This is a genomic window from Enterococcus sp. S183_ASV_20 (assembly GCF_018919685.1).
Classification (GTDB): Bacteria; Bacillota; Bacilli; order Lactobacillales; family Enterococcaceae; genus Enterococcus; species Enterococcus faecalis.
This window is the reverse complement of the sequence record NZ_JAHLRI010000001.1, coordinates 1-57,671: the sequence shown is the minus strand read 5'-3', so window position 1 is coordinate 57,671 and position 57,671 is coordinate 1. Positions and strand designations below refer to the sequence as shown.

51 protein-coding genes, 2 pseudogenes and 2 riboswitches (1 of these 55 running past the window's edge) are annotated in these 57,671 nt (G+C 38.0%); of the genes and pseudogenes, 48 read left to right on the top strand and 5 right to left on the bottom strand.

Annotated features, from left to right (window positions below; all coding sequences use genetic code 11):
* Both KQI94_RS00265 and KQI94_RS00260 read left to right on the top strand, forming a co-directional pair.
* A protein-coding gene (locus KQI94_RS00265; RefSeq protein ID WP_002369348.1) for a dihydrolipoamide acetyltransferase family protein crosses the window boundary here: on the top strand, positions 1-1,151 show its 3' portion. It extends 148 nt beyond the left edge of the window; only the last 1,151 of its 1,299 coding nucleotides appear in the window; its start codon lies beyond the left edge, outside the window; it ends in the stop codon at positions 1,149-1,151.
* 143 nt (positions 1,152-1,294) lie between these two features.
* On the top strand, positions 1,295-2,347 hold the full coding sequence (locus KQI94_RS00260; protein WP_002382353.1) for a PTS sugar transporter subunit IIC: 1,053 nt from the start codon (positions 1,295-1,297) through the stop codon (positions 2,345-2,347).
* An 8-nt stretch (positions 2,348-2,355) separates the two neighbouring features.
* Here KQI94_RS00260 and KQI94_RS00255 read toward each other — a convergent pair whose 3' ends face one another.
* Entirely contained in the window at positions 2,356-3,246 is an 891-nt protein-coding gene (locus KQI94_RS00255) for a LysR family transcriptional regulator (RefSeq protein WP_002369350.1), read from the bottom strand.
* 176 nt (positions 3,247-3,422) lie between these two features.
* Here KQI94_RS00255 and KQI94_RS00250 point away from each other — a divergent pair, with 176 nt between their 5' ends.
* From KQI94_RS00250 to KQI94_RS00195, 12 genes are all read left to right on the top strand, one after another.
* Positions 3,423-4,364 carry a 2-dehydropantoate 2-reductase gene (locus KQI94_RS00250; RefSeq protein WP_002369351.1) on the top strand — a complete coding sequence of 314 codons (942 nt, stop codon included), beginning with the start codon at positions 3,423-3,425 and terminating at the stop codon, positions 4,362-4,364.
* Between the two features lie 275 nt (positions 4,365-4,639).
* Positions 4,640-5,491 (top strand): ribosome biogenesis GTPase YlqF, encoded by an 852-nt coding sequence (gene ylqF, locus KQI94_RS00245; RefSeq protein WP_002357480.1) that lies wholly within the window; start codon positions 4,640-4,642, stop codon positions 5,489-5,491.
* 1 nt (position 5,492) lies between these two features.
* Positions 5,493-6,260 carry a ribonuclease HII gene (locus tag KQI94_RS00240; protein WP_002369352.1) on the top strand — a complete coding sequence of 256 codons (768 nt, stop codon included), beginning with the start codon at positions 5,493-5,495 and terminating at the stop codon, positions 6,258-6,260.
* A 60-nt stretch (positions 6,261-6,320) separates the two neighbouring features.
* Positions 6,321-7,184 carry a DNA-processing protein DprA gene (gene dprA, locus KQI94_RS00235; protein WP_002382350.1) on the top strand — a complete coding sequence of 288 codons (864 nt, stop codon included), beginning with the start codon at positions 6,321-6,323 and terminating at the stop codon, positions 7,182-7,184.
* A 90-nt stretch (positions 7,185-7,274) separates the two neighbouring features.
* Positions 7,275-7,928 carry a type II CAAX endopeptidase family protein gene (locus tag KQI94_RS00230; protein ID WP_002369353.1) on the top strand — a complete coding sequence of 218 codons (654 nt, stop codon included), beginning with the start codon at positions 7,275-7,277 and terminating at the stop codon, positions 7,926-7,928.
* Between the two features lie 184 nt (positions 7,929-8,112).
* Positions 8,113-10,191 carry a type I DNA topoisomerase gene (gene topA, locus KQI94_RS00225; RefSeq protein WP_002357484.1) on the top strand — a complete coding sequence of 693 codons (2,079 nt, stop codon included), beginning with the start codon at positions 8,113-8,115 and terminating at the stop codon, positions 10,189-10,191.
* Positions 10,192-10,298: 107 nt separating this feature from the next.
* Positions 10,299-11,606 carry an FADH(2)-oxidizing methylenetetrahydrofolate--tRNA-(uracil(54)-C(5))-methyltransferase TrmFO gene (gene trmFO / locus KQI94_RS00220; RefSeq protein ID WP_216454300.1) on the top strand — a complete coding sequence of 436 codons (1,308 nt, stop codon included), beginning with the start codon at positions 10,299-10,301 and terminating at the stop codon, positions 11,604-11,606.
* 211 nt (positions 11,607-11,817) lie between these two features.
* The gene (gene xerC / locus KQI94_RS00215; RefSeq protein WP_002357488.1) at positions 11,818-12,717 is read left to right on the top strand and encodes a tyrosine recombinase XerC; all 900 of its coding nucleotides are present in this window, start codon (positions 11,818-11,820) and stop codon (positions 12,715-12,717) included.
* 28 nt (positions 12,718-12,745) lie between these two features.
* On the top strand, positions 12,746-13,294 hold the full coding sequence (gene hslV, locus KQI94_RS00210; protein WP_002357489.1) for an HslU--HslV peptidase proteolytic subunit: 549 nt from the start codon (positions 12,746-12,748) through the stop codon (positions 13,292-13,294).
* A 14-nt stretch (positions 13,295-13,308) separates the two neighbouring features.
* Positions 13,309-14,712, top strand: coding sequence for an ATP-dependent protease ATPase subunit HslU (hslU, locus tag KQI94_RS00205; protein WP_002360239.1), 1,404 nt, complete (start codon positions 13,309-13,311; stop codon positions 14,710-14,712).
* A 20-nt stretch (positions 14,713-14,732) separates the two neighbouring features.
* Positions 14,733-15,515: a GTP-sensing pleiotropic transcriptional regulator CodY gene (gene codY, locus KQI94_RS00200; protein WP_002357492.1), complete on the top strand. Its 783-nt coding sequence runs from the start codon at positions 14,733-14,735 to the stop codon at positions 15,513-15,515.
* 33 nt (positions 15,516-15,548) lie between these two features.
* Positions 15,549-16,424 carry an aldose 1-epimerase family protein gene (locus KQI94_RS00195; RefSeq protein ID WP_002390651.1) on the top strand — a complete coding sequence of 292 codons (876 nt, stop codon included), beginning with the start codon at positions 15,549-15,551 and terminating at the stop codon, positions 16,422-16,424.
* Positions 16,425-16,465: 41 nt separating this feature from the next.
* Here KQI94_RS00195 and plsY read toward each other — a convergent pair whose 3' ends face one another.
* Positions 16,466-17,095 carry a glycerol-3-phosphate 1-O-acyltransferase PlsY gene (plsY, locus tag KQI94_RS00190; protein WP_002360243.1) on the bottom strand — a complete coding sequence of 210 codons (630 nt, stop codon included), beginning with the start codon at positions 17,093-17,095 and terminating at the stop codon, positions 16,466-16,468.
* Between the two features lie 194 nt (positions 17,096-17,289).
* Positions 17,290-17,461: riboswitch (cobalamin riboswitch) on the top strand.
* 117 nt (positions 17,462-17,578) lie between these two features.
* On the opposite strand from plsY, the gene KQI94_RS00185 reads away from it, so the two are divergent.
* The 29 genes from KQI94_RS00185 to KQI94_RS00045 all read left to right on the top strand — a co-directional run bounded on the left by KQI94_RS00185 (position 17,579) and on the right by KQI94_RS00045 (position 46,937).
* Entirely contained in the window at positions 17,579-18,607 is a 1,029-nt protein-coding gene (locus KQI94_RS00185; protein ID WP_002390650.1) for an ABC transporter substrate-binding protein, read from the top strand.
* Entirely contained in the window at positions 18,600-19,607 is a 1,008-nt protein-coding gene (locus tag KQI94_RS00180; RefSeq protein WP_002361862.1) for an iron ABC transporter permease, read from the top strand. The genes KQI94_RS00185 and KQI94_RS00180 overlap by 8 nt, the downstream gene beginning before the upstream one ends.
* Positions 19,604-20,371, top strand: a complete 768-nt coding sequence (locus KQI94_RS00175; RefSeq protein ID WP_002357498.1) for an ABC transporter ATP-binding protein — start codon at positions 19,604-19,606, stop codon at positions 20,369-20,371. Before KQI94_RS00180 ends, KQI94_RS00175 begins: the two co-directional genes overlap by 4 nt.
* A gap of 141 nt (positions 20,372-20,512) precedes the next feature.
* Positions 20,513-20,956, top strand: coding sequence for a EutP/PduV family microcompartment system protein (locus KQI94_RS00170; protein ID WP_002365687.1), 444 nt, complete (start codon positions 20,513-20,515; stop codon positions 20,954-20,956).
* Positions 20,953-21,534, top strand: coding sequence for a cob(I)yrinic acid a,c-diamide adenosyltransferase (locus KQI94_RS00165; protein ID WP_002369359.1), 582 nt, complete (start codon positions 20,953-20,955; stop codon positions 21,532-21,534). Before KQI94_RS00170 ends, KQI94_RS00165 begins: the two co-directional genes overlap by 4 nt.
* A gap of 44 nt (positions 21,535-21,578) precedes the next feature.
* A riboswitch (adenosylcobalamin (AdoCbl) riboswitch) is annotated at positions 21,579-21,728 on the top strand.
* A gap of 292 nt (positions 21,729-22,020) precedes the next feature.
* A complete protein-coding gene (locus tag KQI94_RS00160) occupies positions 22,021-23,151 on the top strand; it encodes a 1-propanol dehydrogenase PduQ (protein WP_002369360.1) in 1,131 nt (376 codons plus the stop codon).
* A gap of 159 nt (positions 23,152-23,310) precedes the next feature.
* Complete coding sequence (locus KQI94_RS00155) at positions 23,311-23,658, top strand: BMC domain-containing protein (protein WP_002345864.1); 348 nt, start codon at positions 23,311-23,313, stop codon at positions 23,656-23,658.
* A 27-nt stretch (positions 23,659-23,685) separates the two neighbouring features.
* A complete protein-coding gene (locus KQI94_RS00150; protein ID WP_002357503.1) occupies positions 23,686-24,258 on the top strand; it encodes a response regulator in 573 nt (190 codons plus the stop codon).
* Positions 24,259-25,692 carry a sensor histidine kinase gene (locus KQI94_RS00145; protein ID WP_002357504.1) on the top strand — a complete coding sequence of 478 codons (1,434 nt, stop codon included), beginning with the start codon at positions 24,259-24,261 and terminating at the stop codon, positions 25,690-25,692.
* Positions 25,693-25,758: 66 nt separating this feature from the next.
* Complete coding sequence (gene eutA / locus KQI94_RS00140) at positions 25,759-27,207, top strand: ethanolamine ammonia-lyase reactivating factor EutA (protein WP_002390646.1); 1,449 nt, start codon at positions 25,759-25,761, stop codon at positions 27,205-27,207.
* A gap of 17 nt (positions 27,208-27,224) precedes the next feature.
* Positions 27,225-28,589, top strand: coding sequence for an ethanolamine ammonia-lyase subunit EutB (locus tag KQI94_RS00135; RefSeq protein WP_002369361.1), 1,365 nt, complete (start codon positions 27,225-27,227; stop codon positions 28,587-28,589).
* Positions 28,590-28,606: 17 nt separating this feature from the next.
* Positions 28,607-29,518: an ethanolamine ammonia-lyase subunit EutC gene (gene eutC, locus KQI94_RS00130; protein ID WP_002363986.1), complete on the top strand. Its 912-nt coding sequence runs from the start codon at positions 28,607-28,609 to the stop codon at positions 29,516-29,518.
* Between the two features lie 13 nt (positions 29,519-29,531).
* The gene (gene eutL / locus KQI94_RS00125) at positions 29,532-30,185 is read left to right on the top strand and encodes an ethanolamine utilization microcompartment protein EutL (RefSeq protein ID WP_002357509.1); all 654 of its coding nucleotides are present in this window, start codon (positions 29,532-29,534) and stop codon (positions 30,183-30,185) included.
* Positions 30,186-30,198: 13 nt separating this feature from the next.
* The gene (locus KQI94_RS00120) at positions 30,199-30,717 is read left to right on the top strand and encodes a BMC domain-containing protein (protein ID WP_002369362.1); all 519 of its coding nucleotides are present in this window, start codon (positions 30,199-30,201) and stop codon (positions 30,715-30,717) included.
* The gene (locus KQI94_RS00115; protein ID WP_002357511.1) at positions 30,708-32,186 is read left to right on the top strand and encodes an acetaldehyde dehydrogenase (acetylating); all 1,479 of its coding nucleotides are present in this window, start codon (positions 30,708-30,710) and stop codon (positions 32,184-32,186) included. The genes KQI94_RS00120 and KQI94_RS00115 overlap by 10 nt, the downstream gene beginning before the upstream one ends.
* Positions 32,187-32,309: 123 nt before the next feature.
* The gene (locus KQI94_RS00110; RefSeq protein WP_002357513.1) at positions 32,310-32,600 is read left to right on the top strand and encodes a BMC domain-containing protein; all 291 of its coding nucleotides are present in this window, start codon (positions 32,310-32,312) and stop codon (positions 32,598-32,600) included.
* A 67-nt stretch (positions 32,601-32,667) separates the two neighbouring features.
* A complete protein-coding gene (locus tag KQI94_RS00105; protein WP_002363983.1) occupies positions 32,668-33,231 on the top strand; it encodes a hypothetical protein in 564 nt (187 codons plus the stop codon).
* A gap of 3 nt (positions 33,232-33,234) precedes the next feature.
* Positions 33,235-33,870 (top strand): ethanolamine utilization phosphate acetyltransferase EutD, encoded by a 636-nt coding sequence (gene eutD, locus KQI94_RS00100; RefSeq protein ID WP_002357516.1) that lies wholly within the window; start codon positions 33,235-33,237, stop codon positions 33,868-33,870.
* Between the two features lie 14 nt (positions 33,871-33,884).
* Positions 33,885-34,484 carry a TIGR02536 family ethanolamine utilization protein gene (locus tag KQI94_RS00095; protein WP_002369364.1) on the top strand — a complete coding sequence of 200 codons (600 nt, stop codon included), beginning with the start codon at positions 33,885-33,887 and terminating at the stop codon, positions 34,482-34,484.
* Between the two features lie 12 nt (positions 34,485-34,496).
* Positions 34,497-34,760 carry a EutN/CcmL family microcompartment protein gene (locus KQI94_RS00090; protein WP_002369365.1) on the top strand — a complete coding sequence of 88 codons (264 nt, stop codon included), beginning with the start codon at positions 34,497-34,499 and terminating at the stop codon, positions 34,758-34,760.
* A 12-nt stretch (positions 34,761-34,772) separates the two neighbouring features.
* Positions 34,773-35,873, top strand: a complete 1,101-nt coding sequence (eutH, locus tag KQI94_RS00085; RefSeq protein ID WP_002357520.1) for an ethanolamine utilization protein EutH — start codon at positions 34,773-34,775, stop codon at positions 35,871-35,873.
* A gap of 12 nt (positions 35,874-35,885) precedes the next feature.
* Positions 35,886-36,329 carry an ethanolamine utilization protein EutQ gene (locus tag KQI94_RS00080; protein ID WP_002357522.1) on the top strand — a complete coding sequence of 148 codons (444 nt, stop codon included), beginning with the start codon at positions 35,886-35,888 and terminating at the stop codon, positions 36,327-36,329.
* Between the two features lie 87 nt (positions 36,330-36,416).
* Positions 36,417-36,845, top strand: coding sequence for a CoA-binding protein (locus KQI94_RS00075; protein WP_002360261.1), 429 nt, complete (start codon positions 36,417-36,419; stop codon positions 36,843-36,845).
* 204 nt (positions 36,846-37,049) lie between these two features.
* A complete protein-coding gene (parE, locus tag KQI94_RS00070; RefSeq protein WP_216454299.1) occupies positions 37,050-39,107 on the top strand; it encodes a DNA topoisomerase IV subunit B in 2,058 nt (685 codons plus the stop codon).
* A gap of 12 nt (positions 39,108-39,119) precedes the next feature.
* On the top strand, positions 39,120-41,582 hold the full coding sequence (gene parC, locus KQI94_RS00065) for a DNA topoisomerase IV subunit A (protein WP_010706655.1): 2,463 nt from the start codon (positions 39,120-39,122) through the stop codon (positions 41,580-41,582).
* 289 nt (positions 41,583-41,871) lie between these two features.
* Positions 41,872-44,118: a formate C-acetyltransferase gene (pflB, locus tag KQI94_RS00060; protein WP_002357529.1), complete on the top strand. Its 2,247-nt coding sequence runs from the start codon at positions 41,872-41,874 to the stop codon at positions 44,116-44,118.
* A 76-nt stretch (positions 44,119-44,194) separates the two neighbouring features.
* Entirely contained in the window at positions 44,195-44,959 is a 765-nt protein-coding gene (pflA, locus tag KQI94_RS00055; RefSeq protein ID WP_002357530.1) for a pyruvate formate-lyase-activating protein, read from the top strand.
* Between the two features lie 95 nt (positions 44,960-45,054).
* The gene (locus tag KQI94_RS00050) at positions 45,055-45,981 is read left to right on the top strand and encodes a manganese-dependent inorganic pyrophosphatase (RefSeq protein WP_002360265.1); all 927 of its coding nucleotides are present in this window, start codon (positions 45,055-45,057) and stop codon (positions 45,979-45,981) included.
* Positions 45,982-46,052: 71 nt separating this feature from the next.
* Entirely contained in the window at positions 46,053-46,937 is an 885-nt protein-coding gene (locus tag KQI94_RS00045; RefSeq protein ID WP_002369367.1) for a DUF1803 domain-containing protein, read from the top strand.
* Positions 46,938-46,995: 58 nt separating this feature from the next.
* Here KQI94_RS00045 and KQI94_RS00040 read toward each other — a convergent pair whose 3' ends face one another.
* Positions 46,996-47,547 (bottom strand): DUF2179 domain-containing protein, encoded by a 552-nt coding sequence (locus KQI94_RS00040; RefSeq protein WP_002361848.1) that lies wholly within the window; start codon positions 47,545-47,547, stop codon positions 46,996-46,998.
* A gap of 180 nt (positions 47,548-47,727) precedes the next feature.
* On the opposite strand from KQI94_RS00040, the gene cls reads away from it, so the two are divergent.
* From cls to KQI94_RS00025, 3 genes and pseudogenes are all read left to right on the top strand, one after another.
* Positions 47,728-49,188 carry a cardiolipin synthase gene (gene cls / locus KQI94_RS00035; RefSeq protein ID WP_002381891.1) on the top strand — a complete coding sequence of 487 codons (1,461 nt, stop codon included), beginning with the start codon at positions 47,728-47,730 and terminating at the stop codon, positions 49,186-49,188.
* 282 nt (positions 49,189-49,470) lie between these two features.
* A pseudogene (locus KQI94_RS00030) lies at positions 49,471-51,355 on the top strand (beta-glucoside-specific PTS transporter subunit IIABC).
* Complete coding sequence (locus tag KQI94_RS00025; protein WP_002369370.1) at positions 51,355-52,764, top strand: glycoside hydrolase family 1 protein; 1,410 nt, start codon at positions 51,355-51,357, stop codon at positions 52,762-52,764. The pseudogene KQI94_RS00030 and the gene KQI94_RS00025 overlap by 1 nt, the downstream one beginning before the upstream one ends.
* 330 nt (positions 52,765-53,094) lie before the next feature.
* On the opposite strand, the gene KQI94_RS00020 is transcribed toward KQI94_RS00025, so the two are convergent.
* Together KQI94_RS00020 and KQI94_RS00015 are read right to left on the bottom strand one after the other, a co-directional pair.
* Complete coding sequence (locus tag KQI94_RS00020; RefSeq protein WP_002363973.1) at positions 53,095-54,075, bottom strand: LacI family DNA-binding transcriptional regulator; 981 nt, start codon at positions 54,073-54,075, stop codon at positions 53,095-53,097.
* A gap of 18 nt (positions 54,076-54,093) precedes the next feature.
* A complete protein-coding gene (locus KQI94_RS00015) occupies positions 54,094-55,554 on the bottom strand; it encodes a sucrose-6-phosphate hydrolase (protein ID WP_002390640.1) in 1,461 nt (486 codons plus the stop codon).
* 242 nt (positions 55,555-55,796) lie between these two features.
* Here KQI94_RS00015 and KQI94_RS00010 point away from each other — a divergent pair.
* Positions 55,797-56,516 (top strand): annotated as a pseudogene (locus tag KQI94_RS00010) (alpha-amylase family glycosyl hydrolase); the annotation flags it as partial.
* Between the two features lie 127 nt (positions 56,517-56,643).
* Positions 56,644-57,671, top strand: a 1,028-nt coding sequence (locus KQI94_RS00005) for an ISL3-like element IS1251 family transposase (protein ID WP_216454298.1), incomplete at its 3' end; no start/stop codon positions are given.

Sequence of the window (57,671 nt, the reverse complement as noted above, 5' to 3'; positions counted from 1 at the left end):
CATCAGATTTTGATGGTGTAGTAAAAGAATTTCTGATTTCTCTAGATACAGATGTGCCCATCGGAACAGCGGTGATGACGTTAGAGACAGAAGAAACAACAGAAGAAACAGAAGTAGCTACTTTAGCACCAGTGAAAGAAGCAAGTGCGGAACAAGCGCAAGAACATGAAACGGCTGAAACAACAAGCACTGCGACGTCCCATCAAAAAAATAATGGTCGTTATTCCCCAGCAGTCCTTAAAATTGCCCAAGAAAAAAAGATTGATTTAACACAAGTTACAGGGACAGGTCGTGATGGTCGAATTACTAGAAAAGATGTTACAAACTTTACACCAACACAGGCAAGAACACCTGAGAAAACAGTGAGTCCAGGAACTAGCCCTTCAATTTCAGAGGAGCCAGTTGCTTCGCAAAATGAAAGCGCCGCAACAGCTAGTCCAACTGAAACAAGCACAGATAAAATTGTCTCTGCAGATCCTGTACGTAAAGCAATTGCTAAAAAAATGGTCCAAAGCGTCAACGAAATCCCTCACGCTTGGTTAATGGTGGAAGCGGATGTGACCAACTTAGTCCAACTTAGAAATTCATTAAAAGATGAATTTAAACAACAAGAGGGCCTATCTCTAAGCTTCTTCCCATTTTTTGCCAAAGCAGTCATTCAAGCGTTAAAGAAAAATCCAAAAATCAATACATCTTGGGATGATGGCTCAATTATTTATCATAAAGATGTTAATTTATCCATAGCTGTAACGACAGACGAGCATCTTTATGTGCCAGTGATTCAACAAGCGGATAACTATTCGATTGCAGGGCTAGCCAAAGAAATCAATCGCTTGGCACAAGAAGTCCGACAAGGAACGCTAGCAAGCAAAGAAATGCAAGGAGGGACCTTTACTCTTAATAATACTGGAACACTAGGTTCCGTCCAATCGATGGGAATTATTAACCATCCACAAGCTGCGATATTACAAGTAGAGTCAATTAATAAACGCCTTGTGCCAACCGCAGATGGAGGCTTTAAAGTGGCAGATATGGTTAATTTATGTCTTTCTATTGATCATCGAATTTTAGATGGACAACAAGCAGGTAAGTTCTTGCGAGATGTTAAAGATAATTTAGCGAAATATAATGCGGATACGGATATATATTAAAAATCGTTCCTTGCTTTAGTTAAAAAAAAAGCGCCTCAAAGAAATAAGCGCTCTTCTTTGAGGCCGCTCTTTATCTAATAGAAAGTTCAATCATTCTCAAACTTGTTCTAAAAAAACAAAAATAATCAATAGGAGTGTTGAAAATGCCCACTGATAAACTGGATGCTCAATTAACCCCAAGAATATTTTTTAACAAAGTGTTAGCTGGAACAGCTTCCGGCACCATTATCGCCTTAATTCCCAATGCTGTATTAGGAGCCATTTTAAAATATTTTGCAGAATACAAGATTATCGAAATGATTATTCATGCGGCGCAAATTTTCCAACTAGCCACCCCTTTAATTATTGGTGGACTGATTGCTTTTCAATTTGGCTTAACGCCACAGAAAATGATGATTGCTGGCGGTGCAGCATTTGCTGGCTCTGGCGTGATTAAATTTAATTCAGAAGTGAAAGGCTTTATTGGTGCAGGCACTGGTGACATCATTAATATTATGATTACCGCTTCTGTTGCAGTCTTACTTTTATTAGTCATCGATAAAAAATTCGGTTCAGTGGAAATCATTGCTTTACCGATCGTTGTTGGAGTAGGTGCAGGTTTGTTTGGCATGTTGATTTATCCATATGTGACACAAATTACGGTTGCCATCGGGAAAGTGATTAACAATTTTACTGATTTTCAGCCAATTATCATGAGTATTTTAATTGCTTGTTCATTTGCTGCACTGATTATTTCGCCAATCACTACTGTGGCAATTGGTTTGGCGATTCAGTTGAATGGCTTGTCTGCAGGTGCTGCTGCAATGGGAATTGCAGCCACAACTGTTGTTCTTGTGATTAATTCTTGGAATGTCAACCAATCGGGAGTGACACTGGCTGTCTCTTTGGGCGGCATGAAAATGATGATGCCTAACTTATTTAAATACCCAATTATTTTAATTCCTTGTTTATTTACAGCAACTATTTCAGCAATTCCTGTGGTTCTATTCAACATTTCAGGAACCCCACAATCGGCTGGATTTGGCTTGGTTGGACTCGTGGGACCACTTGCTTCATTGGATGCGGGCTTAGGGATCTTACCCTTACTCTTTTCTTGGTTTGTTGTTCCAATTGTCGCGGGTTTATTCTCAAAATTCTTATTTGAAAAAGTGTTGAAAATTTATGATAGTAAAATCGTCTTTGCTTATCAAGGCTAGATTATCCATTAATTTTCTTTAATGATTTGGATAAAATCTCTAACATCTTCTGTCAGACTAAAATCGCGGCGCAAAGCAATGCCGATGGGGAAATAGTCAAACTTATCTTTTAAAGGAATCCATTTCAGTCCCTGACTTTTTCCCACTTCATAATATTCAATCGGCAGCAAACAAATCGAATTATTTTTTTGCAAACTATAAAGAAGTACTTGTAAATCATCGTTATGCAAAATGATATTCGGCTCATAACCGAAGCTCCGAGTCCGATCTAGTAGTAGGCGACCAATCATAAAATTATCACTTAACGATGAAAATCGTTGATCTTTCAAATCTTTAAAAGTTAATTTTTCATATTGGGAGAGAGGATTTGATTCTGGAACTACGACATAAACATGGTAGCCTTTGGTAGTCGTTTCTAAAGGTTCAATATGAATAATTTCAGGTAAGGTATTTGGGAAAGAAATTAGTCCCATATCAATTTCTTTATTTGCTAACATCGTTTGTAATTTTGGCGAGCCGTCTTGCTGTAATATTAAATTCACATGTGGATGGGTTGTTAAAAATCGTGAAATTTCTTTCATAAATTGTACAGCAAATAAAGTAGTTAACCCTAAACGCAATTGCTTTTTAACTGGTTTCTGGTTCATTTCACGAATATCTGTTACCAATTGATCGAATTGAAAAACAACTTCTTGGCCATGTTCATATAAATAAACACCAGTATCGGTCAATTGAAACGGTTGATCAGAATGATCAAACAACGCTGTGCCTAACTCAGATTCCATTTTTTTCAATGCTAAAGAAAGTGTTGGTTGGGTGACAAATAAATTGCGAGCGGCCGCCGATAAACTGCGGGTATTAACAATTTCAATGAAGTACTTTAAAAGCTGAATATTCATCAGAAACTCCCTTTCTTTTTAAAAGCGCTTACACAAATGTGCTTGGATAAAAAATAACAAATAGATCACTTATAATATAACATATGTTTTGCCTTTTTATTGCTATAAAAGTAAGAGATAGAGATTTTCTTAGCAGATTTTTACCTAAAAATAAAAAATTGAACGGAGGAAAAGAAATGAAGATTATTATCGCAGGTGCTGGCGCTATGGGCAGTCGCTTTGGACTAATGTTACATCAAGCAGGAAATGATGTTATTTTTGTCGATGGTTGGCCAGAACATATTGAAGCAATAAGAAAAAACGGGTTAGTTGCTGATTTTAATGGCGAAGTGGTGACCGCTAAAATTCCTATCTATCCTCAGACAGAAGTAGCAAGCATCGATTTTACAGCAGACTTAGTTATCCTATTTACAAAAGCAATGCAACTGGCAGGAATGCTTGAAGCATTAGAACATTTCCTTAATAAAAATACGAAAGTTTTATGCTTGTTAAATGGAATTGGGCACGAAGATATTATCAAAAAATACGTGCCTTACGAAAATATTTTATTAGGAAACACAATGTGGACCGCTGGGTTAGAAGGACCGGGCAAAGTAAAATTATTTGGTAATGGTTCGATTGATTTACAAAATTTAGGGGCGCAAAGTGAACAAGCAGCAGAAGCAGTCATTAAGGTATTAAATAACGCTGGCTTAAATGCTCGTTATTCTGAGAATATTTTATCATCCATTTATAAGAAGGCCTGTGTGAATGGAACAATGAATGGTTTATGTACTTTGTTGGATTGTAATATGGCAGACTTTGGCGAAACAGAGCAAGCAGATCAAATTGTTCAACAAATAGTTAATGAATTTTTAGCAGTCGCTGAAGCGGAACAAGTTACGTTAGATAAACAAGCAGTTCTTCAACAAATCCGCTCGTGTTATAATCGAGAAACAATTGGTTTGCACCATCCATCGATGTATCAGGACTTAATAACCAATCATCGTTTAACCGAAATTGATTATATCAATGGAGCAATTGTTCGCAAAGGGAAAGTCTATGGGATTGCTACACCGTACTGTCAGTTTTTAACAGAGTTAATTCATTGTAAAGAAAATTTACTTCATGCTAAATAACAAGTAAAAACAGAAATACTCTTGAGTCGGTCTTGAGAAGAGCTTGACCTACTTCTTTCTATACTTTGCCAGTGTACAAGGCTGAGACAAAATCCAAAGTGAGTTTGGCTCAGCTTTTTTGTTTTTTAAAGAACACTGCAGAAAATAAATCAAATCCGTGAAAAATATGTTAAACTAGAGAAGGTGTTTTTTCGCAAGAATCTACGCGGAACACAGGACTCGTTGAAGAATTGAATCAAAGAAACAATGTGTTAAAGAAGGGATTTGAACAGATTATGACCATTCAATGGTTTCCCGGCCATATGGCCAAAGCAAGAAGAGAAGTTTCTGAAAAAATCAAATATGTCGATATTGTATTTGAACTAGTTGATGCGCGGTTACCGCTTTCTTCCCGTAACCCAATGATGGACCAAATTGTCCAACAAAAACCACGATTAGTCCTTTTAAATAAAGGGGACTTAGCAGATAACGACCAAAATAAAAAATGGCAACATTACTTTCAAAAGAAAGGGTACCAAACCCTAGTTATCAATGCCCAACAAAATAAAGGAATCAATAAAATTGTGCCAGCAGCCAAGGAAGCGTTAAAAGAAAAATTGGCTCGTGAACAGGCGAAAGGCTTGAAACCGCGTGCGATTCGCGCCATGTGTATTGGGATCCCCAATGTTGGTAAGTCAACCTTAATGAATCGTTTAGTCGGAAAAAAAATTGCGCAAACTGGGAACAAGCCAGGTGTGACAAAAGGACAACAATGGTTACGCTCTGGTTCCCAATTGGAATTACTGGATACACCAGGGATTCTCTGGCCAAAATTTGAAGATGAAGAAATTGGAAAAAAATTAGCTTTAACTGGCGCTATAAAAGATCAATTATTGCATCTAGATGATTTGGCGATTTATGGATTAGAATTTTTTGCACGTTTTTATCCGCAACGTTTGACGGAACGATATGGTTTAACAGAGGAAGAGCTATTTTTACCTGCCCCAGAACAGTTGATGTTAATTAGCCAAAAACGTGGTTTTAGAGATGATTATAATCGAGCCAGCGAAATGATTATTTTAGAAATTCGCAGTGGAAAATTAGGTACGTATACTTTGGACCGCTGGGAAGAACTAGGAGACGAATAACATGGCAAAAGAGTCGATTCAGGCAATCAAAGAAGCGTTGTTAACTGTCACTGATGCAACCGATGAACGATTAGCAAGCTGGCGAGAAGATGAACGTTCAGGAGTGCAACAAGCGATCAAACAATGGGAACGTCGCCAGTTAGCCAAAGAAAAAGAGTGGCAACTTTTTAAAGAAATGAGTCAATTTGAGGAAGCGGCCTATAAAAAAGGCCATCGTTTAATTGCAGGAATTGATGAAGTAGGCCGCGGACCATTAGCTGGCCCTGTTGTGACAGCTGCAGTTATTTTACCGAAAGATTGTCAGTTATTAGGCTTAAATGATTCAAAAAAACTATCTGCTAAAAAACGGGAAACGTTATATAACCAGATTCAAGAACAGGCTGTCGCTATCGGGTTAGGTATCGCTGATCAAGGAGTCATTGATCAAATTAATATTTATCAAGCAACTAAACAAGCGATGAAAATGGCAATTGACGATTTAGCTTTTACACCAGATTATTTATTAATTGATGCAATGCAGTTAGACGTTCCCCAACCACAAGAAAGTTTGATTAAAGGGGATGCACGCTCCATTTCGATTGCAGCAGCCAGTATTATTGCAAAAGTAACAAGAGATCGATTAATGGAAGAATATGATGAATTATATCCTGGATATGGATTTAAAAACAATGCAGGTTATGGAACAAAAGAACATCTTCTCGGGTTAGAAAAATACGGTGTAACGCCCATTCATCGACGTACGTTTGCGCCAATAAAAGATATGATTTAAAAATAAAACACTTTTTTTACGTATTCTTATTTTAAGAAGATGTGAAAGAGGTGTTTTTTGTTGGAAATTTTACAACGACAATTATTATTTAAATTAGCGGTATGCCAAGGAATTGGCAATTTAGGGATCTTAAAAGTGTTACAAGAAGCTATCGCACAAAAGCGTGTTGATTTTTCCAGTACAGAAATTATTAGAATTGCTGAAATCAAGAAATATCGTGAATTATTTGAACAATCTTGGTTACACCATACGATTCATAGTGAAGCGTTATATATACGACAATGCCAACACCAATTTATGACAATTTTAGATGCCGTCTATCCTAAATTATTACGAGAAATTTATAATCCACCAGCAATTCTTTTTTATAGAGGAAATTTACAATTGTTAAGTAGAAGGAAAATTGGCATCGTCGGCGCTCGCTATGCCACTTCGTATGGGTTAAGAGTGACTGAAGCTCTGGTTCCTAAAATAGTCAAAGAAGGGTTCACAATCGTCAGTGGTCTTGCCAAAGGTATCGATAGTCGTAGCCATGAGATGGCCATCCAGAACGGGGGTCAGACAATTGGAATTTTAGGCACTGGATTAGATGTATATTATCCGTATGAAAAGAAAGAATTACAGCAAACTATGAAGCAGAATCAGCTTGTTTTAACAGAATATGTGAATGGGAGTGGGCCGAAAAAATATCATTTTCCTGCACGTAATCGCATTATTGCTGGATTATCTTTAGGGGTCTGCGTGATGGAAGCTCGTAAGAATAGTGGCTCTTTAATTACTGCACAAGCGGCGATGGATTACGGGCGCGAGGTATTTGCCGTACCGGGAAGTATTTTCCAGTCTTTTTCAACAGGCTGCCATGAATTAATTCAGGACGGCGCTAAATGTGTTCAGACAATTGATGATATTTGTGAAGAATTGTGACTTTTACTAATTGTGAATTGACAACCTACGTTCACTTCGGTACTATTTAATCAGATTTTAATCTTTTGGTTGTTAGTTAGGAGTGTCTAAATGGAAACGGTTGTTAGAAAAAGATGGTTGTTTGGTATGCAGCTACTGGGCTTTTTGATTTTGGATCAAATTCCTTTGATGATGGTCTCAGTTGTTCAATTTTCTACAGAAAATTTTTGGTTTCGCTTTGTTAGTGGATTAGTGGCTGTTGGACTTGGTGCCTATTTCGTCTATCTATTTGTTGCTTTTTTGAAAAAGAAAAAGCTCATAATTTGGACTTTTTTAGGAATCAAAGAAACCTTGCCAGTGGTCTTGTTAGGTTTGGTGATAATCTTTTGTGTGGGAATATTTGGTGATTTCTTATTACGTCTGGAAGGATTAGAGACGACCTCTAACCAACAAAGTGTTGAAGAAATTGTCCAATCTATTCCTAAAGGGCTTATACTTATTTTTGCAGGTGTGATTGGGCCAATTTTCGAAGAGGGAATTTTTCGTGTCGGGATTCAAGCGTTTTTCAAGCCAGCTTCAAAAATAGGCATACTCGTTTCTTCTATTTTATTTGCACTTGTGCACACGCCGACAGATATAGGTAGTTTTGTTATTTATTGGGGCATGGGTTTAGCTTTAAGTTGGGTCTATCTACGCACGGGTCGCTTTGAAGCTGCTGTCTTGACTCATTTTATTTGGAATGTTTTGGGTATTTTAATGCTTTAGGATAAAATCTATAAATCATAGGCATTTTTTATTTATAAATTCGGACAGTCAAACAGAAATGACAGAAATGTTAGAAAGCCTAGTCTTGACAAACCTATTCTATATAGCATATGATGTATTACGATTTGTGCGTTTTTTACATATATTATATAGTAGGAAAGCGAACGCGAAAGGAGCTAATTGAATGGCCTATAAGTATCTCGTGATTGTAGAATCACCTGCCAAAGCCAAAACAATTGAAAAATATCTAGGAAGAAACTACAAGGTGGTTGCCAGTGTTGGTCACATTCGCGATTTACCAAAAAGTAAAATGGGGATTGATATTGAAAATAATTATGAACCTCATTATATTTCGATTCGTGGAAAAGGCGATGTCATCAAAAGTTTAAAAGCGGCTGCAAAAAAAGCTGAAAAAGTCTATCTCGCAGCCGATCCGGACCGAGAAGGTGAAGCAATTGCTTGGCATTTAGCTTATCTTCTTGGCCTTGATTTAAAAGATAAAAACCGTGTGGTATTCAATGAGATCACTAAAGAAGCGGTAAAAGCGGCATTTAAAGAACCTAGAACCATCAACGTTGATTTAGTTGATGCACAACAAGCACGGCGCATTTTAGACCGTTTAGTTGGATACTCGATTAGTCCTATTTTATGGCGTAAAGTCAAAAAAGGTTTGAGTGCTGGTCGTGTGCAATCTGTTGCTTTAAAAATGATTATTGATCGAGAAAATGAAATTCGAGAATTTAAACCTGAAGAATATTGGAGCATTGATGGGAATTTCCAAAAAGGTCGCAAGAAATTCAAAGCAAATTTCTGGGGCGTAGATGGTAAAAAGAAAAAATTACCAAATGCAGAAGCGGTGAAAGAAATCACTTCTCGGATTGACGGTAAAGATTACGATGTTACAAAAGTTGAGAAAAAAGAACGGAAACGTAATCCTGCATTACCTTTTACAACCAGTAGTTTACAACAAGAAGCGGCACGTAAATTAAATTTCCGTACCCGTAAAACCATGATGGTTGCGCAACAATTGTATGAGGGAATTGCTTTAGGGAAACAAGGCACTGTGGGGCTGATTACCTACATGCGTACAGACTCAACCAGAATTGCTGATTCCGCCAAAGCAGAAGCTGCTGAATTCATTGAAAAGACCTACGGAGATGAGTTTTCAGCACATGGCGGCCGCAAAGCAAAAAATACGCAAGGTGCACAAGATGCCCATGAAGCGGTTCGTCCGTCAAGCGTTTTAAGAACACCTGATGAAATGAAGAAGTATTTAGATAAAGATCAATTAAAATTATATACTCTTATTTGGTCGCGCTTTGTTGCTAGTCAAATGACACCAGCGATTTTAGATACCATGAAGGTCACGCTTCAACAAAACGGCGTAACGTTTATTGCCAATGGCTCCAAAGTGAAATTTAAAGGGTTTATGCAAGTATATGTTGAAGGACGCGATGATGGTAAAGAAGACAAGGAAAATATTTTACCTGAATTAGTGGAAGGTGACGTTGTTAAATCGGTCGATATCGAACCGAAACAACACTTTACTCAACCACCGGCTCGTTTTAGTGAAGCCACGTTAATCCGGACTTTAGAAGAAAATGGTGTGGGCCGACCATCAACGTATGCGCCAACATTAGAAACCATTCAACGGCGTTATTACGTGAAGCTAACCAATAAACGGTTTGAACCAACGGAATTAGGTGAAATTGTGAATTCCCTAGTTTCAGAGTTTTTCCCACAAATTGTCGATACACATTTTACAGCGACAATGGAAACGGACTTAGATAAAGTCGGTGAAGGCCAAGAAAAATGGGTTGAAGTTGTCGATCGCTTCTACAAGCCCTTCGAAAAAGAATTAACAAATGCCGAAGAAAAGATTGAAAAAATCCAAATTAAAGATGAACCAGCAGGCTTTGACTGCGAACTATGTGGACATCCAATGGTGATTAAACTGGGTCGCTACGGAAAATTTTATGCATGTAGTAATTTCCCAGATTGTCGGAATACAAAAGCGATCGTTAAAGAAATTGGCGTGACGTGTCCTGTGTGTCACGAAGGACAAGTTATCGAACGCAAATCAAAGAAAAATCGGATTTTCTATGGCTGTAGTCGGTACCCAGAGTGTGACTTCACTTCTTGGGACAAACCAGTAGGCCGACCATGTCCAAAATGTGGGCAATATTTAGTAGAGAAAAAAGTTAAAGGCGGCAAACAAGTCGTTTGTATCAATGGCGATTATGAAGAAAACGTCCAAAAATAAGAAAAATTGAGACCGAAGAATTTACTTCGGTCTTCTCTTTTAGTAAAATGAATTGAGTTTGTAAGAGACAGCTCTTAACTTCTTGATATAGAAAGGAATTTTTATACATGACAAAAAAAGTCACAATTATTGGTGCCGGTTTAGCCGGAAGTGAAGCGGCATGGCAAGTGGCCAATGCTGGGGTACCAGTTGATTTATATGAAATGCGCTCTGTCAAAAAGACACCAGCGCATCAAACAGAAAATTTTGCAGAGTTAGTTTGTTCTAATTCATTACGTGGAAATAGTTTAACCAATGCGGTAGGTGTTTTGAAAGAAGAAATGCGCCGTTTAAATTCAATCATTATTGGTAGTGCAGATCAAACCGCTGTACCAGCTGGCGGCGCCTTAGCAGTTGACCGTGATTCTTTTTCTGAAACAATCACTGAAAAAATTAAAAGTCATCCATTAATTACAATCAAAAATGAAGAGATCACCGATATTCCGGAAGGGATTGTAATTATTGCAACGGGTCCTTTAACCTCTGAAAGCTTATCTCAAAAAATTCAAGAATTTAATGGTTCTGAAGGCTTTTATTTTTACGATGCAGCAGCACCAATTATTGATAAATCAACAATTGACATGGATAAAGTTTATTTAAAATCTCGTTATAACAAGGGGGAAGCGGCTTACTTAAACTGTCCGATGACTGAAGAAGAATTCAATGCTTTTCATGAAGCACTAGTCAATGCAGAAGTGGTTCCTTTACGCACGTTTGAAAAAGAGAAGTTTTTCGAAGGCTGTATGCCCATCGAAGTAATGGCGCAACGTGGCATTAAAACCATGTTGTTTGGCCCAATGAAACCTGTCGGACTAGAAGACCCTAAAACAGGTAAACGCCCTTATGCTGTAATTCAATTACGTCAAGACAATGCTGCAGCTTCTTTATACAATATTGTTGGTTTCCAAACGCATTTAAAATGGGGCGAACAAAAACGAGTATTCCGTATGATTCCGGGATTAGAAAATGCTGAATTTGTTCGCTATGGCGTCATGCATCGTAATAGTTTTATGAATTCTCCAGAGTTGCTAAAACCAACCTACCAATCAAAAAAACGTGACGACCTGTTTTTTGCTGGACAAATGACTGGTGTTGAAGGATATGTTGAAAGCGCGGCAAGTGGTTTACTCGCAGGTATTAACGCAGCTCGTCTTGCCAAAGGGGAAGAGCCGATTGAATTCCCTCGCGAAACGACTTTAGGAAGTATGGCTTATTATATTACACATGCAGAAGGCAAACATTTCCAACCAATGAATGCAAACTTTGGGCTTTTCCCAGAGTTACCTGAACGAATTCGTGACAAAAAAGAACGCTATGAAGCAATTGCTAATCGGGCCTTAGATGTTCAAGCTCAAGTTATCCAATCTTTAGATTAAATTAGAAAAAATATGAGAAAAGACCGAGCATCATTGCTAAGAAATGCGATGATACTCAGTCTTTTAATTTTTAGAAAAAAATAACAAAAGCTAAAGAATAGTTAAAATTGTGAACATATTTAGAAATATTGATTAAATTCTGACAACTTAATTGTCTTTTGAAAAAGGTTATGCTAAAGTTACTTTGTAATCGAATGAGGAGGGCTATCACATGGAAGAAAAGAATTGGCCTGAGTTATTTGCTCGTTATCTTATTGTCGAAAGAGGCTATTCAGAAAAAACAAAAAAAGCATATCAAGAAGATATACAACATTTTTTTTCGTTTTTAAAGACTTCAGGTAATGACAATTATTTGACTGTGGAACATTTGGATGTTCGGGCTTATTTGAGCGAATTATATGATCAGGAATATAGCCGCAATTCGATTAGTCGAAAAATTGCCAGTTTGCGTTCTTTTTATCAATTCTTATTAAAAAATGAAGCAATCCAAGAGAATCCTTTTTCCTATGTTCATATGAAAAAGAAACAGTTACGGTTGCCCCGTTTTTTTTATGAAAAAGAAATGGATGCATTATTTGAGAGCGCACAAGGGGAGCAACCGCTTGATTTGAGAAATCAAGCATTACTAGAAGTTCTGTATGGGACTGGTATTCGGGTCAGTGAATGTGCGAACTTAACGGTGGACGCAGTTGACTTTCAAGCTTCTGTTTTATTGGTTCACGGAAAAGGAAATAAAGACCGTTATGTGCCTTTTGGTTCATTTGCACAAGACGCCTTAAAGGATTACTTAGAGAATGGCCGCGCGCTATTAATGACAAAATATCAAAAAAAACATCCGTATGTCTTTGTTAATCATCATGGTGAACAAATCACGCCAACAGGGATTGAATATGTCTTAAACCAACTAATTAAAAAAAGTTCATTAAATGCGGAAATTCATCCCCACATGTTACGCCATACATTTGCGACACATTTATTAAATAATGGCGCCGATATGCGGACAGTTCAAGAATTATTAGGACATGCTAATTTATCAACAACTCAGATATATGCGCATGTGACAAAAGAAAGTTTACAAAAAAATTATCGAACGTTTCATCCTCGTGCATAATGGAGGTAAACGTCTAGGAGGAACAATAATGGTTGAATCACAATTTCACTCTACAACAATTTGTGCAGTTGAAAAAGATGGAAAATTTGCAATGGCTGGTGACGGCCAAGTAACAATGGGCGAATCTGTCGTTATGAAAGGTACGGCCAAAAAAGTGCGCCGTATTTACAATGATGAAGTCGTTGTCGGTTTTGCAGGAAGTGTGGCAGATGCCTTTACATTAGAAGAAAAGTTTGAAGGAAAATTAAATGAATACAACGGAAACTTAACGAGAGCTGCGGTTGAGTTAGCCCAAGAGTGGCGTACACAACAGTCTATGCAAAAATTAGAAGCTATGCTGATTGTGATGAATAAGGAAGAAATGCTCTTAGTTTCAGGAACTGGGGAAGTCATCACACCAGACGATGGTATTTTAGCAATTGGTTCAGGCGGTAATTTTGCTTTGTCCGCTGCAAGAGCCATGAAAAACTTTGGCGATAAAGAAATGCCAGCGAAAGAGATTGCTAAAAATGCCTTAAATATTGCTGCAGATATCTGTGTATTTACGAATCATAATATCATTGTAGAAGAATTATAAGCGAGGGAAAATCCATGAATGAATTAAACAAAACACCAAAAGAAATAGTCAAAGAACTAGATCAATATATTGTTGGACAGCAAGCTGCCAAAAAATCAGTGGCGGTAGCTTTACGTAACCGCTATCGTCGCTTGCAATTAGAAGAAAATATGCAACAAGATATTACGCCTAAAAACTTACTAATGATTGGACCAACAGGTGTTGGTAAAACTGAGATTGCTCGTCGTCTCGCAAAAATTGTCAATGCGCCTTTTGTAAAAGTTGAAGCAACCAAATTTACAGAAGTAGGCTATGTTGGTCGGGATGTCGAATCAATGGTGCGGGATTTAGTAGAAAATGCGATCCAAATTGTTGAAAAACAACAATACAGTCGCGTGTATGCGCAAGCATTAAAAAAGGCCAATCAACGTTTAGTCAAAGTATTAGTGCCTGGAATTAAAAAAGAACAAAAACAGGCTGGCGGTAATCAATTTGAACAAATGATGAACATGTTTAACATGGCTCAGCAACAGCAAGAAGCACAAGAAGAAGTAACGGAAGATATTCGAACGAATCGCCGAACAATTTTGGAACAGCTGGAAAAAGGTCTATTAGATAATCGTGAAGTAACAATTGAAATTGAAGAACCGAAGAAAACGATGCCAGCTATGAACAATGGCCTAGAACAAATGGGTATCGACTTAAATGAAACGTTAGGCGCTCTGTCACCAAAGAAAAAAATCGAACGTACTGTAACGGTGAAAGAAGCACAAGAATTATTAGTGAAAGAAGAATCAGCAAAAATTGTCAATGACGCTGATATTCATAGTGAAGCGATTCGTTTAGCTGAATCAAGCGGAATTATTTTTATCGATGAGATTGATAAAATCACCTCTAAAAGTCAACAAAATTCGGGCGAAGTCTCTCGTGAAGGAGTACAAAGAGACATTTTACCGATTGTTGAAGGCTCCCAAGTTAACACGAAGTATGGTCCTTTACAAACGGATCACATTTTATTTATCGCTTCAGGTGCTTTCCACTTGTCAAAACCAAGTGACTTGATTCCAGAATTACAAGGCCGCTTCCCAATTCGAGTTGAATTAGATGATTTAACGGCGGATGACTTCGTAAGTATCTTAACTGAGCCAAATAATGCTTTAATTAAACAATATGTAGCATTAATCGGTACAGAAAATGTTTCAGTCATCTTTACAAAAGAAGCAATTGAACGGTTAGCACACATCGCTTATGATGTAAACCGTGATACAGATAATATTGGGGCGCGTCGTTTACACACAATTTTAGAACGTTTATTAGAAGATTTATTATATGAAGCACCAGATATGCAAATGGGTGAAATTACGATTACCGAAGCATATGTCAATGAAAAATTGAATGACATTGTTCAAAATGAAGATTTAAGTCGTTACATCTTATAAAAAAGGCTGGAGGAGAAAAGATGGCTACATTATTAGAAAAAACACGTCAAGTGAACGAGCTTTTGCAAAAAAATAATTTGTTTGACGTACAAGCAGAACTTCCGTACAACAAAATGGCAATGATTTTAGGGGATATTTTAGAAAGTAATGCGTATATTATTAGCAGTTCAGGGGATTTGTTGGGGTATACTGAAAAATTAGATGTTAATAATGCCCGTATCAAAAATATGTTTAAAGAGAAAAAATTTCCTCAAGGATACACCGAGGCCGTGGATATGCTCAAAGTAACCGAAGCCAATATTCCAATAGACAGTGATTTAACTGCATTTCCTTTTGAATCACGAGAGCTGTATCCGTTTGGGTTAACCACTATTGTGCCTTTGTACGGTGCTGGCAAACGCTTGGGTACGATTATTTTAGCGCGTGTTGAAAAATCCTTTAACGAGGATGATTTAGTGTTAGCTGAATATAGTGCGACCGTTGTCGGCATGCAAATTTTGTATCATCAATCCAGAACAATTGAAGCAGAAGTTCGCAGTGCGACTGCCGTGCAAATGGCCATCAACACTCTTTCCTATAGTGAATTAAAAGCCGTCCATGCTATTTTTGAAGCCTTAGATGGCGAAGAAGGTCGTTTAACCGCTTCAAGTATTGCAGACGAAATAGGCATTACTCGTTCCGTAATTGTGAATGCCTTAAGAAAATTAGAATCAGCTGGAATTATTGAATCACGTTCTCTTGGTATGAAAGGGACTTATTTAAAAGTATTAAATCAACAATTTATTAAAGAGTTGGAAAAATAAGCAATAGCTCGTATCAACTAGGAGGACAACGCAATGACTGTACAAATTGAAAATGAATTTCTAATCGCAACATTTGCTGAAGAAGGAGCAGAATTAGTAAGTTTACAATCAAAAGAAACCGGCATTGAATATATTTGGCAAGGAAATCCTGAATTTTGGGCCCGCCATGCGCCCGTACTTTTTCCGATTGTCGGTCGTCTAAAAGAAGATACGTATATGTACCAAAATCAAGCGTATCATTTAACTCAACATGGTTTTGCTCGTGATCAAGTATTTGATGTGATTGAAAAAGGTGGAGAAGAAGTTTCTTTTTCACTAAAATCAACAAAAGCAACCAAGAAGAAGTATCCTTTTGATTTTGAACTAGTGATTACTTATACATTAGAACATCAAGAATTGACTGTAAACTACCAAGTAGAAAACACAGGGAAAGAAGAGATGTATTTTGGGATTGGTGGTCATCCCGCCTTTAATGTACCTTTAGAATCTTCACTAACGTTTGAAGATTATTATCTAAGTTTTTCACCTAAAAAATCACGGACACAGATTCCCTTAGCAGGCCCGTTTATTGATTTAGCGAATAAAACGCTAGCCCAAACGAATACCAGCTTTGACTTAACGCATCAATTATTTGAAAATGATGCAATGATTTTTGAAACAAAAGGTCAAACAGCAATTACGATTGCCACAGACGAAAGTGACCATCAAGTCACTTTGAGTTATCCAGAAATGCCTTTTGTGGGGATTTGGTCACCGACACCGAAAGAAGCGCCTTTTGTCTGTATCGAACCTTGGTGCGGGATTGCTGATGCTGTCGACGCAACTGGCCAACTTGCTGAAAAATTTGGCATCAATAAGTTACCAGCTAACGAACTATTTAAAACACAGTATATGATTAGTGTAAAATAAAGAAAAAGGCTGTGAACATTATTTGTTCACAGCCTTTTTCTTTATTTTTTTGCACGTAAGCCAAAAGAAAGGCGACTTTCTGTTCCATTTTTAATTCGCTGAATGTTTTCACGATGACGGACAAAGATAAAAGTAGTCAAAGCAATCGCAATCACGGTTAATAACCAGTTAAATGTTGGTAAAATTGCTGGGACAGTGAAAGGCAAAATAATAGTAGAAAGTGTAATTAGTACAGCGCTAATCATACTTGTTAAACTCACCATACTGGTTAGATACAGACAAATCACAAAAATAAGAGCAGAATAAATAAAAAATGTGGGGCTGTATGCTAATAACATGCCAGCGCTAGTGGCTACGGCTTTACCACCTTTGAAATTGGCAAAAATAGGGAAGGTATGCCCTAAAACAGCTGCTACCCCAAAGAAGAGCGGATTCACGCCTTGTAAACCAAACAAATAGGGTAATGAAGTGGCTAACGTTCCTTTCAAGATATCCATTAATAATACCGTAATTCCGGCAGGTTTCCCTAAGACACGAAATGTATTGGTTGTTCCTGTATTCCCACTCCCAAATTGGCGTATATCTTTTTTAAAGAAAAGTTTACCAATCCAAACACCTGAGGGAATCGAACCTAATAAATAGGCAACAAGTAACAAAATGACGATTTTCATCAAGTTAACCTCTTTCTTATTCAAACTAGGATTTATTTTATCATGAATAGAAAAACGGAACAACGTCTAATAACTAAAACAAGAAAAGTTTTTCTTTTGCTTGAGGAAGCGTTGACAAATGGTTGATAACCGTTATAATAAATGTGTGTCATTAGACAAAGACGTCTAATCACTGGTTTGAAAATTAGTTATCAACGAAGATACAATATATATGTACTTATGAAGTGTCAGGGAAAGAGGTGCGAATCCTCTACAGACCTACCTACTGTATGGTGGATGAAACCAATAAGACCACAGATTATTCTGGAAGGATTGGGAGTAAGAAGAAGCTAAGTCAGGATACCGGCTTGATAAGTCTAATCATTCTTTTGTAGGAAAAAGAAGGGGCTTTGAAGATAACTGGCTGAGTATATCATTAGCATAGTTAAGTGACTGCTTTTTTTCTATTGGAGAAAAAAGTGGTTTTTTTGTATTGTTTTGACGTTGAGACAAAGGAGGTTCATTTCAGAAAATTTTCCCCAAAATAAAATAGACGAATGCGAGGATGAAAAAATGAAAAAATTTACTTTAACAATGATGACTTTAGGTTTAGTAGCAACACTTGGCTTAGCAGGGTGTGGTAAACAGGAAAAGAAAGCAACTACCTCTTCTGAAAAAACAGAAGTAACGTTACCAACCAAAGACCGTAGCGGCAAAGAAATTACTTTACCCAAAGAGGCAACCAAAATTATTTCCCTAGTGCCATCAACAACAGAAGTGATTGAAGACTTAGGTAAAACCGATCAATTAATCGCAGTTGATACTCAAAGTAGCACAATGATGACTGATTTAAAAAAATTACCACAAATGGATATGATGGCTGTCGATGCAGAAAAATTGATTGCCTTGAAACCACAAATTGTTTATGTGAATGACATCAATTTAGCTAGCTCAGAAAGTGTTTGGAAACAAGTGGAAGATGCTGGAATTACAGTCGTTAATATCCCCACTAGTACAAGTATCAAAACAATCAAAGAAGACGTCCAATTCATCGCGGATAGCTTATCCGAACATGAAAAAGGACAAAAGTTAATCAAAATAATGGATCAAGAAATCGACGAAGTAGCGAAAATTGGGAAAACTATTAAAAAACCAAAAACTGTTTTGTTTGAAGTGGCTGCCTTACCAGACATTTATAGTTTTGGTAATGGGACATTTTTAAATGAAATGATTGAAACAATTGGGGCAAAAAATGTTTTGGCAAATGAAAAAGGCTGGTTACCAGTGACAGAAGAAGCGGCCATTGCTGCAAAACCAGAAGTCATTTTAACCAATGTTAACTATATGAAAGATCCCGCCAAAGAAATTTTAGCTCGTAAAAACTGGGAAAGCGTTCCTGCAGTTCAAAACAAAGAAGTTTTCGAAATCGATAACATGTCTAGCTCTTTACCAAATAACCACATTACCAAAGCATTAAAACAAATGGCAAAAGCTGTTTATCCAGAGGAATATAAGGATTTAAAAGATGAGTAAAAAAACGTGTCTCATACTGATGCTCTTGATCAGTATGAGCATGCTCTTTTTGGGTATTAAAATTGGAAGTGTTCAGATTTCGTTAACGGATTTGCTTCAAATTTTAGTGAAAAAGACGGTTTCAGAAGACGGGATTTTAGAGGGAATCATCTGGAATGTTCGGTTACCGCGTGTCGTGATGGCCTATCTCGTGGGCGCAGGCTTAGCAGTAAGTGGCACGGTGATGCAATCACTCTTAGGTAATCCTTTAGCTTCTTCGTATACTTTGGGTGTATCAGCGGGAGCATCCTTAGGCGCTGCGTTAATCATGGTAACTGGAGTAACTGCTTCGATCTTAGGGGCATTTTTATTGCCTTTAACTGGTTTTATCTTTGGCTTAGCAACGGTCTTTTTAGTTTTGTTATTTACGCAAACAATGGATAGTCAAATGTCCAATCAAACAGTTGTTTTAGTGGGAATGATTATGACCTTATTTGTCGGTGCTATTTTGACGTTGATTACAGCACTTTTCCAAGATTATTTGAAACAATTAGTCTTTTGGCAAATGGGTAGTTTTTCTGGCAGTAATTGGCAAAAAATTGCTATTTATTGTCCAATCTTGCTTGTCAGCAGTCTGTTTCTTTGGTTTGATGCCAACGCATTGGATGTTCTCGGTTTAGGAGAAGAACATGCGATGTTAGCGGGAGTAGAAGTCAAAACAGCAAAACTACGCATTATTCTTTTGGCTAGTTTATTAGCAGGAAGTGCGGTTTCATTTGTCGGTGTGATTGGTTTTGTTGATTTAATAGCACCACATATTGTCCGTCGCTATTTAGGGGCGACTCATCGCTGGCTGATTCCCGGTTCGGCAATTTTAGGTGGGACCATCATGGTAATAGGGGACACAATTGCTCGCACGATTTTATCACCAAGAGAAATTCCCATCGGGGCCGTAACAGCCTTGATTGGAGCGCCATTCTTCTTGTATATTTACTTTAAAAAAAGGGGCGTTGCTGCATGATTGAATTAAAAAAAACAGCTGTAACACTCCAACAAACCCCCATTTTAAAAGATATTTCCCTCGTTTTTCCGACAGGTAGTAAAACTTGTATTTTAGGTCCAAATGGTTGCGGTAAAACGACACTTTTAAAAACGATTGCCGGACTTGTCCCTTATAGTGGTTCTGTTTTAATTGATGGTCAAGAAGTTCATGGACAAAAGCGGAAGGAATTGGCAACGAAAGTAGCGATGATGAGTCAATTCACGACAGTTGCTTTTGATTATACGGTTTACGAAACAGTTTTGATGGGGGCGTATCGACAACAAGCACAACGTTTTTTACCTATTGTTTCTAAACAAGAAAAAGAACGAGTCCTTTATTATTTAGAACGCACGGGTTTATTGCCTTTAAAAGATAAAGTTGTCAATCAGCTTTCAGGAGGACAACAACAACGAGTATTTTTGGCTAAATTATTTGTACAAGATCCAGAAATTATTTTATTGGATGAACCCAATAATCATTTGGATATTCGGTATCAACAAGAATTGATTCAGCAGTTAAATGAGTGGAGTGCGCAAGAAGGGAAAACGTTAATCGGGGTGTTTCATGATATCCGTTTAGCGTTAACGCTAAGTGAAAAAATTGTGTTTATGAAGCAAGGGAAAGTGGCCGCGCAAGGTGATTTTCAAACGTTGGCTTCCAAAGAATTTTTACAAACAATTTTTGAAACAGATATTGTCTCCTATTTTCAGAAACAACATAAAGTTTGGGAAACTATTCAATAATTTTGACAAGTTTTTTGGAAACAGGTAACATAAAGGCAAAGAATCAGAAACACAATGGCGTGTTTTAACAAATCGGCAAAGGAGCCCAAGACTAAGTACGTGATGGTACTTGCTTTGGGCTCCTTTTTTATGGAGGTAGCGATGAAACGAATCATTTTAATGGGAGCTATCGGTTGTGGCAAAACCACGTTATGTCAAGCTCTGCAAGGCAAAGAATTAATTTATGATAAAACACAGGCGGTGGAATTTCATACAGAAATGATTGATACACCAGGCGAGTTTATTTTGCATCGACAATATTATAATGCGTTAAACGTCACAGCGGCAGAAGCAGATGTGATCGGTTTGGTTCAAAGTGCTGTAGAAACACAACAAGTTTTTTCACCAGGATTTGGTAGTATTTTCCCGAAAGAAATCATTGGTATTTTAACCAAGATTGATTTAGCACAAGATTCTCAGCAGTTAGATATTGTTCGGCAACAATTAAAAAGTGCGGGTGCAACAAGAATTTTTGAAATTTCTTCTGTTGAAAAAATTGGCTTGCAAGAATTAGTAGATTATTTAGAGGAGGATGAAGCAGAATGAAAATTTATACAAAAACTGGCGATAAGGGAATGACGAAATTAGTCGGCAGCTCAACCGTCGCTAAGGATTCTGATCGAGTTGAAAGTTATGGAACGATTGATGAATTGAATTCTTGGGTCGGCTACATTATCAGCCAACTTCCACAAGAAAATCAAGAAATTAAAGAAGAACTAGAAGCTTTACAACATTTACTTTTTGATGCGGGAACAGATTTGTCAACACCGATTGAAGCACAACGACCATTTAAATTACAAAAGGAAAGTGTGCATTGGCTAGAACAGCGGATTGATTTCTACACTGCACAATCACCAGATATTGATCGTTTTATTTTACCTGGCGGAACCTCAGCAGCCAGTATGGTTCATGTTGCTCGGACGATTGCACGGCGCGCAGAACGCATCATTGTGCGTTTAAATTGGACAGCCAAAATTAACGAAGAGGTATTAATTTTTACCAATCGTTTATCAGATTATTTTTATGCGTTGGCTCGCTATTTAAATGTTCAAGCACAACGAACTGATGTTTTTTATGAACGAAGCGAAAAGGTTTTCCATAAAATTAAAGAAGATGGATTGTAAACAGTTGCTTTTCTAAAAAACTTATGGTAAATTTCAGATAGATTAAACGAATATTTTATGAAAAATATGAATGGAAGCCAGTGAGAATCTGGCACGGTCCCGCCACTGTGAAGAAGCAAGGTTGCTTTTAAGTCAGGTCTTTTCATTTTTTCATTATTGGGCATGCTGTTTCGAGGCAAAACAGGATGTTTCTTAACAACGCTTGTGTTGAAAATCCAGCCCAAGATATTTGTATTAATCCAATTAATGGCACGAGGAAGTGCTTTTGGGAATTTTGGGCTGGTCTTTCAATGTTGAAGGAGATTTCAGGTACAATGACGTACTGCTATATTCCCTTTTTTTATTGACAATTAATTAAAGGCGTTGTACTCTATGGATAAGGTTTCGTGTACAATGGCGTATACATAAGGAAGCAAAGACGCTTCAGACAGATGATTTTTCGTTTGTTTGAAGTGTCTTTTTGTATTTTATTAAGGAGGAATTGAGATGAGAACAATTCATTTCCCTACCGAACTATGGGTAGGAGAAGGCGCATTAGCCAATTTGGAAACACTTCATGATAGACGTGTTTTCATTGTCACAGATCCATTCATGGTTGATTCTGGATTTGTGAATGAAGTGACAAAGCATTTAACAAAAAGTGAATGGCAAATTTTTAGTGACATCATCCCCGATCCACCAATTGATAAGATTGCTGCGGGAATTAAGCAGTTAGCGGCATTTCAAGGAGATACGATATTAGCTTTAGGTGGGGGATCCGCTATTGATGCGGCCAAAGCAATGAAATTTTTTGGCAAACGTACTTTGCAAACTCAGATTGCTGAGTTTATTGCGGTTCCTACAACTAGTGGAACTGGTTCAGAAGTTACGAATTTTTCAGTGATTACGGTTGCTGAAACTGGTACCAAAATCCCGCTTGTAACGGATGAAATTCAACCAGAAATTGCGATTTTAGATACAAATTTAGTGATGAGTGTCCCACCAAAAATCACAGCGGATACAGGAATGGACGTCTTAACGCATGTTATTGAAGCGTATGTTTCAACAGAAGCAAATCCGATTTCAGATGCGTTGTGCGAAAAAGTCGTTCGCCTGGTATTCGACAATTTAGAAATAGCCTTTAATGAGGGTAGCAACCAACAAGCCCGTGAAAATATGCATTTAGCTTCATGTATGGCAGGGATGGCGTTTAATGTTACTTCATTAGGCTTGAATCACGGCATTGCTCATGCGGCCGGTGCGCGTTTACATGTGCCACATGGACGAATGAATGCGATGCTCTTACCGGAAGTCATTGCATATAACAGTGGCTTAGCGAATGGCAAAGTCACCAACGAACCAACAGCTAAACGTTATGCGCAGTTAGCAAATTGTCTAAATGATACACAGACAACCAATGCACGGATTGGTGTTCAACAATTTATTCGACAAATCAAGCAACTCCGTCAAAAATTAAACATGCCTGCCACTTTTAGTGACTATGGTTTACCAAAAGAAGAAGTCCAAGCTGCGATCCCAAAAATAGCTGAAGGCGCATTGATGGATGGTTGCACCAAAACAAATCCTGTCCAACCAACAGCAGCAGAAGTGACAAAAATTTTAAATTCTATCTTATAAGCGATTGACAGGATGAAATCGATAACATATAATGTGGGTAGCACAACGGCGTGCTTCAAAATTTAAGAGCAAAGAAGCTCCTTAGTAGAAAGCGAAAGTGGAACCTTTACGTTTTTTATTGAGGATTTTTTATTTGCTAAATTAAAGGAGCGAGTCTGGTTGGAAGAAAAACAACGAATGATTCAAGAATATGTTCCTGGGAAACAAGTAACGTTAGCCCACATCATTGCTAGTCCTAATAAAGAAATTTATACAAAATTAGGATTGCCAGAAGGCACCAGCAATGCACTAGGTATTTTGACAATCACTCCGAGCGAAGCGGCAATTATCGCTGTTGATATTGCGACTAAAAGCGGAGATATCCAAATCGGTTTTATTGATCGTTTTTCTGGATCGGTAGTCATTTCTGGTGACGTAAGCTCAGTGGAAGCAGCCTTACAAGCGGTGATTGAAGGTTTACAACAGATTTTAAACTTTTCTGTAACTTGTAAAATTACCAGAACATAGCGTTGAAAGGACAAGGGCGTGAAGAAAATGGATGGACGAATTGTAATAGTCGATGATGAACCTATTACGAGACTCGATATTCGTGATATTGTGATAGAAGCAGGGTACGAAGTAGTCGGTGAAGCAGCTGATGGTTTTGAAGCAATTGAAGTATGTAAAAAAACACAACCTGACCTAGTATTAATGGACATTCAAATGCCAATTTTAGATGGTCTAAAAGCAGGTAAAAAAATTGTTCAAGACCAACTAGCCAGTAGTATTGTCTTTTTATCTGCATACAGTGACGTACAAAATACGGACAAGGCTAAAAAATTAGGCGCACTGGGTTATTTAGTTAAACCTCTAGATGAAAAATCATTAATACCTACAATTGAAATGAGCATTGAACGAGGCAAACAAACGCAGCTGTTACTGAATCAAATCGATAAATTAAGTTTAAAATTAGAAGAACGTAAAATTATCGAAAAAGCCAAAGGTATTCTTGTAAAAGAAAATCATATATCGGAAGAAGAAGCCTACCAAATGTTGCGTACGTTAAGTATGAACAAACGCGCACGTATGAGTGAAATTGCAGAATTGATTGTAATGGATGATGAATAAATGAAACGATTAGAGCAATTATGTCACCAATATACCAATCTTTCAGAATCAGACATTAAAGAATTACAACGTACAGCACGTTATCTTTCTTCGACGACACTCTATCAAAGTGCAGATGTTTTTATTGATGTGTATAAGGAAATGTCACAGCAAGCACTAGTCGTTTATCATAAGCCGCCTGCGAAGACAACTTCTTTATATAGCGGAGATGTCGTCGGGATGGAAGCTTTATTAAAAAATGAACCTGGTGTTCTGCGTACCATGCAGACTAGCTTAAATAGCATTGGTTTGTTAGCAGTGACTCAGGAAAATCGTTTGATTAAGCAAAATATCTATCCCATTCGCAATGAACATCGAACGATTGGTGTCATTATTGTCGAGATTGCGGCAGATGAAGAGATTCAAGCGGACTTACAAAAAGAGGAGCTAAATAACTGCCAGTTAGCAAAAGTAGCGAAATCAACTAGTCAAGTCGATGCGTTATTTATTGATCAATTGGCAGAAGCCGTTTTGATTTTTGATGCGGCGGGTCACTTATTAATTACCAATCACAATGCACAAGAGCTTTATCGCAAACTTGGTTATCGGGACAATATCATTGGAATGAGCTATGACAATTTGTCCATCGATTATACAACTTTTGAATATGTGTTGTATCAAATGAAATATAAAATGAGTAATCAACCAATTGAAAGCAAAACGACCTACCTTAATTATTATTTTAAGGTTCGGAAAGTGTGGTTGGCATCAGAAGAACAACTGATTATGATTATTCAAGACAATACAGAATTTAAAGAAAAAGAAGCGGAAATTATTTCCAAATCTGTTGCGATTCGTGAAATTCATCATCGTGTTAAAAATAACTTGCAATCGGTGGTTTCCTTATTGCGTATTCAAGAACGGCGAACGCAAAGCCCCGAAGCAAAGAAAGTCCTTCATGAAAGTGTCAATCGAATTATGGCAATTGCAGCCACCCATGAATTGCTGTCAAAACAAGTCAAAGATGACGTTGCTTTACGGCAAACATTGGAAGCAGTGATGTATAATTTTAGACATCTTTTTCAAGGCGCACAACCCATTGAGATGATGATGGATGTTGATCCAGCCATTATGGTTTCTAGCGAACAAATGGTCACCATTTCCCTTGTTGTCAACGAACTATTACAAAACATTTTTGATCATGCATTTGAGCCACAAACAAGTGGCGTTGTTAAACTTAGTGGAACATTAGATAATAAAATGATTACCATTACTGTTACAGATAATGGTAAAGGCTATGACGTTCATCAAAGTAACGAGACCAGTTTAGGTTTGATGATTGTCAAAAGCTACGTAAAAGATAAATTAAAAGGAAAAATTACAATTGAATCCAATAAACAGGGAACTAAAACCTGTTTCTATTTCGAACAGAACACCAGTGATGTTGTTCATTGATTAAGCAAAGGCGCTTAAAGAAAAGTAGAAAGAAATTTTCTAACGATTCTTTAAGTGCCTTTTTGTATGCAAAAGGAGGCGAGTCAGGCGATGTCGAAGGAAACACTTTTAACCGTAGGGATTGATTTAGGGACGTCTACAACCCAATTAGTCTTGTCAGAATTAACTGTTGAAAATTTTGCCTCTGCGTTTACAGTACCACGTATCAGCATTTCTGATAAAAAAGTCATTTACCGAAGTGACATTATCTTTACACCCTTACTTAACCAATCAGAAATTGATGCAGAACCTATCAAAGCGTTTGTAGCGGAGCAATATCGCCAAGCAGGCATTCATAAACAAGATATTCAAATGGGTGCGGTAATTATCACAGGTGAAACTGCTCGAAAAAGCAATGCCAACAATGTGCTACGAGCACTTAGTGGCTATGCAGGTGATTTTGTCGTTGCTACGGCTGGTCCTGATTTAGAAAGTATCATTGCCGGGAAAGGCGCTGGTGCTCAAACTTATTCTGAAACGAAACGCAAACCGGTGGTTAATTTAGACATTGGTGGGGGAACGACAAATTTAGCTGTCTTTAAAGATGGCGAAGTGATTGACACGGCTTGTTTTGACATTGGCGGACGCTTAATTAAATTAGATCAACAACAAAAAATCACCTATATAGCTCCGAAGATTCAAGAAATTATAAATAAAAAAGGGCTAACCTTGCACCTTGGTGACCAAGCCACCGAACAAAACTTACTGCCAATTATTTCGGAATTAGTTGCCGTGTTAGAAAATAGCATTGGCTTGGGGACACAAAGTCCGTTCTACCAGTTATTAGTAACCAACCATCCACTACGAAAAGGTGGGGAATTACCAATTGTAACATTTTCTGGTGGTGTGGCTGATTGCTTAAATACGACAAGTACGAATCTCTTTAAATATGGGGACATCGGCTTACTTTTAGGGAAATACTTGAGAAAGTCACTGATTTTTTCGGAAAAAGAAGTCTTAGAAAGCGCAGAAACAATCCGAGCGACGGTCGTCGGAGCAGGTTCACACACTGCTGAAATTAGCGGAAGCACGATCGCTTACCGTGAGCAAATTTTGCCGGTAAAAAATATCCCAATTCTAAAATTAGCGCAAGAGGATGAAACCCTTACTGTGACAGAATTAGGCCAGCGAATCCAAGAAAAACTCAATTGGCATCGTATTGAAGAAACACCCCAGATTGCCCTAGCAATTAGAGGCATGAGCAATCCAACATTTGCTGATATTCAACGCTATGGTCAAGGGATTGTGGAAGGATTAGCTAGTTTAGTTGCTGAACAAATTCCCATTATTGTTATGGTGGATGAAGACATGGCGAAAGCTTTAGGGCATGCCTTAAGTGCCCATCTGCCAAAAGACTATCCGTTTATCTGTCTTGATTCGGTCAAAGTAGAAAACGGTGATTATGTAGATATCGGTTTACCAGTGGCAGAAGGAGCCGTCCTTCCAGTCATTGTTAAGACCTTAGTATTTAATTAAAAAGGAGCGACACAAAGATGATTTTAAAAACCAAACTATTTGGCAAAGTCTATCAATTTACATCCGTTAAAGAAGTCTTAGCCAAAGCCAATGAAGAAAAGTCTGGCGACAAGTTAGCTGGCGTAGCTGCTAATTCGGCCGAAGAACGCGTGGCAGCAAAAGTCGTTTTATCGGAATTGTCCTTAAATGACTTGTTTAACAATCCCGTTGTTGATTATGACGAAGACGAAGTGACACGCATTATTATTGACCAAGTCAATATGCGAATTTTTGAAAGTATTAAACATTGGACAGTCGCAGAATTACGCGAATTTATCTTATCTTCGGAAACAACCGATTTTGATATCAAACGAATTTCCCGTGGACTCACTTCTGAAATGATTGCTGCTGTCTGTAAATTAATGTCCAACATGGATCTAATTGTTGGCGCAAAAAAAATCAATATTGAAAAAACCGCCAACACAACGATTGGCCGTCCCGGAACTTTTTCGAATCGTTTACAGCCGAACCATCCAACCGATAATGTCGATGGCATTATGGCATCAGTTATGGAAGGTCTTTCTTATGGCGCCGGTGATGCGTTAATTGGTTTGAATCCTGTTGATGATTCTACAGAAAGTGTTAAACGGATTTTAAACAAATTTGAAGAGTTCCGCAGCGAATGGGAAATTCCAACACAAACTTGCGTGCTTGCTCACGTAACGACACAAATGGAAGCCATGCGTCAAGGCGCGCCAACTGGCTTAGTCTTTCAATCCATCGCTGGTTCAGAAAAAGGGAACACAGCATTTGGTTTAAATGCAGAAATTTTAGCTGAAGCACAAGATTTAGCGCTTCACAGTGGTCAAGCAACTGGTCCTAATGTGATGTATTTTGAAACAGGTCAAGGCTCAGAACTTTCTTCTGAAGCGAACTTTGGCGCAGACCAAGTCACAATGGAAGCGCGTTGTTATGGCTTAGCCAAAAAATTTGATCCGTATATTGTAAATACCGTTGTCGGCTTTATTGGACCAGAATATCTTTACGATTCAAAACAAGTCATCCGCGCTGGTTTAGAAGATCATTTCATGGGCAAATTAACTGGAATTTCAATGGGTTGTGATGTCTGCTACACCAACCATATGAAAGCTGATCAAAATGATATGGAAAACTTAGCAATGTTATTAGCAACAGCTGATTGTACGTATATCATGGGGATTCCTCATGGCGATGATGTCATGTTAAATTATCAAACAACTGGGTTCCATGAAACTGCGACGATTCGTGAAACATTAGGCTTACGTCCAATTAAAGAATTTGAAGAATGGATGGAAAAAATGGGCTTAATGGAAAACGGAAAATTAACAAGTCGCGCTGGCGATGCATCTGTATTTATTAAATAAACGAGGTGAGAATACAAATGAACGAAAAAGAATTAAAAGAAATGATTGCCGGAATTTTAACAGAAATGGTCGCTGACAATCAAGCGGTTTCGACTGCCACTGTGACTGCTGAAGAAAAACCAGTCACAACACACGTCACTGAAACGACAGAAATTGAAGAAGGCCTAATTCCTGACATTACTGAAGTAGATTTACGTAAACAATTACTATTGAAAAATGCCGTAGATCCTGAAGCACTATTAAAAATGAAAGCTTTCTCGCCAGCTCGTTTAGGCGTTGGTCGTGCAGGGACGCGTTATATGACTAGTTCAACATTACGTTTCCGAGCGGACCATGCGGCAGCACAAGATGCGGTCTTTTCAGACGTAAGCGAAGACTTGGTAAAAGAAATGAATTTTATTTCTACAAAAACAATCTGTAACAGTAAAGATGAATATTTAACACGTCCAGATTATGGTCGTCAATTTGATGAAGAAAATAGTGAAATCATTCGGAAAAATACGACACCAAAAGCCAAAATCCAAATGGTCGTAGGGGATGGCCTTAGTTCAGCTGCTATCGAAGCGAATATTAAAGAAGTCCTACCAGCAATTAAACAAGGATTAAACATGTACAACTTAGATTTCGACAATGTAGTTTTTGTTAAATATTGTCGCGTGCCAGCAATGGATAAAATTGGTGAAATCACTGACGCTGATGTTGTTTGCTTGCTAGTTGGCGAACGTCCTGGTTTAGTAACAGCTGAATCTATGAGTGCCTACATTGCTTACAAACCAACTGTCGGTATGCCAGAAGCCCGGCGGACAGTTATTTCAAATATTCACAAAGGTGGGACACCGGCTGTTGAAGCAGGGGCCTACATTGCCGAAATTATCAAAAAAATGTTAGACAAGAAAAAATCTGGTATTGATTTAAAAGAAGCTGAATAAAGGAGGATTTCTCATGAAAAATGATCGTCTAGGCGCAAATGTCCTAAGTATGAAAGTCATTCCCAATGTCGATCCGGCATTAGCAAAAGAATTATCATTGAAACCAGAACATCGCTCATTAGGAATTGTTACTTCCGATTGTGATGATGTCACTTATGTTGCATTAGATGAAGCAACCAAAGCCGCCGATGTTACTGTAGTTTACGGTAAAAGTATGTATGCTGGCGCAGCAAATGCTTCAACCAAATTAGCCGGTGAAGTGATAGGCATTATTGCTGGTCCGAGTCCTGCCGAAGTCAATAGTGGCTTGAGTGTCATTACGCAAGTCATTGAAGAAGAAGCCAGCTTCTATAGTGCTAACGAAGATGACAGCATTGTTTATTTTGCACATGTAGTGTCAAGAACGGGTAGCTTTTTATCTGAACAAGCGAATATTCCTGAAGGTGAAGCGATTGCTTATCTGATTGCACCACCGCTAGAAGCAATGGTTGGTTTAGATGCAGCAATGAAAGCTGCCGATGTTCAAATGGGTGTCTTTTATGGCCCACCTTCTGAAACGAACTTTGGCGGTGCCTTATTGACAGGTAGTCAATCTGCATGTAAAGCTGCTTGCAGTGCGTTTGAACAAGTCATTCAAAATATCGCTGACAATCCGTTGAGTTATTAAGGATGTGACCTGAATGAAAGCATTAGGAATGGTCGAAGTCAAAGGTTTTTTAGGTGCCATTAGTGTGGCCGATGCGGCATTGAAAGCCGCCGACGTTACTTTGTTAAAAGCTGAAATTATTAATGGCGGTTTAACAACTGTGGAACTGATTGGTGACGTTGCCGCGGTTCAAGCTGCCGTTGAAGTAGGCACGGAAGTAGCTAAAGAATTAAATTGTTTAATTGCTCATCATGTGATCTCACGGGTTGATGCTCAAACGGAAGTGATTTTATCAGATTCAGAACCTAAGTCAGCACCTGAACCGATGGAACAAGTAGAAGTAATTGAAGAAGAGATTGAAACACCAGATTTGGAAGAACACACAGGCACACGCCAAAAATTAGAAACACAACGCGTGGTTGATTTACGCAAACAAGCCTACAAAATGAACCTAAGTAGTTTAAAGAAAAGTGAGATTAAATTTGCCAATAAAGAAGCTTTAATTCAAGCAATCATGGCTGAAATAGAAAGAAGTGAAGACGAGTGGAATTAGTAGATAAAGACTTACGTTCCATCCAAGAAACAAGAAATTTAATCAGAAAAGCCAAAGAGGCACAGCAAGTATTAGCAACATTTTCGCAAAAACAAATCGATGCGATTGTCCAAGCAGTTTCAGAGGCTACGTTTAACCAACGAGAAAAGTTAGCGAAAATGGCCAATGAAGAAACAGGATTTGGTATCTATGAAGATAAAATCATCAAAAATGCTTTCGCTTCAAAAGTAGTATATGACGAAATGAAGGACAAAGCTACAGTTGGTGTGATCCATGATGATGCTGCCAAAAAAGTCACTGAAATTGCTGTCCCAGTTGGTGTGATTGCAGGATTAATTCCTTCTACCAACCCGACATCAACAGTCATTTACAAAGCATTAATTTCATTAAAAGCTGCCAACAGTATTGTTTTTTCACCACATCCCAATGCGTTGAAATCGATTATTGAAACAGTGGAAATTATCCAAAAAGCGGCTATTGCTGCAGGGGCACCAGAAGGTTGTGTCTCGGTCATCAAAACGCCAACTATGCAAGCGACCAGCGAATTAATGAAAAATAAAGAAACAAATTTAATTTTAGCTACTGGTGGAAACGCAATGGTTAAAGCCGCGTACTCTTCTGGAACACCAGCAATCGGTGTTGGGCCTGGTAATGGACCAGCCTACATCGAACGAAGCGCAAATGTTCCTCATGCAGTGAAACAAATAATGGATTCAAAAACTTTCGATAACGGTACAATTTGTGCATCGGAACAATCAATTATTGTTGAAACTGTCAACCGTGAAGCGGTCAAAGAAGAGTTAATTAAGCAGGGCGCGTATTTCTTAAGTCCAGCCGAAGCCGACAAATTAGCTAAATTTATTTTACGACCAAACGGTACAATGAACCCGCAAATCGTGGGTCGTTCCGTTCAACATATTGCTTCATTAGTTGGTTTATCTATTCCAAAAGATCGCCGCTTAATTGTTGCTGAGGAAACACATGTAGGCTTGAAATATCCATTTTCAAGAGAAAAATTGGCACCGATTATTGCTTTCTATACAGTTGAAAACTGGGAAGCAGCTTGCGCGTTATCAATTGAAATTTTGAAAGGTGAAGGTGCGGGTCATACGATGGGTATTCACACAGAAAACAAAGAAGTCATTCGTGAATTTGGCTTAAGAAAACCCGTCTCTCGTTTGCTTGTTAACACCTCTGGTACACTTGGCGGCATTGGTGCTTCAACTAACTTAGTGCCAGCATTAACACTAGGTTGTGGCGCAGTTGGTGGCAGCTCAACTTCTGATAATATTGGGGTTGAAAATCTGTTCAATTTACGTCGTGTTGCTTATGGCGTGCGTGATTTAGAAGAGATTCGTCAAGAATTTGGTCAAACATCAACCACATCTGTGGCTACTTCTTGCGAAACAACCAATCAAGAAGAACTAGTAAATGCCGTGGTGGCTCAAGTTTTAGCTCGCTTAAACTAACAAGAAACGAGCGAGTAAGAGTAAAACAAATAAATTATTGGATTTAGGGTTTGGGACCTAAGTCAAATTGATAATTGTCCCAAATTTTTAAAAATAAAACATACATCTTAGGAGGAAATTATAATGTCAAGTACAAATGCTTTAGGAATGATCGAAACTCGTGGTTTAGTAGGTGCTGTTGAAGCAGCCGATGCAATGGTAAAAGCGGCAAACGTTACTTTAATTGGAAAAGAACAAGTCGGTGGCGGTTTAGTTACAGTAATGGTTCGCGGTGACGTTGGTGCCGTGAAAGCAGCAACAGATGCTGGTGCTGCTGCAGCAGAACGTGTTGGCGAATTATTATCTGTCCATGTAATTCCACGTCCACATACAGAAGTAGACGCTATTTTACCACACGCAACAACTGAATTATAATTTTGATTTTTTGGGGCAGAGGTAGGTTCATTACTTCTGTCCTAAACTTTCATTGAGGAGGGGTGTTATGACAGTTATTACAGAAGATATGCTTCGCATCAAAAGGCTAAAAAAAGAACTAGAAGATGGCACGGATTTTGTGTTTCCTGTAGGCAGTTTTCTGACGCCAGCCGCCAAAAGCTATCTACGCGAGCATCGGATTAATAGCAGCTTCTCTTCAACAAACCCATTGCTTTCTGAGGTTCATTCAGTGAAGGCCTCCTCACAAAAACAAGAACATTTATCGAAAGAAACAATTTATGAGATTCGGCACTTAAGCCATCTATTGTATTTGCCTTTCTTAACGAATGAAGCGTTATCAACAGAAGGTTGGTTATATTTCGAACAACAACAACAGTGGTTAGAGAAATTTATTTTAGAACAGTCGCTTGTAATGGAACCAGTCATTTTGGAATCAAAGGTAACTATTCTAACTAACCAACAGAGACAATGGCGCTATTCCTCAAAAGAAATTCAATTACAACTAGATAAAATTATTCTCCAGTTAAAAGGAGAATCACAACTGTTCGGCCTTTTTCAATCTTGGGCTACAGAATTAATTAGCACCATGGCTGAAATATCACGAAACTAGGAGATGAACAAATTGGATTCAATGAATGAAATTGTTGAAGAAGTTGTTAAACGAATTCAGCAACAACAACAAAATACTTTTGAAGTTGAAGCTTCTGGCCGACATGTTCATTTGTCTCGTCAAGAGATTGATGCATTATTTGGACCAGGATATCAACTAACAAAAGTGAAAGATTTATCACAACCTGGACAGTTCGTTTGTAAAGAACGAATTACGGTTGCTGGACCTAAAGGACTTTTTCAAAATGTGGTTATTTTAGGCCCTGAACGTAGCGAATCACAAGTCGAAGTTTCTATGACGGATACGCGTATTTTAGGAATTAATGCCCCAGTTAGAGAGAGTGGCAAGACAGAAGGGACACCTGGCGTCACGCTGATGAACGGATCAGCAGTTGTGACATTAAGTCACGGCTTAATTGTTGCCAAACGTCACATTCACATGACACCTGAAGACGCCTTGAAAAATAAAGTAAGCAATAGCCAAATTGTGCAAGTCAAAGTGGAAGGCACACGTCCGTTAATCTTTGATGATGTGGTTGTGCGAATCAGTCCGCGATTTGCAACGTACATGCACATTGACTACGATGAAGCCAACGCTTGCGGCTTAACCAAAGGAGCTCGTGGCTATATTCTTAAGTAAAAGGAGGCAAGACAATGAACGTTTCTGAAATGGAAAATTTGATTCAACAGATTACTGATCGAATTTGCCAACAATTGCTGTCGTCGTCTTATTCAGTGGCTTTAGCAGAAGCAAAAGAAGCATTTCCTGAAGAAATGTTTGTTCGTTTTCCTGATGTAAATTGGGTAACCAAGGAGCAGAAGCTAGCACGAGGCTTGGTTGTAAAGAGGCTAACGATTTCCCAAGTAAATGCGATTGCGCATTTACAGGAAACGGATGAATTAGTCAAAAACATCTTAGCATTCTTATTTGAAGGTAAGCCGGTATTGGTTTTAACCCCAATACCTTCAGTGAGTAAAAATTCACGATTGAAGTATCGTTTGAAACAAACGATTCAGGAAAACGTGGACATGTGCCAACAGTTTGGGCTGATTTTTTATCATGATTCAGAAAATTACGCTGTTTTTCAGGCGGCCTGTCAAAAACAACTTCGTTCTTTAGCTGAGACCAAACGAACCTACATTACTGAAAAACAATTGATAAGAATGACAGAATCAGGTGTTTCTTTAAGTAAAAACGCCTATTTAACCCCGTTAGCGAAAGATTATGCTAGGAAACATCAATTGCTGACGTAAGGAGGAAAAACGATGCTTTTAGGAAAAGTGACTGGTAGCCTTTGGTCAACAAGAAAAGATGAAAAATTAAATGGCTGGAAATTTATGATGGTTGATATTTTGAATCAAGAGGACGAAAAGCAAGGATTTCTAATTGCTGCTGACAACGCTGGAGCTGGTGTCGGGGACAAAGTGTTAATTAGTCAAGGCAATGCTGCCCGTATTTCGGCAGAAGATTCAAATGTCCCAATTGATGCAATGATTGTTGGTGTCATTGATTCTACAGAGGAAGAATAGGGAGGACGAGACATGAGCATTAATGAAATTATTATGTATATTATGGTTCTTTTCATGATTATTGGAGGAATCGATAAATGTATTGGCAACAAACTAGGTTTAGGGGAGCAATTTGAGGAAGGGATTATGGCTATGGGTTCTCTAGCGCTTTCTATGGTAGGGATTATCACTTTAGCGCCTGTCTTAGCCAATCTTTTAAGTCCGATTGTCGTTCCTGTCTATGAATTACTAGGGGCTGATCCAGCAATGTTTGCCACAACCTTATTGGCTAATGATATGGGCGGCTTTGCGTTAGCGCAACAATTAGCCAATGATCCACAAGCTGGTTTATTTGCGGGGGCAATCTTAGGCGCAATGATGGGGCCAACGTTAGTCTTTACAATTCCAGTAGCGCTTGGCATTATCCAAAAAGACGACCAACAATTCTTAGCAACGGGTGTTTTGAGCGGGATTATTACAATTCCTTTTGGTTTATTAGCAGGTGGTTTAACAGCGGGCATGCCATTGTCATTGATTATTCCTAACTTAATTCCAATTATTATTGTTGCCGCTTTAATTATTTTAGGTTTATGGTTAGCGCCAAAAGGCATGATTAAAGGCTTCCAAATTTTTGGTCAAGGCGTAGTGATTGTCGCTATCTTTGGTTTAGTTGTGGGGGCGATTCAACTATTATTAGGAATTACAGTGATTCCTGGCATTGCACCAGTTACTGAAGGAATTGAAGTCGTTGGCGGGATTGCTTTAACTTTAGCTGGCGCTTTCTGTTTAGTAGCTGTGATTACGAAAGTCTTTAATAAACCATTGATGAAACTAGGAAAAGTTTTAGGAATGAATGAAGTAGCGGCTGCAGGAATGGTTGCTACATTAGCTAACAATATTCCCATGTTCCAAATGTTAAAAGACATGGATAATCGAGGAAAAATTATTAATATCGCTTTTGCTGTTTCGGCTTCTTTCGTTTTAGGTGACCACCTTGGTTTTACTGCAGGCGTAGCAAAAGAAATGATTTTTCCAATGATTGTTGGCAAATTAGTTGGAGGGATTACCGCCATTTTTGTGGCTATCTTTATGGCAAATCGAATGCTAGGGAAACCCGAAACAGAAGTGAAATAATGAGGTGTAAATATGACAGAATTAAATCGTGAAATGATTGAAACGCTTGTTCGACAAATTGTCACAGAAAAATTAATGCCGACTAAACAAGTGGATCCAAGTGGAATTATGTCCATCAAATTACCCGAAATCGACGTAACAGAAGACGATCGCTTAGATACAGGCAACCCAGCGGACATTGTTTACACAAAAGATCTGTTTTCTTTAGAAGAAAGCCCGCGCCTTGGTTGCGGTTTAATGGTGATGAAAGATACCACCTTCGACTGGACACTAGAATACGATGAAATTGATTATATTATTTCAGGACAACTGGATATACTGATTGACGGACGTAAAATTTCTGCAACAGCCGGCGAAATTATTTTAATCCCGAAAAGTAGCAAAATTCAATTTTCAGTGACGGGTGATGCCCGCTTTGTCTACGTGACTTATCCAGCAGATTGGCAAAGCCAATAATTATTTTGTCGGTATTCAGAGAATAATTTTGCCAAAACCCTTTACTCAGCGTTATAATAAATAAGAACGAAAAAAGGGGTTGAGTGAATGACATTTGAGAATCCAAGTCAAAATCAAATTTTTGATATTCTAAAACAAGCAAAAAATATTGCGGTGGTTGGTTTGAGTAACAAGCCCGACCGCACAAGTTACAAAATTGCAGAAATTTTACAGCAACATGGCTATCGTGTGTTACCTGTCAATCCAGTTTTAAAAGGCGAAACGGTGCTTGGCGAAACGGTTTATGGGGCATTAACAGAGATTCCTGAAAAGATTGATATTGTTGACGTCTTTCGGCGGAGTGAATTTTTGCCAGAAGTGGCCGCAGAAACATTGAAAACAGAAGCGCCTGTCTTTTGGGCCCAACTAGGTTTGGAAAACGAAGAGGCAGCGAACTTGTTATTAAATGAAGGTCGGCAAGTTATTATGAACCGTTGTATTAAAATTGAATTGGCAAAAATGGCAGATGCTGAATAAACACGTGTAATTTTATAAAGAAAGAGCGTCCTGAACGGAAAGCTCTTTTTTTTTTGACCCAGATAGAGTATTATTGTAATGATGGTTTTAGAAGGAGCGAACGGAAAACGCAAGAAACCCGCTCACTCTTCTTCTAATTCTTTAAGAAATAGTTAATGTACGCTTATTAACTAAACGAGAATCTAAGTATAAGGAGTTTTTTCTTTGGCTAAAAAAATTAACAATGAGTACAATGATGCCTCTATCCAAGTCCTAGAAGGATTGGAAGCAGTGAGGAAAAGACCTGGTATGTATATCGGTTCAACCGATAGCCGTGGACTCCATCACTTAGTCTATGAAATTGTCGATAACGCAGTCGATGAAGCGTTATCTGGCTACGGGAATGAAATCAACGTAACTATCCAAAAAGATAATAGTATTTGTGTTGCAGACTCTGGCCGCGGAATGCCAACAGGGATGCATGCTTCTGGTATCCCAACAGTAGAAGTAATTTTTACTGTCTTACATGCGGGTGGTAAGTTTGGCCAAGGTGGCTATAAAACTTCAGGCGGACTCCATGGGGTGGGTGCCAGTGTTGTTAATGCCTTATCTAAGTGGTTAGAAGTTCATATTGTTCGTGATGGCGTAGAATACATGGAACGATTTGAGGACGGCGGTAAACCAGTTGGTACCTTAAAAAAAATCGGCAAAACAAAAAAACGCAACGGCACCTCCGTTACTTTTTTACCTGACGACACCATTTTCTCTACGACAAATTTTTCTTACGAAATTTTAGCAGAACGTTTGAGAGAATCAGCTTTCTTATTAAAAGGCGTCAAAATTACTTTAACGGATGAACGTGGGGAAGAACCCAAAGAAGAAGTCTTCCACTACGAAGAAGGCATTAAAGAATTTGTTGCCTATCTAAATGAAGAAAAAGATACATTAACACCCGTTGTTTATTTTTCAGGAGCCAAAGAAGGTATTGAAGTTGAATTAGCTTACCAATACAACGATGGCTATTCTGAAAATGTTTTATCTTTCGTTAACAATGTCCGCACAAAAGATGGCGGTACCCACGAAGTCGGTATGAAAACGTCAATGACAAAGGCGTACAATGAATATGCACGGAAAGTAGGACTATTAAAAGAAAAAGATAAAAATTTAGAAGGTAGCGACTTCCGTGAAGGCTTAGCAGCCGTCCTTTCTATTCGAGTACCAGAAAACTTACTACAGTTCGAGGGCCAAACCAAAGGGAAATTAGGTACACCTTTAGCAAGAACCGTTGTCGATAACGTCGTAGGCGAACAAATGGGCTTCTATTTACAAGAAAACAGTGAAATGAGTCAATCATTAATTCGGAAAGCGATTAAAGCCCGTGAAGCCCGTGAAGCGGCTCGCAAAGCCCGTGAAGAAAGCCGGAACGGTAAAAAACGGAAAAAAGGCGAATCGTTACTTTCTGGAAAATTAACACCGGCTCAATCTAGAAATCCTAAGAAAAATGAACTATATCTTGTCGAAGGAGACTCAGCCGGTGGCTCAGCAAAACAAGGACGCGACCGGAAATTTCAAGCCATTTTACCGCTACGAGGAAAAGTCATTAATACGGAAAAAGCGAAAATGCAAGACATCTTGAAAAACAAAGAAATCAATACTATGATCTATACAATTGGCGCAGGCGTCGGTCCTGAATTTTCAATTGAAGATTGTAATTATGATAAAATCATCATCATGACCGATGCGGATACCGATGGTGCCCATATTCAAGTGTTGCTATTAACGTTCTTTTATCGTTATATGAAACCATTAATTGAAGCCGGCAAAGTCTATATTGCCTTACCACCTCTTTATAAAGTCTCTAAAGGAACTGGAAAAAAATCAGTCATTGAGTATGCTTGGACCGATGGTGAATTGGCAGAAGTGATTGATAAAGTTGGTAAAGGCTATATGCTCCAACGCTATAAAGGTTTGGGTGAAATGAATGCAGAACAACTTTGGGAAACAACGATGGATCCTGAAACTAGAACCTTAATTCGTGTTCGGATTGATGATGCAGCTCAAGCAGAACGCCGTGTGACCACATTAATGGGCGACAAAGTCGAACCTCGTCGAAAATGGATTGAACAACATGTTCAATTTACATTGGAAGAAGATGGCAGTATTTTAGATCGTTCAGAAGAAGACACTTCTGCACCAACAGGAGAAAGTCTTTTAGATGCGGAAAAAACAAAAGAAGCAGAACAAACCGATGACACTGAAATCAGTTTGTTTGACATAGAGTAGGGAGTGACAATTTTGGAAAAACGCCAAGAAGTTCAAGAATTAACCCTTGAAGAAGTAATGGGCGATCGTTTTGGAAGATATTCCAAATACATCATTCAAGAACGGGCCCTACCAGATATTCGAGATGGGCTAAAACCAGTACAACGCCGCATTCTCTTTTCAATGAATAAAGACGGCAATACCTTTGATAAAGGCTTTCGTAAATCGGCAAAATCTGTCGGAAACATTATGGGGAATTATCATCCCCATGGCGACATTAGTATTTATGAAGCGATGGTCCGTCTAAGTCAAGACTGGAAATTACGGGAAGTACTAATTGAAATGCACGGAAACAACGGAAGTATGGATGGCGACCCACCAGCGGCGATGCGTTATACAGAAGCTCGTTTATCACAGTTAAGTGGTGAGTTGTTAAAAGATATCGACAAAAATACCGTCGATTTCGTTTGGAATTTTGACGATACAGAAAAAGAACCCACTGTTTTACCAGCCAAATATCCTAATTTATTGGTAAATGGCTCAACGGGGATTTCAGCAGGTTATGCAACAGAAATTCCTACACATAATTTAGCGGAAATTATTGATGGGACCGTGTATTTAATTGATCATCCTAATGCAAGTTTAGAGAAATTAATGGAATACATTCCAGGACCAGATTTTCCAACAGGTGGGATCTTACAAGGAAAAGCAGAAATTAAAAAAGCCTACGAAACCGGCCGTGGTAAAGTAATTTTACGTGCGAAGACAAAGATTGAGCCCTTAAAAGGCGGCAAGCAACAAATTGTCATTTCTGAAATTCCTTATGAAGTCAACAAAGCAACGCTAGTGAAGAAGATGGATGAAATCCGTTTAAATAAAAAAGTAGACGGCATTGCCGAAGTTCGTGACGAAAGTGACAGAACTGGCTTACAAATTGTTGTCGAACTAAAAAAAGATGTCAATGCAGAAGGTATTTTAAATTATCTATTTAAAAACACTGAATTGCAAATCAATTACAACTTTAACATGGTAGCCATCGACAACATGACCCCGCAACAAGTGGGACTAAAACGGATTTTAGAAAGTTACATTACGCACCGCAAATCAGTTATCATTAACCGTTGTCAATTTGAGTTGGACAAAGCTCGCAAACGTGAGCACATTGTTGCTGGTTTAATTAAAGCATTGTCTATCTTAGATAAAGTGATTGCAACAATTCGTGGCAGTAAAGATAAAAAAGATGCGAAGAAGAACTTAGTATCCGACTATGCGTTTACTGAAGAACAAGCTGAAGCAATCGTTACTTTACAGCTATACCGTTTAACTAATACAGATATTACTGATTTACAAGAAGAAGCGAAAACTTTAGAACAACAAATTGCTGAGTTATTGAACATTTTAAACAATGAAAAAGAACTATTCTCAGTCATGAAAAAAGAACTTCGCGAAGTTAAAAAGCAATATGGCAATCCGCGCTTAACTCAAATTGAAGAGGAAATCCAAGAAATCAAGATTGAAACAGCCGTGTTAGTTGCGCAGGAAGACGTGGTCGTAACCGTGACGCACGAAGGCTATATCAAGCGGAGTAGTATTCGTTCTTATACAGCTTCAAAACCAGAAGAAATCGGCATGAAAGAAGGCGACTTTTTACTATATGCTGGCGAAGTCAATACATTAGATCATCTTTTACTAGTAACAAATAAAGGAAATATGATCTATCGCCCCGTCCATGAGTTGCCAGATTTACGCTGGAAAGAAATTGGCGAACATATTTCTCAAACCATTTTAAATCTTGCTATCGATGAATCGATTATTGCTGTATATCCTTATAAAGAGTTAAGTCCGACAAAAACCTTTGTTTTCATTACAAAAGCTGGCATGATTAAACAAACCAAAATGGCTGATTTTGAGCCTTGGCGCACTTATAAGAGCCGCCCGACATCTTGTATGAAATTAAAATCAGACCAAGATGAAATTACCAATGTTTATTTAACAAATGATCAAGACTTATTGGATGTTTTCCTCGTGAGCAATCGCGGTTTTGGCTTACGTTATCCATTATATGAAGTACCAGTCGTGGGTAGTAAAGCGGCTGGAGTTAAATCAATGAACCTCAAAGAAGACGATTATGTCGTTAATGGTTTACTGGTTCATTCTGAAGGGGATACACCGATTGTCATCGTTACCCAACGTGGCGGTGTTAAACGCATGTTAGCCCAAGAATTAACACAATTAGGACGAGCAAAACGTGGACTAATGGTCTTGCGGGAATTGAAGAAAAATCCACATCGTGTTGTCTTTATGTCTGAAAGTACCGATTTAGATTTATTAGTTACTACGCAAAAAGGCACACAAGAAGTTATTCAGTCGAAAAACTATCCAATCAGTGAACGAACATCCAACGGTTCCTTTGTCATCGATGAACAAAAAGATGGCCAAGTAATGGAAGTCCACGAGATGCATTCTGCAGTGATTGAAGAAGAACAAACAAACTAAACTGTGTTATAAATATCTCCACAGCAGCCATCTGTATTAATACAGATGGCTGCTGTTTTTAATACAGAAGTACATTTTTCACAAGTGATAACAACTATAAATCGTTCTTATTTTCACAAGTATAAATGCTTATATATCAGCATTTAGAATCTTTGCTCCCCATTTATTTATTAAGAAAGTGCAATAAATAATAAAAAAACGCTTGCATCTAAAAGGTTATGTGTTATACTAATCACATAAAGCTGTTACATACAATCAAGTAGCAGTTAACTAAGGAGGCAAACACTTCATGAAACAATGGGAAGGCTTTAAAGGCGACAAATGGAGAACAAGCGTTGACACTCGTGATTTTATTCAAAACAACTACACAGAGTACAAAGGCGACGACAGTTTCTTAGAACCAATCGCTCCAAGCACTGACAAATTATGGACAAAACTACAAGAATTATTTGAAATCCAACATGAAAAAAATGGCGTTTATGACATGGATAGCGATATCCCAGCAACTATTACGTCACATGAACCTGGTTACTTAATCAAAGAAGAAGAAAAAATTGTCGGTTTACAAACAGATGTACCATTAAAACAAGCATTTATGCCATTCGGTGGTATTAAAATGGCGAACAATGCCTTAGTTTCAAATGGTTATGAAACTGACGAAGAAATGACAAAAATCTTCACAGAATACAGAAAAACACATAACCAAGGTGTTTTTGATGCCTACACAGCTGAAATGCGTTTAGCACGTAAAAACAAAATCATTACTGGTCTTCCAGATGCTTATGGCCGTGGCCGTATTATCGGTGACTATCGTCGTATCGCATTATATGGTATCGACTACTTAATGGAACAAAAGAAAAAAGATCATGATAACACTGGTAACAAAGAAATGACAGATGATGTTATTCGCTTACGTGAAGAAATTTCTGAACAATACCGTGCGTTAAATGACTTAAAACAAATGGCTGCTTCTTATGGTTTCGATATTTCTCGTCCTGCTGCAAATGCGCAAGAAGCAATCCAATGGTTATACTTTGGTTACCTAGGTGCCATTAAATCTCAAAATGGTGCGGCAATGTCAATTGGTCGTATCTCAGCATTCTTAGATATCTATATCCAACGTGACTTAGAAGCAGGTTTAATCACTGAATTTGAAGCACAAGAAATGATTGACCATTTAATCATGAAATTACGTATGGTTAAATTTGCACGTACACCAGAATACAACCAATTATTCTCTGGTTATCCAATTTGGGCAACATTATCTATTGCTGGTATGGGTATTGACGGTCGTTCATTAGTTACCAAAAATGACTTCCGTATCTTACACACCTTAACAAACATGGGACCATCTCCAGAACCTAACTTAACTGTATTGTATTCTTCTCACTTACCAGAAGGTTTCAGAACATATGCAGCTAAAATCGCGAAAGAAAGCTCATCTATCCAATTTGAAAACGATGACTTATTACGTGAAAACTGGGGCTCTGACGACTGTGCAATCGCATGTTGTGTTTCTGCAACAGTTATGGGTAAAGATATGCAATTCTTCGGCGCTCGTGCGAACTTAGCGAAAGCTGTTCTTTATGCAATTAACGGCGGGGTCGACGAAAAAACTAAAATGCAAGTAGCACCAAAATATCGTCCAATGACTGGTGACAAATTAGATTACCACGAATTCATGGAACGCTATAAAGACATCTTAGACTGGTTAGCTGAATTGTATGTTAACACATTAAACATTATTCATTACATGCATGATAAATATGCATATGAAGCACCACAATTAGCTTTAATGGATACTGATTTACAACGGACATTCGCAACTGGTATTGCCGGAATCTCTCATGCGACTGATAGTATCATGGCAATTAAACACGGTGAAGTAGAAGTAATCCGTGACGAAGATGGTATGGCAATTGATTATGTACCAACAAAAGAATTCCCAACATACGGAAACGATAACGAAGAAGCCGATGCAATGGCTAACTGGATTTTAGATTACTTTATGACACAAATTAAACGTCAACACACATACCGTAACTCTAAACCAACGACTTCATTATTAACAATCACTTCAAACGTTGTTTATGGTAAAGCAACAGGGAACACGCCTGACGGACGTCGTGCCGGCAAACCTCTTGCACCAGGTGCGAACCCAAGTTATCAAGACGGTAAATTCTTAGGTGAGAAAAATGGCTTGTTAGCTTCATTAAACTCAACAGCTCGTTTAGAATATACAATCGCTTTAGATGGTATTTCTAATACACAAACCATCAACCCTAATGGTTTAGGTAAAGACGACGACACAAGAATTAACAACTTACGTAACGTATTAGATGGCTACTTCGATAAAGGTGGTTACCACTTAAACGTAAACGTATTTACAAACGAATTATTATTAGATGCACAAGCACATCCAGAAAAATATCCAAACTTAACTATCCGTGTATCTGGATATGCCGTGAAATTCCGTGACTTAACTCCTGAACAACAAGCAGACGTTATTTCAAGAACTTCACACGACAGACTATAAAAAACATTTACATTATTTAACTGAAAGGGTGACATTTAACGTGTCATCCTTTTCGTTTGAAAGAAGAGGGATCATTATGACAACACCAGTTACAGGTAGAATTCATTCAACAGAAAATTTTGGTACCGTTGATGGCCCAGGTGTCCGTTTTATCGTATTTACACAAGGGTGTCGCATGAGATGTCAATTCTGTCATAATCCAGATACTTGGAAAATTGGTTCCGGTGGTCGTGTGGTGACGACTGACGAAGTATTAGAGGAAGCATTACGTTTTCGCTCTTATTGGGGCGAAAAGGGTGGTATCACTGTCAGTGGTGGTGAGCCGCTATTGCAAATGGACTTTTTGATCGATTTATTTAAAAAAGCCAAAGCACAAGGCATTCATACAACCTTAGATACGTGTGGCAAGCCTTTTACTCGGGAAGAACCCTTCATTAGTCAATTTGATGAATTGATGAAGTATACAGATTTACTCTTATTTGACATCAAACATATTGATAACGAGCAACATAAACTGTTAACAACGCAATCAAATGATAATATTTTAGAGATGGCTACCTATTTATCTGAAATTGACAAACCTGTTTGGATTCGCCACGTATTGGTGCCTCAACGTAGTGATTACGACGAATATTTAATCCGTCTGGATGCCTTCATAAAAACATTAAACAATGTAGATAAAGTTGAAGTGCTTCCTTACCATACGATGGGCAAGTACAAATGGGAAGAACTAGGTATTCCTTATCCATTAGAAGGAATTGAACCTCCTAAAAATGATCGTGTTGAAAATGCGAAAAAACTACTACATGTCGAGGACTATCAAGGTTATCTAGCACGTTAACAAACGAAAAAATAGAAAAGAAGACAATTTTTTTGTTGTTTCTTTTCTATTTTTTGTTATCATTAAGAGTGAATCAAAACCAAGGAGTGTGTATTATGTCAAAAATTTTAGTTTTTGGACACCAAAATCCTGATACAGATGCTATCGGAGCAGCAATTAGTTTTGCTTACTTACAAAAAGAATTAGGAAAAGAGACAGAAGCTGTCGCTTTAGGAACACCAAGTGAAGAAACTCAATATGCCTTAGATTATTTTAATATTGAAGCACCACGTGTTGTCACTGAAGCAGCTAGCGAAACAAACCAAGTCATGTTAGTGGATCATAACGAATTCCAACAAAGCATTTCAGATATCGCTGAAGTAAACATTTTAGCAGTAGTGGATCATCACCGGATTGCCAACTTCGAAACAGCAGATCCATTGTATTATCGTGCAGAACCAGTAGGGTGTACCAGTACAATCATCTATAAAATGTTTAAAGAAAATAACGTGACAATTCCAGCTCAAATTGCTGGTATGATGGTCTCAGCGATTATTTCTGATACATTATTATTTAAATCACCAACTTGCACACAAGAAGACATCGATGCAGCGCACGCCCTAGCTGATATTGCTGAAATTAATTTAGAAGGCTATGGTCTTGACTTATTAAAAGCAGGAACAAATTTAAGCGATAAATCAGCTGAAGTCCTTTTAGATTTAGATGCTAAGAGCTTCCCAATGAATGGCAAAACAGTTCGCGTTGCTCAAGTAAATACCGTCGATTTAGCAGAAGTTTTAGATCGTCAAGCTGAATTAGAAGCAGCTATGGCCGCAGAAAATGCAGCCAATAATTATGACTTGTTTGTCTTAATTATTACGAATATCCTAGACAGTGATTCTGAATTATTAGCGATTGGTGCGGAACAAGCCAAAATTGAAGCAGCGTTCAATGTAACATTAGTTAACAATCGTGCGTTCTTACCAGGCGTTGTTTCTCGTAAAAAACAAGTAGTACCACAATTAACAGAAGTCTTTAACTAAAACCGTAAGCGCCTAAGCAACGCGATAAATTCCTTGTTGCTTAGGCGCTTCAATAGTAAAGGGGCGTTAACATGAATGATTTAGCAATTTACTATCATTCTCCGCAACAAACGAAACAATACAATCATTTGCTCAACCAATCACTTTTTTTCCCTCTTGTTACTTTTATGTATGAACATCGGGAAGAAAGAATCATTTTAAGACAATTAAAAGCGGCCTTTGCAACAGAAGCCAAGTTAGAACAATTTTTATCAGAAATGATTGATTGTCAGTTAATCATTCGGGAAAATCGTCAATATCGTTTGAATTTTCCTATTTATACGGCAGCTGAAGTTGCGAGTTTGACCTTGGCTGAAGACGAACTTCCTAAGTTTAAAGGAACTGTAACAGAGCAATTATTTTGGCTAGCTGAATCTTTTTGGCCACAAGTGTTTCCAGAAGAGGAAGACTATTTTTTTGGCGTGAGCGGTGGCCTCTCATTTTATCAAAAACAAAGATTGGCGTCGGCACAACTATCTATAATTACGCTTGAAAAAGAAAAGACAGAGGTTCCAACAATGCCTCGTTATTTTGATTACTTGGGCAAAGAGCAATCCTTGCCAGAAGCCTTCAGCGCTTTATATGACTTGCTAGGGGACGTAAATCCTGAATACTATCTTTCGCAAGCGAGAAGAGTCATTAAACAAGCTCTGCGAGGCCGCAAAGTCAGTACTGTGCCTAATATTTTTCAAGAAAGTTTGCACTTGACCCAAGTGATTACGATTGACCAGGACCACTTAAAACTCCTTTTACCAGTAGCAACGGAACAAGCCGAGCCTTTAGAAGCACAGTCGGATATTCTAGCATTTTATTATGAAAAAATTGCTAACCGATCGGCCATCGAACGCTTAGTTTTTATGCAACAATTGATTGAGCAACTAGGTACGAACTCTCTAAGTTATCTTAGAATAAATTAAAGTTACGATAATTTTATTATGTAAACTAAAAATCAATAACAAGAAATGACGCCGCTTCTTAGTGAGAAATGGCGTCATTTCTTTTGCGAACTTTTTTCGTCCAAAAACCACCGGAAATGAACTTAGGCTCATAGGAAATGATAAATGCTCTCGGCTCTAATTGATTGATTAATTTGTACAATGTACGTTCGTTTTTTCTTGGGGAAAGAATTTCTAAAACCATTCGTTCTCCTTCGCGTCCGTAGGCGACACTTTGCGTAACACCATAGCCGTGTTCACGAAGTGTTTCTGGTAAATGAAATTGTTCAGTAGTAGAAGGGAGGATAACCGATACCATAATATAACCCAAGGCTAAATAGTCTTCGATTTTAATTCCTACACTAATGCCAACAGCGTAACCAAGCGCATAAACAAGTAAATTTAAAGGATTGTCTAACCGATTCAGAACCATACTCAGCCCTAAGACATAAATTGTTATTTCAGCCATACTAACCAGCGGTGCAATAACCCGATAACCTTTCATCGTTAACATAAAACGAATAGTATTTAAGGTAATATACGCAAAATTAATGATAAAAATCATAGCTAACATTTTCAAATCAACGACCATAAAATAAGTACCTCTTTTCAAAATCTTTACATCCAGCCCTCATTATAGTACAGAAAAACTGAGAATCAAAGGTGAAACACTTATAGAAATGAATTCTTTTTTGAATACTCGCTCATATTATTCGCCTAATTTAACTGTTATTTGATATAATCTTAGTATGAAGTAAGAAGGAGGTAAGCGATGAAAATTTTTGTTTGGATTTTGTTATTTTTATTAGTAATTAACGTTATTGCTGCCTTAATTACTGTTTTTAGAAAACCTCGTAGTATTTCCAGCGTTTTGGCATGGATGATGACGTTGATTTTCTTGCCTGGTATCGGCTTTATTATTTACTTATTCTGTGGGCGAGGTATCGATGGACAAGAAGTTTTTAAATTGTCTGATGATGAAAAACAAATGGTTCAACGAATTAAAGAAAAAGTGGACATTGATAACAAAAAAGCAGGGCGCGATAAACGTTATGATTTACTTTATGATGCGAAAGTTTTAAATCGTTATTTCCGGAATATGGACGCATCACCGTTGGCCAAAAGAAATAGTTTGCAATTATTCACAGATGGCCAAGAAAAATTCCAAGCATTATTTGAAGATATTCGTGCAGCGAAAGAAACCGTTCATGTGGAATATTATGCGTTTTTTAATGACACGATTGGCAATCAATTTTTAGATGTATTAATCGAAAAGTTGCATGAAGGCGTGGAAGTTTACTTAATTTACGATCCTTGGGGTTCACCCGGCGCAAATAAAAAGTTTTTTGCTCGTTACGTTGACGCTGGAGGAAAAGTAGCTCCCTTTATTACTTCTCGCGATATGATCCGTAAAACACGTCTAAATTATCACTTGCATCGAAAAATTGTTGTCATCGATGGGAAAATTGGCTGGACCGGCGGGTTCAATGTTGGGGATCAATATTTGAATGTCACCGAAAAATTTGGTTACTGGCGAGATACCCATATTCGTTTGGTCGGGACGGCCGTATTTTCATTGCAAGAGATATTTATCATGGATTGGAATGCTTCAGTCAAATATCCTGAAGAACGTATGACGTATCATGAAAAATATTTTAAATTACCAGAAGATCATGAAGTGGAGCATTTGTCCTTACAAGTTGTTTCAGATGGTCCTGATTCAGAAGAAGAAATTTTGAAAAGCGGGTTTGTTCGGATGATTTTCTCTGCAGAAAAGAGTGTCTGGATTCAAACACCGTATTTAATCCCTGATGATAGTATGATTAATGCGTTGTTAGTGGCGGTTCGTTCAGGTGTCGACGTGCGAATTATGATTCCTTGTATGCCTGACCATCCCTTTATTTACCGCGCGACACAATATTACGCAAATTACTTACACAAACGCGGCATTAAAATTTATATTTATGATAGTGGGTTTATTCATGCAAAAACAATGGTGATTGATGATGAATTAGCTATGGTTGGGACAACAAACCAAGATATTCGCAGTTATTCATTGAATTTTGAGGTAAGTACGTTTATTTACAATCCCGACATTGCGTGGATGTTAGCGCAAGTCTTTGAAGAAGATATAGAAAAAAGTGTCTTACTAACCGACGAGATAATTAAAAAACAAGGGTACTGGCTACGATTCAAGCAAAACTTTTCACGCTTGTTGTCCCCAGTCTTGTAATCAAATAAATCAGCAGTGAATGTAGTAAACTACTATTTTCACTGCTGATTTTAGTAACAAAACACTGAGTTGCTCTACCTAATTCATTGATAATCCCTCTAAATAATGGTAAATTAAAAATAAATTCAATCAGCTATTCTATCGTGAGAAACATAGTTATTACGTAGATCAGATCAAAGGGACATTCACGACGAGCAAATATTGAGTGTGTTTGCTGAAACGTGCATGTGTGATTTGGTCTTTTTTATTGAGCTGTTATTTTATAGATAAGGAGTGGTCACCATGGACTACCAAGCAATAGCAAAAGAAATTTTGAAAGACGTAGGTGGCAAAGACAATATCGTGGATGTCACACATTGTTATACACGATTGCGTTTCGTATTGAAAGATACGAAACAAGCGAACAAAGAAGCCTTACTACAAACAGAAGGTGTCATTTCTGTTGTTGAAAGCGGCGGGCAGTATCAAGTGGTTTTAGGCAATAAAGTCGCGCATGTCTATAATGCTCTAGAACCTTTGTTGGCTCAGCAACTTACGACCAAAACATCTACAAAAGAAAAAAATTCATTAGGTAATCGAATTTTAAATACTGTTGCGGCGATTTTCACACCTGTCGTACCAGCAATTGCCGCTTCAGGCATGTTAAAAGGAATTCTAGCTATTGCTGTGATGGTCGCAAACAATTTTTACCAGGTCGATTTAAAACCTTTGAATACGTATATTATTTTAAGCGCCGCTTCCGATGCACTTTTTTATTTTATGCCAGTTATTTTAGGTTATTCAGCTGCTAAGGTTTTCAAAACAAACGAATATATCGCCATGGTAATTGGTGCCACCTTATGTTATCCAACCATCGTTTCATTAATGACTGAAGAATCAGCGGTTACCTTGTTTGGATTACATGTGACCAAAGCCAATTATGTTTCCACAGTAATTCCTATTATTCTTGCAATTTTTATGTTAGCTTATGTGCAACGCTTTTTGGAAAAAGTCATTCTAGAAGTTCTAAAAATTATTATGGTTCCTACGCTGTCATTACTTTTAATGATTCCAGCCACTTTATTATTATTTGGACCGATAGGGATTTATTTAGGTGACGGCGTGAATTGGTTGTATTATTATATAATGAATTTGAGTCCCATCTTGTTAGGCGGTTTTATCGGGGGAATTTGGTGTGTCTTAGTCATTTTTGGGGCTCACCGTGGGCTTGTGCCAATTGGGATTAATGATGTCGCTCGAACAGGACGGCAAAATTTGCTAGCGTTTGCTGGTGCAGCAAACTTTTCTCAAGCGGGCGCCGCATTTGGCGTGTTTGTCCGCACAAAAAATAAAGACTTGAAAGCTGTTGCTGCCTCTGCAACAGTGACTGCATTATTTGGTATCACAGAACCAGCCATTTATGGTGCAAACTTGCGGCTAAAAAAACCGATGATTTATGCGGTGGCTGGCTAGCGGAGCAGCAGGCGGGGCCTTAATGGGCTGGGGCGGTTCCTACGGGACAGCCTTCGCTAACCAAGGACTCTTGACCATCCCAGTTTACGCAGAAGCAGGAACCAAAGCCTTTATTTGTTATTTATTAGGTTGTGGTATTGCTTTTTTTGGTGCATTTCTATTAACGATTTTTCTAGGCTTTAATGATTTACCGCTTGACGAGTCACGTCAAGAACCCGGCTTCAAGACAGAGGCAGGGACAGTCAAAGAAAAACAACCGATTCAAGCACCTGTTCAAGGACAACTCGTATCTTTAGACCAAATCAACGATGAAGTCTTTGCTTCTCAACAAATGGGAAAAACGCTAGCTATTTATCCGACAGAGGAACAAATTGTTTCACCAGGAAATGGGCAAGTGACGGCTTTATATCCAACTCATCATGCAATTGGCTTAAAGTTAGACAATGGTGCTGAAATCCTCCTTCACATTGGAATCAATACCGTCGAATTAAAAGGGCGGGCATTTGAAACGTTCGTAAAAGTAGGAGAAAGAGTCAGGCTAGGACAAAAGCTGCTCTCTTTTGATAAACAAATCATCCAAGCTGCTGGTTATGATCCAACCGTCTTAGTCATCGTAACAAATACTGCGGAAATGGCTGTAATTGAGACAACCAAACAAACAGAGATTACACCACAAACAAATTTATTTTTCATGCAAGTAAAGGAGCAAAACTAATGGTTAAACAATTTAAGAACGATTTTTTATGGGGCGCTTCTTCCTCCGCTTTTCAAATTGAGGGCGCTTGGAATGAGGACGGCAAAGGCCTAACAGTCGCTGATTACAATTCTTTTAAAAAGTCAGCTGTACAAGCAGATACGAAAGTCGCCAGCGATTTTTACCATCGTTTCAAAGAGGACATTGCGTTAATGAAAGAATTAGGCTTAAAAACCTATCGTTTTTCTCTTTCATGGGCACGAATCATTCCAACAGGTGATGGCGAAATCAATCAAGCCGGCATCGATTTTTATAATGCTGTCATTGATACACTTTTAGAAAACGATATTTTGCCGTTTGTCACACTTTATCATTTTGATTTACCTTTTGCGTTGGTGGAAAATTACAATGGTTGGGCGGATCGTCGCTGCGTTTCTGCATTTCAACGCTATGCGCAAGTCTGTTATCAAGCGTTTGGTGATCGAGTCAAAAATTGGCAAGTTACGAACGAACAAAACTTAATGATTCGTGTCGATGAACGAATGAATATGTACGATGTTGTACCAGAAAATACTGAAAAAATTCGTGCACAAATGGATTACCATATGTTTGTTGCCCATGCGCTAGCGACGAATGATTGTCACCAATTGGTCGCTGGGGGAAAAGTCGGTCCCTCTGTTTCCTCAACGATGACTTATCCTAGTTCCAATAAGCCTGAAGATGTTTGGGCAGCTCGTATGAATGATAACTTTAAAACGAATTACGCTCTAGAAATGTATTGTTTTGGCGAATACCCTGGTTACTATCAAGAGTATTTGACCAAATGCGACATTTATCCCGAAACACAGCCAGAAGATCAAGCAATTTTGAAAGCTGCTAAACCAGATTTTATCGCCCTTAATTATTATCGGACGTTAGTTGCTAGCTATTTACCGACAGATGAGCAACACCCATTGGGTACGAAAGAAAAGGACATTGATTTTGATCTATACGGTTATTTTAAAATCGAAAAAAATCAACATTTAAAAACCTCTAAGTATGGTGCCCAAATTGATCCAACTGGTCTACGTTTAGTTTTAAATGATTATTATCGTCAATACCGTTTGCCGTTAATCATTACAGAAAACGGCTTAGGCACACCAGATCACCTAACAGAGGACGGAAAAATTCATGATGATTATCGAATTGCGTATTTGCATGATCATATTGCTGCTTGTCATGCGGCTATTTCTGACGGTGTTGAGTTGTTTGGCTATTGCCCTTGGTCGGTCATGGATATTTTAAGTTCTCATCAAGGATTCAAAAAACGCTACGGTTTTATTTACGTCAATCGTGAAGACCATGAGTTAAAAGATTTACGACGCATTAAAAAAGATAGTTTTTATTGGTACCAATCAGTTATTAAAAATAATGGGTTATCAGAAGAATAGTGCCCAAAAAAGGATCATCCATTGCATAAGCGGGTGATCCTTTTGTTTTCAAGTTCTCTCATTCCGTGTTAGGCTTAAGTTAATAAACCCATTAAAGGTGGTGAGAGAGATGAATAATTACGATTTATGGAAATGGGCTGCCGGGAAACGAACCGAAAAAAATAAAAATGAAACCTATAGCGCCAAAAATTGATGGTATGTTTTACTAATGCTCGGTGTATTTGTAGGGATCATGTTGTTGTATTATTTAATCTCTGTGCTTTGGAATTAAGGGAAAATAGGCAAATGAGGAATTAAGAATAAAAAAAGACACCTGAAAAGGTGTCTTTTTTAACAGGATTCAGACAATGATAGCTGAATCGGAATAGGATAATTTTCCTCGAGTGCAACATCAGGATCCTTCATTCTACGAAGCAGTAAGTCAATCATAACGTCACACATCTCGTCGATTGGCTGCACAATAGTTGATAGTTGTGGGGCAATTCTTTTGATTAATTTTGTCCCATCATAACCAATTACTTTTAATTCTTCAGGAATGGATATCTTCAATTTTTGAGCAATATTCATAACTGTAATTGCTGTCAAATCATCTGTACAAAAGATGCCGTCTACAGTTTTATTTTGAAGCAAACGTTCGATTTCTAGATTTTTTAATGTTGTAGAGGTTCCATTATCAATTTGTAGAATCGTTTTTTCTGCGCCATATTTTTCCATCGTTTGTTTATAACCAGCCAATCGATAATCGCTAGGTGCGCCTGTGTTATTAGCACCAGTAATAATTGCAATCTTTTGTGCACCACTTGCAAATAAGGCTTCAGTGGCTTTTTGGCCACCTTGAAAGTTTTGCGAAGAGACAATTGGAATGCCAGGTGCCAAGAAACGGTCAAAGGAAACAATAGGTAGTGAAACATTTTCATATTCGTTAATAGCTAAGTTATGGCTACCAGTGATTACACCGTCCACTTTATTTGCAGCGAGCATTCGTAAATAGGCGCGCTCTTTTTCTGGATCTTTTTCACTATCACATAAAATCACTTTATATCCTTGAACAAAGAGCTTTCTTTCCAGTGTTTCAATTAATTCACCAAAAAATGGATGACTAACAGAAGGGAAGACTAAACCAATCAGCTGCGTACTTTTTCCTTGGAGGCTTCTGGCTAATCCATTAGGTTGATAATTTAATTCTTCCATCGCTTGATGAACTTTATCAATTGTTTTTTGACTAAGATAACCATAATTATTAATCACGCGGCTCACCGTTGTCGGGCTCACCCCAGCAAGCTTTGCTACATCCGTTAATTTAACCACCATCAAAATTCACCATCATTCCTAATTATTCGTATTTTCCAGCTCATAAAAACAAGCTTTTGCCGTCTTGGATAGATGAAGATACCGTTGCGCTTTATCTGGAAAGAAGCGACCAGTCATCGTTTTTTCACCTTTATTTACATAGATTTCTGCAACAGAGCAATCAACAAAAATAGTTAACTGAACTGACTTATTTTTCCTAATTTTAGTTTCACGAATTGTGCCATACTTTTCAGCAAAAGATTGGCCAGCAAATGTTCGATCAAGGGTTATTTTACCATGAATCGTATCAATTGTAATTAAAAGTCCTTTTGAACCCGTTTCGTTCGCTAAAAGCCGAATAAAAGCAATCTCATTTTTGGGAATATCCACTTCTAATTCAAAAGAAGCAGTAGATAAGAAATGGCAGCCATTTGATAAAGTAGTAGCGGATTGACGAAGCATTTCTGTTTCAGAAACTGGATATTGAAATAGTTTCCCGTTGTGAATTGTGAGTTCTTTAACCAGACTTAAGCCATTTGCCCAACCCTCCACATCACTTGGGTAAGTGATTTCTGGCAACCCAATCCAACTGACCGCAAGTGCACGACCATCTGGCGCATTAAAGGCTTGAGTGGCGTAGACATCAAATCCTTCATCTAAATTTTCAAAAGGCCCAGCCTGAACTAAAGAAAGATTCTCCAAATCAAACGTTTCGGCCAATGTGTACATATTCGGATAGATATTCTGATAACTTTTTACAGATGGAGATAGACCTTGTGGGCAAAATAATAAGACAGGCTGGCCATCAATAAATACCAAATTGGGGCATTCAACCATGTAGCCTAATTCTTGGTCGGTGAACGTCAATTCGCCAAGTTGATGAAAATTGTGTACGTTTCGATCTTTAGAAAAATAGACCACAATTTTTCCTTGTCCATTTAAATCACTAGCACCAATTAATAAAACAAGTCCTTCTTGATAAGGAAATACCATCGGATCACGAAAATGGGAAGAATAATTGGGGTCAATAGGTAGGAATGGTGTTGATTCCTTTGTGATCGCACCTAAAGAATTCAGCCATGCAATATTTTGATATGCAAATCGTTGCCAAGCTTGATCACGAACATTTCCTGTATAAAATAAACATAGTTGGTTATCTATTGGTAAAGCTGAGCCTGAATAGACGCCATGAGAATCATATTCAGAGTCGGGATAAAGGGCAATTCCTTCATAATCCCAGTGAATTAAGTCGGAGGAAGTTAAGTGGGCCCAACTTTTTAGTCCGTGAACACTCCCGAAAGGAAACGCTTGATAAAATAAATGCCACTGGTTATTGAAATACGAAAAACCGTTGGGATCATTTAGTAGTCCTGTCTGTGGTTGAATATGATACTTAAAACGCCAACTAGATTGCGCGATAATAGAAGTTAGATTTTCGAGGTGAGCAGATGTCCAAGAAGAATAAGGCGCATAACGTAATTCATCCGTCCATTGGTTCATGATGCTTGACATAAGTAATGTCTCCTTTATTAGAAAATAGTAGTTAGTCTAATAGTATAAACAAATCAGAAAAAAGTCAAACGTATAACATATATAAATCTATTTAAATCAAAAGAATATTATAATTTACATTTATTTATGATAAACGTTTGACATATTACGCAAAAACGAGTATCATACAAAATGTAAAAACGGTTACAGAAAAAATTAACAGGACTAGTTTAAGAGTGAGGAGAACCAGAATGAACAGAAATTGGTGGCAAAAAGAAGTGGCCTATCAAATTTATCCACGTAGCTTTTCGGATAGTAATAATGACGGAATTGGTGATTTACAAGGCATTATTCAAAAAATGGATTACTTAGAAAATTTAGGAATTACGCTGATTTGGCTGAGTCCAATGTACCCGTCGCCAATGGCTGACAATGGATATGATATTTCAGACTATTATGGTATTTCTAGCGATTTTGGTACAATGGCAGACTTCGATGAACTCATTGAAGAAGCAAAAAAACGAAACATAAAAGTTATTTTAGATTTAGTGGTAAACCATACATCTGATGAACATGCTTGGTTTCAAGATGTTTTAAAAAATCCTCAAAGTCGTTTTCGAGACTTTTATATTATAAAAGAAGGACGAGAAGTACCTACAAATTGGCGGTCTAACTTCGGTGGTAGTGTTTGGGAAAAATTACCTGGGGAAGATGCCTACTACTTTCATGCCTTTCATAAAAAACAGCCGGATTTAAATTGGGAAAATCCTGAACTACGCAAAGAAATCTACCAAATGATCCGTTTTTGGTTAAACAAAGGAATTGCTGGTTTTCGTGTAGATGCGATTAATTTTATTAAGAAAGATTTGACTTGGACAAACTTACCTGCTGATGGGGCAGATCAATTAGCCAAAGTAACAAAAGCTAGTAGAAACATGCCAGGAATGAGTGACTTTCTGAACGAATTAAAAGGGCTCTATACTTTTTGATGTTGGTGGATGACACCAGCATCTTTTTTATTTTCCAAAACATATAGAAAAGACACCTTGAAATCCTTTAGAATTAATTTGGCGAACCAACCCAAAAGGAGGAATCAAGATGTCTTACACTCACCTTATCAAAGAAACATTAGATATTCTAGACTTATCAGTTACTTTTAACGAAAATTGTCTCACAAAAGAAAAATACAAAGGGCAAATCTGTCATATTTATCGTGGAAACTTGATTTATACAGCCCAAGAATGCATCCACTGTAAACACCAGATTGCTTCAGATATTGTGCGTTGGGGTACAACAACCGTCCGGTTGTTAATGAACGATGTTTCTGAATACCGTACCTACCTCGAATTGAAAAAGCAACGCTTCAAATGCAAAGCTTGTCAGCGGACCTTTGTCGCAGATACTTCTGTTGCGAAAAAACATTGTTTCATCAGTGAGAAAGTCCGCTGGTCTGTCGTGACTCGTCTGAAAAAAAATACCTCAATGACAGAGATCGCCGCTCAGAAAAATCTATCGGTCTCTTCTGTTTACCGTATTATGAAGCGATTTTATCGTCCGTTGAATCCTTTTCGGACACCGTTACCTAAGGTACTTTGTTTTGATGAATTCAAATCAGTTCGGGGTGTTTCAGGTGCTATGAGTTTCATCATGATGGATGGACAAACACAGCGCTTATTGGACATTGTCGAGAACCGACAACTGCCTTTTTTAAAACGTTATTTTAGTCATTTTTCACGAGAAATTCGTGAAGCGGTCGAATGGATCGTGATTGATATGTACGCTCCTTATGTATCGCTCGTTAAAAAGCTGTTTCCAAAAGCACAGCTGATTATTGACCGGTTTCACATCGTCCAACATATTGGTCGTACCTTTCGCAATCATCGAATCAAAGAAACGAACCAACTATTAAAAAGCAAAGAACAAAAACACTATCAATTAGGTAAGCAATTAAAAAGATACTGGAAACTTCTTCAAAAAGATGAACGCAAGCTTGATTATACTCGACGCCTTTGGCGACCTGGCTTCAAAGCTCATTTAACAGAGACCGATATTGTGGATCGCTTACTGAAAGGGAGCCCTGCTTTGCGTGTAGGCTATCAGTTATATCAAGACTTTCTTTACGCTGT

Bases quoted from the DNA above. Each gene is read 5' to 3' on its own strand.
- KQI94_RS00260 (WP_002382353.1), top strand. From the start codon at position 1,295: ATGCCCACTGATAAACTGGATGCTCAATTAACCCCAAGAATATTTTTT.
- KQI94_RS00255 (WP_002369350.1), bottom strand. From the start codon at position 3,246: ATGAATATTCAGCTTTTAAAGTACTTCATTGAAATTGTTAATACCCGC.
- KQI94_RS00250 (WP_002369351.1), top strand. From the start codon at position 3,423: ATGAAGATTATTATCGCAGGTGCTGGCGCTATGGGCAGTCGCTTTGGA.
- ylqF (WP_002357480.1), top strand. From the start codon at position 4,640: ATGACCATTCAATGGTTTCCCGGCCATATGGCCAAAGCAAGAAGAGAA.
- KQI94_RS00240 (WP_002369352.1), top strand. From the start codon at position 5,493: ATGGCAAAAGAGTCGATTCAGGCAATCAAAGAAGCGTTGTTAACTGTC.
- KQI94_RS00230 (WP_002369353.1), top strand. From the start codon at position 7,275: ATGGAAACGGTTGTTAGAAAAAGATGGTTGTTTGGTATGCAGCTACTG.
- topA (WP_002357484.1), top strand. From the start codon at position 8,113: ATGGCCTATAAGTATCTCGTGATTGTAGAATCACCTGCCAAAGCCAAA.
- trmFO (WP_216454300.1), top strand. From the start codon at position 10,299: ATGACAAAAAAAGTCACAATTATTGGTGCCGGTTTAGCCGGAAGTGAA.
- xerC (WP_002357488.1), top strand. From the start codon at position 11,818: ATGGAAGAAAAGAATTGGCCTGAGTTATTTGCTCGTTATCTTATTGTC.
- hslV (WP_002357489.1), top strand. From the start codon at position 12,746: ATGGTTGAATCACAATTTCACTCTACAACAATTTGTGCAGTTGAAAAA.
- hslU (WP_002360239.1), top strand. From the start codon at position 13,309: ATGAATGAATTAAACAAAACACCAAAAGAAATAGTCAAAGAACTAGAT.
- codY (WP_002357492.1), top strand. From the start codon at position 14,733: ATGGCTACATTATTAGAAAAAACACGTCAAGTGAACGAGCTTTTGCAA.
- KQI94_RS00195 (WP_002390651.1), top strand. From the start codon at position 15,549: ATGACTGTACAAATTGAAAATGAATTTCTAATCGCAACATTTGCTGAA.
- plsY (WP_002360243.1), bottom strand. From the start codon at position 17,095: ATGAAAATCGTCATTTTGTTACTTGTTGCCTATTTATTAGGTTCGATT.
- KQI94_RS00180 (WP_002361862.1), top strand. From the start codon at position 18,600: ATGAGTAAAAAAACGTGTCTCATACTGATGCTCTTGATCAGTATGAGC.
- KQI94_RS00175 (WP_002357498.1), top strand. From the start codon at position 19,604: ATGATTGAATTAAAAAAAACAGCTGTAACACTCCAACAAACCCCCATT.
- KQI94_RS00170 (WP_002365687.1), top strand. From the start codon at position 20,513: ATGAAACGAATCATTTTAATGGGAGCTATCGGTTGTGGCAAAACCACG.
- KQI94_RS00165 (WP_002369359.1), top strand. From the start codon at position 20,953: ATGAAAATTTATACAAAAACTGGCGATAAGGGAATGACGAAATTAGTC.
- KQI94_RS00160 (WP_002369360.1), top strand. From the start codon at position 22,021: ATGAGAACAATTCATTTCCCTACCGAACTATGGGTAGGAGAAGGCGCA.
- KQI94_RS00150 (WP_002357503.1), top strand. From the start codon at position 23,686: ATGGATGGACGAATTGTAATAGTCGATGATGAACCTATTACGAGACTC.
- KQI94_RS00145 (WP_002357504.1), top strand. From the start codon at position 24,259: ATGAAACGATTAGAGCAATTATGTCACCAATATACCAATCTTTCAGAA.
- eutA (WP_002390646.1), top strand. From the start codon at position 25,759: ATGCAAAAGGAGGCGAGTCAGGCGATGTCGAAGGAAACACTTTTAACC.
- KQI94_RS00135 (WP_002369361.1), top strand. From the start codon at position 27,225: ATGATTTTAAAAACCAAACTATTTGGCAAAGTCTATCAATTTACATCC.
- eutC (WP_002363986.1), top strand. From the start codon at position 28,607: ATGAACGAAAAAGAATTAAAAGAAATGATTGCCGGAATTTTAACAGAA.
- eutL (WP_002357509.1), top strand. From the start codon at position 29,532: ATGAAAAATGATCGTCTAGGCGCAAATGTCCTAAGTATGAAAGTCATT.
- KQI94_RS00120 (WP_002369362.1), top strand. From the start codon at position 30,199: ATGAAAGCATTAGGAATGGTCGAAGTCAAAGGTTTTTTAGGTGCCATT.
- KQI94_RS00110 (WP_002357513.1), top strand. From the start codon at position 32,310: ATGTCAAGTACAAATGCTTTAGGAATGATCGAAACTCGTGGTTTAGTA.
- KQI94_RS00105 (WP_002363983.1), top strand. From the start codon at position 32,668: ATGACAGTTATTACAGAAGATATGCTTCGCATCAAAAGGCTAAAAAAA.
- eutD (WP_002357516.1), top strand. From the start codon at position 33,235: ATGAACAAATTGGATTCAATGAATGAAATTGTTGAAGAAGTTGTTAAA.
- KQI94_RS00095 (WP_002369364.1), top strand. From the start codon at position 33,885: ATGAACGTTTCTGAAATGGAAAATTTGATTCAACAGATTACTGATCGA.
- KQI94_RS00090 (WP_002369365.1), top strand. From the start codon at position 34,497: ATGCTTTTAGGAAAAGTGACTGGTAGCCTTTGGTCAACAAGAAAAGAT.
- eutH (WP_002357520.1), top strand. From the start codon at position 34,773: ATGAGCATTAATGAAATTATTATGTATATTATGGTTCTTTTCATGATT.
- KQI94_RS00080 (WP_002357522.1), top strand. From the start codon at position 35,886: ATGACAGAATTAAATCGTGAAATGATTGAAACGCTTGTTCGACAAATT.
- KQI94_RS00075 (WP_002360261.1), top strand. From the start codon at position 36,417: ATGACATTTGAGAATCCAAGTCAAAATCAAATTTTTGATATTCTAAAA.
- pflB (WP_002357529.1), top strand. From the start codon at position 41,872: ATGAAACAATGGGAAGGCTTTAAAGGCGACAAATGGAGAACAAGCGTT.
- pflA (WP_002357530.1), top strand. From the start codon at position 44,195: ATGACAACACCAGTTACAGGTAGAATTCATTCAACAGAAAATTTTGGT.
- KQI94_RS00050 (WP_002360265.1), top strand. From the start codon at position 45,055: ATGTCAAAAATTTTAGTTTTTGGACACCAAAATCCTGATACAGATGCT.
- KQI94_RS00045 (WP_002369367.1), top strand. From the start codon at position 46,053: ATGAATGATTTAGCAATTTACTATCATTCTCCGCAACAAACGAAACAA.
- KQI94_RS00040 (WP_002361848.1), bottom strand. From the start codon at position 47,547: ATGGTCGTTGATTTGAAAATGTTAGCTATGATTTTTATCATTAATTTT.
- cls (WP_002381891.1), top strand. From the start codon at position 47,728: ATGAAAATTTTTGTTTGGATTTTGTTATTTTTATTAGTAATTAACGTT.
- KQI94_RS00025 (WP_002369370.1), top strand. From the start codon at position 51,355: ATGGTTAAACAATTTAAGAACGATTTTTTATGGGGCGCTTCTTCCTCC.
- KQI94_RS00020 (WP_002363973.1), bottom strand. From the start codon at position 54,075: ATGGTGGTTAAATTAACGGATGTAGCAAAGCTTGCTGGGGTGAGCCCG.
- KQI94_RS00015 (WP_002390640.1), bottom strand. From the start codon at position 55,554: ATGAACCAATGGACGGATGAATTACGTTATGCGCCTTATTCTTCTTGG.